The following is a 55,359-nucleotide window of genomic DNA, read 5'->3' as shown; positions in this document are numbered from 1 at the left end:
GCCGTCCGGGTCGACCACCGCGATCGTGCCGCGATGCAGCTGCACCACCCAGCGGGCGATGGCCAGGCCCAGCCCCGTGCCGCCGCTGCCCGGCCGCTCACCGCGGGTGAACCGTTCGAAGACCCGGTCGCGCTCGGCCCGCGGGATGCCCTCGCCCTCGTCGGCGACCGCGAGCAACAGGTGGTCGTCGCGGCGCTCGGCGCGCACCAGCACGGTGCCGCCCGACGGGCTGTGCCGGGCCGCGTTGTCCAGCAGGTTCGCGAAGACCTGATGCAGCCGCTCGCGGTCCCCGGGCACCACGACCGAGGGCGCGGAGACCTCGAACCGCACGTCCCGGCCGGCGCCGGCCGCGTTCACCCGGGCCTCCGCGACCACGTCGTCGAAGAACGAGGCGACATCGATGGGCGTACGCACGAGCGGCACCACGCCGGCGTCCACCCGGGACAGGTCGAGCAGCTCGGTGACCAGCCGCCCGAGGCGCTCGGTCTGGCTCAGCGCGGTCTGCATCATCTCGGGCTCGGCACTGGCGACGCCGTCGACGATGTTCTCCAGCAGGCCCTGCAGCGCGGTGATCGGGGTACGCAGTTCGTGCGAGACGTTCGCGATCAGCTCGCGCCGTTGCCGGTCGGCCGCCTGCAGGTCGGCCGCCATCTGATTGAACGCCACGGCGAGCTGGCCGACCTCGTCGCGCGAGGTGGCCCGCACCCGCAGGGTGTAGTCGCCCTGCGCCATCGCCTTGGCCGCGGCGGTCATCTCGCGCAGCGGCGAGGTCATGCCGTGGGCCAGGATCTGCAGCGTGCTCAGCGCGACCACGATCGCGGTGACCGAGGTCCAGAGCGGGAACCAGTGCAGCCAGAGGGTGAACCAGGCCATCCCGGCCGCGCCCGCCCCGATCAGGATCATCCCGATCTTGATTTTGATCGACCGCACCGGATCGAGCGGCCGGGGCAGCGGAATCCGGATCATCGCTCCACCTCCAGGGCATAACCCACGCCGTGCACCGTACGGATGAGGTCGGAGCCCAGCTTGCGCCGCAGGCCTTTGATGTGGCTGTCCACCGTCCGGGTGCCGGACGCGTCGGCCCAGCCCCACACGTCGGCGAGCAGCCGCTCCCGGGGCAGCACCGTCCGCGGGTGGGCCGCCAGATGAACCAGCAGGTCGAACTCGGTCGGCGTCAGGTGCGCCTCGACGCCGGCCCGCACCACCCGGCGCTCCGCCTGATTGATCTCCAGGTCGCCGAACCGCAATGTCGGCGGCCCGGCCGGCGCCGGCGCGCCCTTCGCGATCCGGCGCAGCAGCGCGTGCACCCGGGCCGCGAGCTCGCGCATGGAGAACGGCTTGACCATGTAGTCGTCCGCGCCCACCGCGAGCCCGACCAGCAGGTCGGTCTCGTCGTCGCGGGCGGTCAGCATCAGCACCGGCACCGGCCGCTCGGCCTGAATCCGGCGGCACACCTCGAGCCCGTCGAAGCCCGGCAGCATGACATCCAGAACGATCAGGTCGGGCTGCACCCGCCGCGCCGCCGCGACCGCCGTCGGCCCGTCCCCGGCCACCTCCACCACGAAGCCCTCGGCCCGGAGTCGAGCCGCGACCGCGTCGGCGATGGTTCGCTCGTCCTCGACGACGAGCACCCGCCGTTCTGCTGTCTCCACCGCCGCCACCTCCCGCTACGCCCCCGCCATCTAACCCCGAGGGGACAAGGCCGCCGGTGTGCCCCCGTGACCACCGGCCAACCTTCGAGCGGCAGCCTATTGATCATGCGTGCAGACCGGGCGGTGAGTTTGTGAACGACCTGTGGAGAAGCTGAATACACGAGGGGCCCACGCGGCATATGCCGCGTGGGCCCCAGGCGTCAGTGGGGTCAGGAGACCTTGAAGTTGCGGATCGGGCTGTAACCGGCCGAGTGGTCGGTGTCAGCCGGCTTGTAGATCCGGTAGTAGTAGGTGCCCTTCGAGGTCGGCTTGATCGCGATCGAGTAGCCGCTGGTCGACGACAGCGCCCTGCTCGTCACGTTCTGCCACTTGCCTCCGCCGAGGTACCGCTGCAGGTACACCGTCTGACCCGCGTGGCTCGGCGTCACGGAGCCGTAGATGTACACCGTCCCGCCCAGCGGGAACGACGTCTTCGACAGCGTCGACGACACCGTGGTGCTGACGCCGACCGTCCGCACCGCGCTGGCGTTGCCGACGTACGCGGTCGAGTTCCGGAAGGCCCAGTAGTAGTCGGTGCTGTACGTCGGCTTGTTGACGAACGAGACCGCCCCGTTGGTGCCGCTGGTCACGGTGGCCAGCAGCGTCCACGCGGTAGTGCCCTTGCGCCGGCTGTACAGCTGCACCGGCTGGCCGGTGACCCCGGCCCCGTTGCTCGGCCCGATCAGCCGGCCGTACAACGTCACCGAGCCGCCGTAGGTCAGCGCGGTGGAGCTGCTGTTGATGGCGAGCGTGGTGCCGAGCAGCTGGATGGTCGCCACCGGGCTGTACTTGCCGGAGCGGTCCCGGACCCACGCCGCGAAGGTGTAGGTCGCGCCCGAGGTCAGGCCGGTGACCGTCGCGCTGCTACCCGTGCCGGCGTACACCGCCGTGCCCGCCGTCGGACCGGAGGGAGCGGTGTTGCCGGCGGCCATCCGCACGATCACCTGGTCGAGGTCGGTGATCGACGGGAGGGTCCAGGACAGCGCCGCCGCCCTAGTCCCACCGGTCGCCTTGAGGTTGGTCACGGCCGCCGGCGCGAGGTTGACGGTCGTGAACGTGCTGGTGTACGGCGCGCCCTGGCCGGTGTTGGTGCTGTCGAGCAGCCCACTCACCACGATCCGGTAGGGGGTGTTGTCCTGCAGCGCGGCCGACGGAGTGAGCGTTGCGGTCTTGGTGTCCGAGTCGTACGCGACCGTGGCCGCCACCGCGGCACCGGTGCGCCCGCTCAGCAACCGGACGGTGTCGCTGGTGACCGAGGAGGCGTCCACGTCGCGCTGGAAGGTGACCGTGGGCTGGGTGGCAACCGGCTGCCCGGTGGCGAAGTCGGCCGGGCTGGCGTCCCGCACCCATTCCTGCTGACCGACCGGCAAGGAGCCGCCGGAGGCCGACCCGACCGAGAGCGTGTACGACCGGGTGTCCGCACCGCCGTTGACGTTGCGCACCTTGACGTAGTAGGTGCCCGCGGTGAGGTTCAGCGACAGCGACTCGGGAACGCCCCAGGATCCGGTGTCGGCCTGGCCGACGACGTGCAGGTCCTGGTCGTACACGGCCAGCGCCGGGTTGGCGTTCTGCGCCCAGTGCTGCGGGTCGTCCACCGCCGGCACCACCCGGACGGTCGCCGGGGCGCCGGCCGAGGTGAAGCGGTACCAGTCGGCGTCGCCCTCCACGGCGAACGTGCCGGTGACCGAGCCGGAGAACGACGTGGCCCGGGCGGGGACGTCGTTGGGCTCGCCGGTCCCGAGGGCCCGCTGCGGGAAGTCGGTGGTCCAGGCGCCGCCGGTCGCGGCGAACGCGTCCACGACGCCGTAGCCGTAGTACGGGTCGAGACCGCGCGGGCCCGCGTCCCGGGCGGTGAGCTTCAGCCGGCTGATCACCTGGCCCACCGTCAGGGCCGGATACTCGGAGCGCACCAGCGCGGCCACGCCGGAGACGATCGGCGCGGCGAAAGAGGTGCCGTCGCCGATGTAGTAGTCCTCGCCCGGACCGTTGGCGGGGTCCAGGCCCGGGCCGGTGGAGACGATGGCGTAGCCGGGGGCGGCCACGTCGACCCAGTCACCGTAGGTGCTGAAGTCGGTGAGGTTGCCGGCGTGGTCGGTGGCACCGACCGCGAGCACCTCCGGGTAGACGGCCGGGTACTGCGGCGCGTTGTCGCCGCTGTTGCCCGCCGCCACCACGACCAGCGCGCCCTTGTTGGTGGCGTACTTGATCGCGTCGTGCAGGACGGCGTCGTCGTCCGGGCCGCCGAGGGACAGGTTGATGACCTTCGCGCCGTGGTCGGCTGCCCAGGTGACGCCCCTGGCGATGTCCGAGTCCCAGCCGGAGCCTTCCTTGTCCAGCGCCTTGACCGGCATGACCCGCCCGGTCCAGGCGACGCCGGCGACCCCGATGCTGTTGTTGGTGTTGGCGGCCGCGATCCCGGCGACCATCGAGCCGTGGCCGTTGTCGTCGCTCTTGGCGCCGGCGGCGATGGCCGTGTTCGTGATGGCGTTGTAGCCGGCGACCGTGCGGCCCTTCAGGTCCTCGTGTGCGCCGTTGACGCCGGTGTCGACCACGGCGATCAGCTGCGCGGTGGAGCCCTTGGTGCGGTCCCACGCCTGCGGCACCCGAACCGTCTTGAGATAGTCCTGGTCACCGTACGTGTAGCCGGGGTCATTGGGCGTAGCGGTGATCTGCCGCTTGTAGTCCAGCGACGCCGCGCTGACCGCCGGGTCGGCGCGCAGCTGGCGAAGCGCGTCGGCCGCGGAGCCGTCGGTGTGGACCTTGACGAATCCGGTGCCCTCGACGGCGCCCAGGCTGCTGACACTGCGCTTGCTCAGCGCCTTGTTCTTCGTCGTGGCCGAGAGGCCGGACTTGAACCGCACCAGCACCGTGTGCGGGTCGAACTTCTGCTGGGCCGCGTGCTTGCGGGCCGCTCCGGCAAACTGCTTGAACGTGGGCCGCTGAGGTGGCTGCGGCTGGGTGTCGGCGAACGCGATCTGGCTGATGGGAACGAGCGCGACCAGCGCGAGCCCCGCTACCGCATAGCGGCGAAACGACATGTTCCTGCCCCGTGGTATTGACGATCAGGGTATTGGCTTGGGCAGTGTAGTGATGAAGTCAAGATCCCTGACACAGACTTTTGGCGGCGTTTTATGAACGATTCTCGGAACGAGCCTGTGGATAACTCTGTGGAGAACGTTGTGAGGCTGTGGAAAACCGTGTGGATGCGAGGGGGAATCAGCGGGTCCAGTCGTGCTTGGCGGCCCTGATCAGCTTGTCCTTCAGCTCTCGGGTGTGGCGCCTGCTGACCGGCAACTCCACCCCGTCCACCGCCACCACGTAGCCCGATCCCGTCAGCCGCAGCTCGGCGATCAGGCGGATCTGCACCAGATACGACCGGTGAATGCGAACAAACCCGGCATCCGCCCAGCGATCGGCCAGGGTCGCCAGCGAGACCCGCACGAGGTGTGACGCGTCCGCCGTGTGCAGCCGGGCGTAGTCACCCTGCGCCTCGACCCAGCGCACCGACGAGCGCGGCAGCATCCGGGTGGTGCCGGCCAGCTCGACCGGAATCGCCGGCTCGTCCGCCGGACCACCCGCCGGGACCGGCGCGGACGAGAGCCGCACCCCCGCCACCCGCCGCAGCGACTCGCCCAGCCGCTCGGCGCGCACCGGCTTCCGGACGTAATCCGTCACGCCCAGGTCGAAGGCGTCCACCGCGCCGTCGTCGTACGCGGTCACGAAGACGATCGCCGGCGGGCGGGCGAAGCGGCGCAGGATGCGGGCCAGTTCCATGCCGTCCAGGCCGGGCATCCGGATGTCCAGGAAGACCGCGTCCACCTCGGTGTCCCGCAGCACCCGCAGCGCCTCGGTGGCGTCCCCGGCCCGGTGCACGTGGGCCACTCGCCCGTCCGCGTTCAGCAGATAGGCCAGCTCGTCCAGGGCGGGCGGCTCGTCGTCGACCGCCAGGACGACGAGACTCACGCCCGTACCCCGGGATGGAATTTCGGCACCCGCATGCTCACCTTCGTTCCCGCGCCGGGCGCGGTCTCCACCACCAGGCCGAAATGATCGCCGAAGACCGAGCGCAGCCGCTCATCCACGTTGGTGAGGCCGACGTGCTGCCCGTCGTCGGTCTCCGGGCGGTCGGGGGCGAAGACCGCCGGGTCCATCCCGACGCCGTCGTCCTCGACCGTGATGTGGCACTCGGCGCCCGCATCGCGGGCCTCGATGCTCACCATACCGACGCCGGGCTTTCGGGACAGTCCGTGCCGGACGGCGTTCTCGACCAGCGGCTGAAGGCACAGGAACGGCAGGCCGACGGGCAGGACCTCGGGGGCGATCTGCAGGCGTACCTGGAGACGGTCGCCGAACCGGGCGCGCTCGATGGTCAGGTAGCGGTCGATCGAGCGCAGCTCCTCGGCGAGCGTGGTGAACTCGCCGTGCGCCCGGAAGGAGTAGCGGGTGAACTCGGCGAACTCGAGGATCAGCTCGCGGGCCCGCTCGGGGTCGGTCCGCACGAAGGACGCGATCGCGGTCAGCGCGTTGTAGATGAAGTGCGGGCTGATCTGTGCCCGCAGCGCCCGCACCTCGGCCCGGGCGAGCCGTTCCCGGGACGAGTCGAGCTCGGCGAGCGCTATCTGCGAGCCGGCCCAGCGGGCGGCCTCGGCGGTGGCCTGGACGAGCCCGGGGGCCGGCTGGTCGTCGGCGATCGCGACGAGCGCCGCGGTGGCCCGGCCGTCCGGACCGGCCAGGGGTGCCACCACCGCGCCGCGCACCATGCAGTCGACCCGGTCGCAGGGTAGGTCGGCGGCGGTGAGCACGATCGAGCGGTGGCCGGTGAGGGCCCGCTTGCTGGCCGCGGTGAACTGGTCGCCGTGGTGGGTGCCGTGCCCGTCGAAGGCGAGGCATTTGTTGCCGTCGTCGATGGTCATCCCGACCGCCCCGACCAGCGACCGCAGATGCCGGATCGCCTTGCCCGCGGTCGCCGAGGTCAGCCCGCCACGCAGCGGCTCGGCCGCGAGCGCCGCGGTGTGCAACACGTCGTAGGTGGCCCGCTGCATGACCGTGGCGATGCCCCGGCGGCCCCGCAGCCGGACGACGGCCATGACCGCGGCCGCGAGGGCGACGAGCACGGCGACGACCGCGAGGGCACTGCCGACCCGTCCAGCCATGCGCAGAGCTTAGTAAGCGCCCTTGCGCTTTAGGACCACCCAGATCGTCCGCCAGAGGATCCCGAGGTCGTACGTCAGGGACCAGTTGTCGACGTAGTACAGGTCGAGCCGGACCGCTTCGTCCCAGGACAGGTCGGAACGCCCGGAGACCTGCCACAGGCCTGTCATGCCCGGACGCACGAGCAGCCGCCGCCGGACGTCGCCCAGGTAGTCGCCGTCCTCGGCGGGCAGCGGGCGGGGTCCGACCAGCGACATCTCGCCGCGCAGCACGTTGATCAGCTGAGGCAGCTCGTCCATCGAGGTGGCGCGCAGTTTGCTGCCGAAGGAGAAGATCCGGGGATCCTCCTTCATCTTGAACATCATGCCGTCGGACTCGTTGAGCTCCTCGAGCGTGGCCTTGCGCTCCTCGGCGTCCACGTACATCGTGCGGAACTTCCACACCCGGAAGGTGCGGCCCTCGTGGCCGACCCGCGGCTGGCGGAAGAAGACCGGGCCCGGGTCGGAGATCCGGATGCCGATCGCGATGAACAGCAGGAAGGGGCTGAGCAGGAGCAGGCCGAGGCCGGCCGCCACACGGTCGAGCAGGTTCTTCACCAGCCAGCCGGGGCCGGACAGGGTCGGCTCCTCGACGTGCAGCAGCGGAAGTCCCTCGATCGGGCGAATGTGTACCCGCGGGCCGGCGATGTCGGTGAGCTGCGGGGCGACCACCAGGTCGACACCGGTGCCCTCGAGCTGCCAGGCCAACCGGCGCAGCTCGCCGGGCTCGGCGCTGGCCGAGCCGCACACCGCGATCGTGTCGGCGCCGACCTCGCGAACCAGGGACAGGACGTCGCGGGCCGCGTACACGGGAACCGGTGTCTCGAGGCCGCGGGCGGCGGCGAAGCCGTCGGTGAGGTGAATGGCGACGGGGATGAGGCCGGCCGCCGGGCTGCGGGTGACCGCGGTGTAGACCTCGAGCGCCTCGGGCAGGGTGCCGACCAGGATCATCCGATGGGCGCCGTGGCCGGTGCGGCGGCGCGCTATGTGCAGCACCTGCCGGGCGATCACCCGGTCGATCAGCAGGAAGATCAGGGCGCTCAGCGACACCATGGCGACCGTGCCACGCGACAGCGTGGTCTGGGTGGCGAACGCGAGCAGCGACACGCAGGCCACGACGGTAACCGAGCAGCGCACGATCCGCTTGAACTCCTCGCTGCCCAGGCCCAGGTAGCGCCGGTCGTAGGTGCCGTTGGCCCAGAGCAGGATCAGCCAGCCGAGCGGCAGCACCACGTACGCGAAGAAGGAGAACAGCCCGGCGTCGTGCAGGAAGCCCCAGTCCTTGTGGCGGAACCCGGTCTTCGCCTTCTCCAGCACCGCGGCCGTGAGCCAGCTCGCCGCGAGGACGGCGATCAGGTCCAAGCCGACCAAGATCATCGTGTACGGGCGGTGCCAGCGCGACAGGCGCTTGTGCGTCCGGTTCCAGGCTGATCGGGGAACGCCGTTGCTCGGCGACTGCTCCTGCTGCCACTCGAAGCTGTCGTACGGCACGGGCTTGCTCCGGCTGCTGTCGGTAACTGGACGATGCAGGCTTGTCGTCACGTCGCCTACGTCCTCCCGCATCCGGAAAAGATTACGCACCGCCACGACCTTTCGGGCTCAGCCAACTCGGCCGACCCCTCGCGCGCCGCGCGGGTTGCCTGGGACCGGGCCACTATACCGATGGAACCCGGGTTGGCGAGCGTACGTCGTGCGGGCTATACCACTGCGAGTCGCCTACGCACACAGGGTAATTACGGAGGCTATCGAATTAGCTTAGAGAGACGGCGGTCTGCCAGGGGTTTGCCACCCGTCTGACACGTAGCGCAATACTGCAGTGACTTGTCGGCGAAGGAAACCTCCCGCACCGTGTCTCCGCAGACCGGGCAGGGCAGACCGGTACGCGCGTGCACCCGCATGCCCGCCCTCTTCTCGCCCTTGAGCTCGGCCGCCTTCTGCCCCACCGACCGGGCCACCGCGTCGGTCTCCACCTCGCGCATCGCCGTGTACAGCGCGTTCATCTGCTCGTCGGTGATCTTCCCAGTGAGTGCGAAGGGCGACATCTTGGCCACGTGCAGAATCTCGTCGGAGTACGCGTTGCCGATCCCGGCGAGCACCTCCTGATCGGTGAGCACGCCCTTGATCTGGCCGTTGCGGGAGCGGATGCGCTCGGCGAACTCGGCCTCGGAGACGGCCAGCGCGTCCGGGCCGAGGCGGGACACGCCGGGCACCTCGGCCGGGTCGCGCACGAGGTATGCGGCCAGCGACTTCTGCGTGCCGGCCTCGGTCAGGTCGAAGCCGGAGCCGTCGTCGAGCCGCATCCGCAGCGCGATCGGGCCGCTGCCCGGCTTGAGCGGCGCCGGCGACTTGAACGAGTCGCGGTAGTGCAGCCAGCCGGCCCGGGCGAGGTGGACGACCAGGTGCAGGTCGTCGCCGAGGCCCAGGTCCAGGAATTTGCCGTGCCGCCCGGCGTCGCGGACCGTCATCCCGGCGACGGCGGAGGCGGGCGGGTCATAGGTCTTCAGCGCGCTGAACGAGGAGACCTCGAGGCGCTGCACGGTGTGGCCGACCGCGCGCTCACGCAGATAGGCCGCGAGCGCCTCGACCTCGGGGAGTTCGGGCACGCCCTCAACGGTAGCGTTTCCGGCGTGAAGGTGGTCGTCGCGCACAACCGCTACCGGGAGGCGATCCCCTCCGGTGAGAACGTCATCGTGGACACCGAGATCGCGCAGCTGCGCGCGGCCGGTGTCGAGGTGCTGCCGTTCCAGCGCAGCTCCGACTCGATCGGGCAGCTCCCGGCCGTGCAGAAGGTGCTGCTGCCGCTGTCGCCGATCTACGGCCGGGCCGCCCAGCAGGACCTGTCCCGGCTGCTGACCGCCGAGCGCCCGGACGTGCTGCACCTGCACAACCCGTACCCGCTGCTGTCGCCCTGGGTGATCCGGACGGCGCACGCACACGGCGTGCCGGTGATCCAGACCGTGCACAACTACCGCCAGGTCTGCTCCTCCGGCCTGTATTTCCGGGACGGGCACAACTGCCAGGACTGCCGGGGCAAGGCGCTCGGCTGGCCGGCCGTGCAGCACCGGTGTTACCGCGGGTCGGCGGCGCAGAGCGCGCTGATGGCCACCACGCTGGCGGTGCACCGGCCGACCTGGCGCTCGGTCGACCGGTTCATCGCGCTGACCGATCGGATCGCGGCGCACCTGCGCGACTACGGCATCCCGGACGACCGGATCGTGGTGAAGCCGAACGGCCTGCCCGACCCGGGCGAGCCCGCTCCGATCGGCGCGGGTTTCCTCTACGCCGCCCGCCTCTCCCCGGAGAAGGGGCTGGCCCTGCTGCTGGACGCCTGGCAACGGCACCCGGACGGCAGCCTCGGCCCGCTCCGGATCGCCGGCGACGGCGAACTGCGGCCGCTGGCGGAGAAGGCGGCGGCCGAGCGCTCGGACGTCACCTACCTCGGCGTGCTCGACCGGGCCGGGGTCGACGAGGCCCGCCGGCAGTCGGCGGTCGTGCTGGCCACCTCGACCTGGAACGACGTGCTACCCACGGTGATCCTCGAGGCGATGGCGAACGGCCGGGCCGTGCTCGCGACCGCGGTGGGTGGCATCCCGTACCTGGTCGGCGACGAGGCCGGCTGGCTCGTCGAGCCGGACCCCGCGGCGCTGGCCGCGGCGCTGCCGATCGCCCGGGACGAGGCCGGCCCGCGGGCCGCCGCCGCCCGGAAGCGTTATCTGCGCGATTTCCACCCGGACGTGCTCACCCAACGGCTACTACAGATTTACCGGGGAATCACAGCGAACTCTGATCATACCCCGAGGTAGATCTTGGCCGTGGTGGGGAAAGGTGAGCCCGTGACGGATTCGATCCGCATTTCCCGACGAAACCTGCTGCTCGGCGTGGGTGGCGCGGCCGTGATCGGGGTGGCCGGCGGAGGGCTCGGGTACGCGCTGGGCCACCACGACTCCGACCAGACCGACAAGCCGACCGGCGCGACCGAGGCCGCCCAGGCCGCCCCGCCGAAATATCGCTCCCGCCCCGACCTGCGCACCCTGCCGGACGTCACGATCACGACCGCCGCCAACGGGAGCATCCCCGGCTACATCTGCCTGACCCCGGCCGCCGGCGCCGGGCTGTGGGGCCCGCTCATGGTGGACGAGAAGGGCTCGCCGATCTGGTTCAAGAAGGTGCCCGACCCGGCCACCGTGGCGGTCGACTTCAAGGTTCAGCAGTACCGGAACAGGCCGGTCCTGACCTGGTGGGAGGGGACCATCGGGGGCACCGGCGGGCAGGGCGTCGGGCAGGGCGAGTTCGTGCTCGCCGACGAGTCGTACCGGGAGATCACCCGGGTCCGGGCGGCCGGGTCCGACCAGGCCGACCAGCACGACTTCGTGATCACCCCGCGGAACACGGCGCTGTTCTGGGTCTACGAGCCGCTGCCGTACGACCTGACCAGCCACGGCGGCCCCAAGGACGGCGTGCTGCACGACGGCGTCCTCCAGGAGATCGACATCGCCACCGGCCGGCTGCTGTTCCAGTGGCGGGCACACGAGCACGTCGGCCTCGACGAGTCGTACGCGCCGCTGCCCCAGGGCGACTCGGCCCACCTGCCGTACGACTTCTTCCACGCGAACTCGGCGGGGCTCGCGGCGGACGGGAACGTCATCGCCTCGTCCCGGCACACCTGGACCACGTACAAGATCAATAAGCGCACCGGCGCGGTCATCTGGCGCCTCGGCGGCAAGAAGTCCGACTTCACCATCGAGGAGAAGGCGAAGTTCGCCTGGCAGCACGACTTCCGGCAGCGCCGGGACGGCACGTACAGCCTCTTCGACAACGGCAGCAACGGCACTGTCAAGCTGCGGGACTACTCGCGCGGCCTGGTGCTGAGGCTGGACGAGGCGGCCCGCACGGCAAAGTTCGTGGCCGAGTACGTGCACCCCGACAAGCTGTCGGCGCCGACTCAGGGCTCCTTCCGCGAGCTGGCCGACGGCGGCTCGTTCATCGGCTGGGGCCAGATGCCCTACTTCACCGAGCACAACACGGACGGCACCGTCCGGCTCGCCGGTCACCTGCCGCCGGACAACCAGTCGTACCGGGCCTACAAGGTCGACTGGACCGGGCTCCCGCTCGACCAGCCGGCGCTCGGCCTGCACGTGGACAACGGCAACGTCATCGTCAGCGCCAGCTGGAACGGCACCACCAAGGTGAGCCGGTGGCGGGCGCGGTCGGGCACCCAGCCGGGCGCCCTGGCCGGCGTGATCGAGGGCGACCGCTCCGGCTTCGAGACCACCCTCACCGTGCAGGGCACCCCCGAATACGTGGTAGCCGAAGCCCTCGACGCCACCGGCAAGGTGCTGGGCGCCTCCTCAGCCATCCCCGTCCGCGTGTAGGACGGCCGCGAGCCGCACCTCATCCCAAAGAAAAAGGCTCAGCCGCGCAATGCCTGGCGGGCCGAGAAGACCACGCTCGCCGCCAGGAACGCGGCGTTGACCAGGGTGAACAAACCCACGAACCAGATCGTCCACTGTGGCGCGACGGTGAGCACCAGGCCGGCCAGGGCGACCACCGCGCCGTAGTCGCGCACCAGCTTGACCAGGCGGACCGGCAGCGACCGGCTGGTCACGATGCTGGCCGCCTGCTCGCCGCCCTGCATCACCGACGTCACCAGGTTGACCATCCAGGTGCCGGCGAACGCCGCCAGCAGCCAGGCGGGAGTGTCGGCGACCTGCGCTTTCGCGGTCGCCGCCAGCGCCGAGACCAGCGAGATCTGCACGGCGACGTCGCAGAGCACGTCCAACCGGCCGCCGGCCACGCTGGTCCGGTGGGTGACGCGGGCGAGCTGGCCGTCGGAGCAGTCGAACGCGTACGCCAACTGCCAGCCGACCAGTGCCAGCAGGCCGATCGGCCAGGCCCAGACGCGGCCGTCGGCCACCGGACCGGCCGTGGCGATCACCACGAACGAGACCAGGCAGCCCAGGCCCAGGTTGAAGACGGTCAGCACGGACGGGGCCAGGCCACGTTTGTGCGCACCCACCGCGATCCGGGCACCGATGCGCTGGCTGAACGCCTCGCTGAACAGACCGCCCCCGCGATTCACGGCGTAATAGTCGGCTGCCGTCGGCGTACCCGCAAGGTGTGCGGAACCACCCCGGACGCCGGCGGACGCCGACGGCTCGGACCCGGCACCCGGAGCGGGCGGCGGGTTCACCGGGCCATGGCCGGGGTCAGCGCTCTTCGACGGCTTCGACATATTCGGCCAGCTTTCGGGTTATCTCGTCGTGCGTCATGGCGAGGTGCTCCAGGATCGTGAAGCGGTCGGGTCGCGTACGCGGCGCGAACGACACCGCCTCGACGAACTGCTCGGCGTTCAGCCCGACGTCCTGCGGCAGGCGCGGCAGCTGGTGCCGGCCCAGGCAGTCGGCGATCTGGGCGAAGCGACGCTCGTCGCCGCGCAGGAACGTGCAGAACAGTGCGCCCAGTCCGGCCAGCTCGCCGTGGGAGCCGGTGCCCGGGAAGAGCGAGTCGATGGCATGCATGATCTCGTGGCAGCCCCCGCTGGCCGGCCGGCTGCTGCCGCAGACCGCCATGGCCAGGCCGCTGGAGATCAGCGACTCGGCGAGCACGATGACGAACGCGTCGTCGCTCATGTCCCCCGGCATCGTCAGCATCGCCTCGGCGCCCATCCGGGCCAGCGACGCGGCCAGGCCGTCGACCGGCTCGCCGCGCATCTCGCGGGCCAGTTCCCAGTCGGCGAGCGCGCTGATGTTGCTGACCACGTCGCCGATGCCGCCGCGGTTGACCCGGTCCGGACCGGTCTCCACGAAGTCCAGGTCAACGATCACGCCGAACGGGATGTGCACGCCGTACGAGCCCTTGATCCCGTCATTGATCAGGCTGGCCACCGGGGAGCCGATGCCGTCGTTGGCGAGGCTGGTGGCCACCGAGATCATCGGCATGCCCCAGCGGTTGGCCGCGTACTTCGCGGTGTCGATCGTGGCGCCGCCGCCGATGCCGACGACCGCGTCGTAGTTGCGGGCGCGCAGCTTCGCGGAGAGCTCGAGCGCGGCGTCGAGGGTGCCGCCGGCGGTGGTGTAGACGTCGGCCGAGCCGAGGTTCGGACGGATGAGGTTCACCACCCGTTCACCGAGACCGGGGCCGACCACGACGGCGACGTCACCGCCCGCGGAGATCCGGCCGTCGGCAAGGATGCGCGCGAGGTCGGCGACCGCGCCGCGACGGACCTCGAAGTGCAGCGGCGTCTGGATGGTGCGGGCTAGTAGCGGCATGCGATGTCCCGCGCCTTCGCGAGGTCCTCGTGGTTGTCCACCTCGACCCAGCTGACCTCGCCGATGGTGGCCGCGCGGACCTCACCGCCGCGGTTCGCGTACTCCTGGAAACCGTCCTCGTAGTACAGGTTCGGGTCGCGTTCCCAGGTCGCCTTGAGCGCGTCGGCCAGCCGGCCGGCCGCCGACGGCTCGATGATGTTGGCGCCGATGTACTCGCCGAAGGCGTCGGCCGGCTCCATCAGCTTCGTAATCTTGGCGAGCTGTCCATCTGCATTGAAGACAGTCTTCATCTCCTCGTCAGCCAGCCTCTTCAGATTATCGATGGCGAGCAGGATGCTCGGACCACGATGGGCGAGGAGGGTGTGCTCGACGCTCACGGGATGCACGGTGTCGCCATTGACCATCAACGAGCCCTGCTCGAAGTGGTCACGGGCGAGCCAGAGGGAATAGGCGTTGTTCCACTCCTCGGCCTTGTCGTTGTGCACCAGGCTGATCTTGACGCCGTATTTCTCCTGGAAGGCCGGAACGCGTTCCTCGACGGCCTCGGCGCAGTAGCCCACCACGATCGTCACGTCCGAGAGTCCGGCCGCGGCCAGGTTGCGCAACGAAATATCCATGATCGTGGTATCGCCGTCCACCGGGACGAGCGCCTTGGGCAGGGTGTCCGTGTAGGGACGTAACCTGCGGCCGGCGCCCGCGGCGAGTACGAGTCCGATCATGTAATGGCTCCTGTCCAGGGCTGCGCGCAATGGTGCCTCGCGAGGATAACCATCGGTATCCCAGGAACCGGACGGCCCGAGGCACCGGAAAATTCTATAGAGGCCCCTCGTAAGCTACTGGGCATGACCGCTGAGCAGCTGATCTCCTTCGCCCGTGGCGCTCCGTCGCTGGACATCATCGACGTCGAGGGCCTGAAGGCCGCCGCCGCGCGAGCCTTCGACGCCGACCCCGCTGGCATGACCGCTTATGGCACGTCCGTCGGTTATGTGCCGTTGCGCAAGTGGATCGCGGAGAAGCACGGCGTCTCCGCCGATCAGGTCATCGTGACGAACGGGTCGCTCCAGGCCGACGCCTTCCTGTTCAACCACCTCGTCCAGCCGGGTGACACGGTCGTCGTCGAGAAGCCGACCTACGACCGCACGCTGCTCGGCCTGCAAAACCTGGGCGCGAAGGTGCATCAGGTAACGCTGCGTCCGGACGGCATCGACACCGACGAGCTGCGCGCGTTGCTGGAGTCCGGCGTACGCCCCAAACTCGCGCACATCATCCCGAACTACCAGAACCCGGCCGGCATCACGCTGTCCGAGCAGAAGCGGCGCGACCTGCTCGCCCTCGCGGTCGAGTACGGCTTCACCATCTTCGAGGACGACCCGTACGTGGACATCCGGTTCCGCGGCGACGCCCTGCCCTCGATGCTGTCGATGGACAGTGACAACGCGGTGGTCCACGCGTCCAGCTTCACCAAGACGGTCTGCCCCGGCGTCCGCGTCGGCTACCTGGTCGGCCCGGCCGCGCTGATCGATGCGATCGCGAAGAAGGCCACCAACCTGTACATCTCGCCCGGCATGGTGTCCGAGGCGATCGTCCATCAGTTCTGCGTCTCCGGTGACATCGAGCGGTCCGTCCGCACGGTCAGCACCGCGCTCGCCGAGCGCGCCACGGTCCTCGCCGACTCGCTGCGCAAGCACATCCCCGGCGCGACCTTCACCGAGCCCGACGGCGGCTACTTCCTCTGGGTCGACCTGCCCGACGACGTGGACGTGGACAAACTCTTCCCGGCGGCGATGAAGAAGGGCGTGGCTATCGTCAAGGGGACGGACTTCCTGCTCGACGGCGGGAAGAGCTCGGTTCGCCTGGCGTTCTCGGCGGTCACGGTCGACCAGATCGACGAGGGTGTCCGGCGCCTGGCCGCGGCCATCGACGAGGTCCGGGCCTAGGTGTCCGACCGGCCGGACGAGATCACTTGATCGCGTCCGGCCGCTAGGGCCTGTCCTGCCGCTGAGCTAGCCTGCTGCGGGCCCGTCATGCGGTTTGGGGAGGTCATCATGAGCGAGCGTGAGCCCGGCACGAGCCGGCCGAAGCCGCTGCAACGCGCCTTTGCCGTTCCGGTACGGGCCATGAACCGCTTCCGCGGCACGATCGACGAGGCTCCCGACGGCGCCGGTCACCAGCGCACCGCGAGCTCGGTGGTCGACTGCGGGGTGTACGTGGCCGGCAAGCGCCTGGCCGGCCGGTTCAGCCCGGACGAGGCGCTGCGGGTGGCCTGCTCGCACGAGGACGGTTTCGTCTGGCTCGGCCTGCACGAGCCGGGCCTGGACGAGATGACCGAGATCGCCCAGACGTACGGGCTGCACGAGCTCGCCGTCGAGGACGCGGTCAAGGCCGAGCAGCGCCCCAAGCTGGAAAACTTCGGCACGGTGCACTTCCTGGTCATGCGCACCGCCCGGTACGTGCCGCACCACGAGATCACCGAGACGTCCCAGGTCGTCGAGACCGGCCAGATGATGGTGTTCGTCGGCGAGCAGTTCGTGATCACCGTCCGGCACGGCGACGCCTCCGAGCTCGGTTCGGTGCGTGCCGACCTGGAGACCACCCGGGCCGCGCTGCTCGAGCAGGGCCCATGGGCGGTGGCGTACGCGGTGACCGACCGGGTGGTCGACCACTACATGATGGTCGCCGACCAGGTCGAGGCCGATCTCGACATCATCGAGGAGGGCGTCTTCTCCCGCGGCGCCGCCAGCCCGATTCAGGCCATCTATCAGATGAAGCGGGAACTGGTGGAGTTCCGTCGGGCCGTGGTGCCGCTGCAGCGCCCGCTCGCCACGATTGTCGCCCTGGTGCCCAAGCGGATCGGCAAGTACTTCCGCGATGTTCAGGACCATTTGACGCGTACGGTCGAGCAGGTCTCCTCCTTCGACGACCTGCTCAACTCGATCCTCCAGGCGCGGCTGGCCCAGGTGACCGTCGATCAGAACAACGACATGCGCAAGATCGCCGCCTGGGCGGGTATCGCGACCGTCTGGACCGCCGCGGCCGGCGTCTACGGCATGAATTTCCTACATATGCCGGAACTGAAATGGCTGTACAGCTATCCGGCCTGGTGGGCGATCACGCTGCTGGTCTCCGTATTGCTCTACCGGGCGTTCCGCCGCAATGGCTGGCTGTGAGGCATCCGGCAGCCGGCGGGCCCCTGACCGTCGACTTCGCCACCTAGAGTGACAGGGTGCCGTCGCGTCAGGATCAGCTTCATTCGTACCAGTACTCGCTGCAGCGGGTGGTGGCCGCGCTGGTCACGCACGACCCCGACCCGTCGCGCTCGCCGCTGCGCCGGGCCGGCACGACGGCTCTGGTCAGCCTGCTGATCGCGAGCCTCGCGGTGGTCGGCGCCACGATCTACGGTGTCCTCACCGGACAAAGCAGTGCGAACCCGAAAGACACGAAGGTCGTGTTTCAGGAGAAGGGCACCGGCGCGCGGTTCGTCTTCCTCCAATCGGACAGAAGCCTGCATCCGGTGCTGAACTACACCTCAGGCCTGCTGCTGACCGACTCCGACACCCCCGAGTTGCAGAGCATCTCGTCGGCGAAGCTGGCCACCGTCGACCTCGGCGCCACCCTCGGCATCCCGGGCGCGCCCGACTCTCTACCGGCGAAGGATTCGCTGCTCACCGAGCGCTGGTCGGTCTGCACCGACAACCGCGGTGAGGAGAACCCGGCGCGCAGCATCCTGCTGATCGGCGACAAGCTCACCGACGGCACGGTCGCGGCCAAGTCCGGCGAGGCGCTGCTGATCCGCGACCAGAGCGGGCGGGTCTGGCTGGTCTCGGGCAACAAGCGGTTTCACATCCCCAGCGAGCGGCTGATCGCGACGCTGAGCGTGCTCGACTGGGCCTCGAAGGACCCGTGGCCGGTCTCCGACGCCTTCGAGAACGCCATCCCGGTCGGCAATGAGCTGACCGCACCGGCCCTGCCCGCCGACCGCGGCGCCGACTCCGTCCTCGCCGGTTTCCAGGTCGGCGACCTGGTCACCGACTCGCGCAACCAGTTCGGCATGATCCTGGCCGACGGCATGGCCGACATCACCCCGATGCAGGCCAAGCTGCTCCAGGCCGTGCCCGGGGTCGATGTGCCGCGGGCGATCGCCAACAAGTTCGGCCAGCTTCACCGGTCCGCCACGAAGATCACCGACGTGGGCAAGCCGAACGCTCTGCCGTACGACGTGCCGAAGCTGCACGAAGGCACTCCGGCCAGTGCGTGCATGACGCTGCCGGTCGACCCGAAGGCCGGCGACGGCCTGCGGATCGATCCGACCGTGCCGACCGGCGCCACCAAGGTCACGCCGGGGGCGGACACCCCGGGGAGCGTCGAGATCGCCGATTTCGTGCACATCGCCCGCGGCAAGGGCGTCCTCGCGTCGCTCTCCCCGTCGCCCGGCGCGCCGGCCGACAGCAGCACGGTCGTGCTGATCACCGACACCGGCCGCGGCTTTCCGCTGGCCAACCGGTCGTTGATCACCAAGCTCGGGTACGCGGGCGCCAAGATCCCACAGATCCCGTCCCAGCTGGTCTCGATGGTGCCGCGCGGCCCGTCGCTGGACCCGGCGGTGGCTCGCCGGGCCGGCGCCCAGTAGGCCGGGCCGGCGCCCAGTAAGCCCAAGTAAGCCGGGCCGGCGCCCAGAAAGCACACCGACGGGCGGATCGCCGTTACCGGCGTCCGCCCGGACGATGTTTCGCCTGTTACCGGGGGTGCTGAGCCGTATCCGGCAGGGTGCCGTTCGGCGTCGTGTACGACGAGGGCTCGGCCGGCTCGAACGCCGCGTCGTCCGCCCCGCCGACCTGCGCCGACCCGATCGGGGTGATCGGGTCGTACTCGTCCCACTGGGCGGCCCGGCGACGCTTGGTCAGGTAGCCGGCGCCGACGCCGATGGCCGTGCCGATCAGCGCGTAGCCCACGAGGCGCGAGCCGCGGTGCCGGTCCGACCGCTTGTCGACCTTCTTGCGCAGCTGCTTCGCGTACTTCTTGTTCTGTTTCGCAGCCTTCTTCGCCTGCCGGCTGCTCATCTTGCCCGCTTGCCGAACGTTGCCGGTCGTCGAGTTGACCAGCGGCGTCAGCGTCGCGAGGGCGCTGTCCCAGCCGCTGGACGCGGCATCCTTGGCCTTCACGGCCGCCGGCTGCATCTTGTCGACCGCCGTCTGCAGCTTCGGTCCGACCGTCGCGCTGGTCTCCTGAGCCGCGAGCGACGCCGCGCGCTTGAAGTGGTCGACGCTCTGGCCGAGCTCGTTCTTCATCCGTCGGCTGCGGCTCCTGCGGCGCATCGTTGCGAACACCAGTGCCCACCTCCTGTGGTTCTCTTCCACGTCATGGTGCCCTCAACAGGTACCCCGGCGTGGCCGGATCTGACACATGGGGGAGGATCCGAATTACAAAACGAACTGTCCCATCGCCCCTTCGAGGTACGCCAGGGGCGACCGCGACACAGACAGGAGTCACCCGTGGCCGAGAAGCTTTACGCCACCCTGCACACCAACCACGGCCCGATCCGGCTCCAGTTGTTCCCGGACCACGCCCCGGCGACCGTGCGCAACTTCGTGGAGCTCGCGGAGGGCAGCAAGGACTACGTCGACCCGCGTACCGGGCAACAGGGCAAGGGCACGCCGTACTACGACGGCACCATCTCGCACCGGGTCATCGCCGGCTTCATGGTCCAGATGGGCGACCCGACCGGCACCGGCCGCGGCGGCCCGGGCTTCAAGTTCGCCGATGAGTTCCACCCGGCGCTGCAGTTCGACCGCCCGTACCTGCTCGCGATGGCCAACGCCGGACCGGGCACGAACGGCTCGCAGTTCTTCATCACGGTCGCGCCGACCCCGCACCTCAACCGGCGGCACACCATCTTCGGCCAGGTGGCCGACGAGGCGTCGGCGAAGGTCGTCGACTCGATCGCGACCACCAAGACCGGCCCCGGCGACCGCCCGGTCGAGGACGTGGTCATCGAGCGTGTGGAAATCGAGCGAGTGCAGGACTGACGTACTGTTGAACCCATGAGTGGGGCTCCCTCGACGGCACCGGGTTGCTACCGGCATCCGTCGCGGGAGACCTACATTCGCTGCGCCCGCTGCGAGCGGCCGATCTGCCCCGACTGCATGCACGACGCGTCGGTGGGTCACCAATGCCCGGAGTGCGTAGCGGAGGGCCGACGCACGCAGCGGCCGGCGCGGACCGCCTTCGGCGGCAGCCGCGTCGGCCAGGCCGGCCTGGCGACCCGCATCCTGATCGCGATCAACGCGCTGGTCTTCGTCATCTCGGCCCTGTCCGGCGGCGCCCGGGCCCTCGGCGGCTCCGGCGGTTTCTTCGGCATGCTGGGCGCTTCCACGCCGGTCACCCTGTGGGGCGAAGTGCTCGGCTACGCCCCCTACTACCAGGGCGGCCCGGTGCACGGCATCGCGGCCGGCGAGTGGTACCGGCTGTTCACGGCGATGTTCCTGCACTACGGCGTGCTGCACATCCTGCTCAACATGTGGGTCCTCTGGCAGTTGGGCCGCTACCTCGAGGCCCGGCTCGGCCCGGCCCGGTTCGTGGCGCTCTACCTGCTGGCCGGCCTGGGCGGCAACGTCGCGGCCTATCTGTTCACCCCGCCCAACCAGGGTGCCGCCGGCGCCTCGACCGCGATCTTCGGCCTCTTCGCCGCGATCATCATCGTGAATCGGCGCCTCAAGCTCGACATCAGCGCCCTGATCCCGCTGCTGGTGATCAACCTGCTCTTCACCTTCACGGTGCCGCACATCTCCGTGGCGGGCCATCTGGGCGGCTTGGTGACGGGTGGCGTCGTGGGCCTCATCCTTGCGTACGCCCCACCCACGCGCCGCACGCCGTTCCAGGTGGCGGGCTGCACCGCGGTCCTGGTGCTGCTCGTGGTCGCGTCGCTGGTCCGCACCGCGGCCCTGCTGGGCTGAGGCGGCTCTGCTGGGCTGAGGCGGCCCTGCTGGGCTGAGGCGGCCGGGCACCACCCGCTGCGGCTCGGTCAGTCCGGCGGCAGCGGCCTGGCGGCGCCCGAGGCGAGCAGCCCGATCGTCAGGGCGCCCAGGACGCAAAGGATGGCGTGCAGGACGCCGAAATGCTGGGCCAGCACCCCGATCAGCGGTGGACCGGCCAGAAAGGCGCCATATCCGATCGAGCCGGCCACCGACACCCGGATCGCGGCGCGGAGCGGATCGTCGGCGGCGGCGCTCATGCCGACCGGGAATCCCAGCGAGGCGCCGACACCCCAGAGCAGGCCGCCCAGCAGGGCCATCGGCACGCCGACGCCGGCGACCACGGCGAGCAGGCCCAGCATGCCGCTGACCGCGGTGGCCCGCAGCACCGGCACGCGGCCCCACCGCTCGATCGCGGCGCCACCGAAGAGGCGCGACAGGGTCATCGCCGTGACGAACGTGCCGTAGGCGATCGCGCCCACCGTCTCGCCGGCGTGGTAGCCGTCGACCAGGCCGATCGCCAGCCAGTCGTTCGCCGTGCCCTCGGCGAAGCCGAAGCCCAGCATGATCAGGCCGATCAGGATGGTGCGCGGCTCGCGCCACGCCTGGCCGACGCTGACCGGTCGCGCGTGGCCGCCGGGCGGCGGGTGCGGAAGAAACCTGCGTACGGTCGGGAAGGTCACCGCCGCCGTGAGCGCCGCGGTGAGATAGAGCTGCGCCCAGATCGGCACGCCGGAGGCCGCCGCCAGCGCGCTCACCGCGGCGCCCAGCACCGTGCCCAGGCTGAAGCCGGCGTGGAAACGCGGCATGATCGTGCGGCCGAGGCGGCGTTCGACGCCGGCGCCCTCGACGTTCATCGCGACGTCCCAGCAGCTGTTGGCGGCGCCGATCAGGATCAGGCCGGCCACGGCGATCGGCGTGGCACCGGCGAGCGTGCCGGTGCCGAGCCCGGTCAGTCCGAGCGCCATGGTGCCGCCGGCCAGCAGGATGGTGCGCGCCGGGCCGATCCGCTGCACGACCGGCCCGGCCGCCGGGATCGCCAGGATCGCGGCGGCGGAGAGGCAGAGCAGCAGCAGTCCGAAACCGGCGGCGCTCAGGTGCAGGGCGTCGCGCACGGAGGGCGCGCGGGCGAGCCAGCCGCCGAGAGCGAGCCCGTTGGTGGCGAAGGTGACGGCGACCGCGACTTTCGCCCGCTCCACCCGCGGGAGGTCGGTGGTCGTCACGCCCTCGAACTTACACGTTAAAGCGGTACCGGGGCGAGCGTCGCTCAAGATCGGGTCCTGTGTGGAATATCCGGACTTGTCGGTCGGCCATCCGACCAGCGGCGGGACCGGCGTGACGAAATCGATACGCGGTTTCCGCACTCCCGGCAATAGCCGCTATCCAGGCTAAAGCCCTGCCGAATGCCAAAGCGGTGGGCGCGTTAAATCCGGCTTAAACCCATACGTGCGATTTGTGGCCGTGCACCGCGCCACTATGGATGATCAGCCGACCGAAGCAACTAGGCCGTACGGGCGATATTCCATGTCGGTTGGTCGATGTACGCGCGAGTAGGTTCCGCGTTGAGTGGCTGGGCTCAGGTCAAGCCACTCATGGGGGATCCAAGCATGCGTATGCGCGGCCACCACTGGTCCCGAGTCGCCGCCACGTCGGTTCTCTCCCTACTCACCGCAGCGGCGGTGATCCTGCACCAGCAGGCCGGCAGCGACAGCGCGAAGGGCGTCCAGCCGGCCACCGCCGACCCGCACGCGGGGCACATCATGCCCGAGGCCGTGCCGGTCGCGGTGACCACCGCCGCGCCCCTGCCCCGTACCGGCTGGACGATCACCGCCGACAGCGAGGCGAGCGCGGCGGAGCGGGTGCTGGACGGCAACGCGGGCACCTCGTGGAAGAGCGGGTCCGGGGCGATGCCGCACTCGATCACCATCGACACGCACAACCGCATCGCGCTCAGCGGCCTGACCTACATGCCCTCCGACGGCGCCGACGGCCGCATCGGCCGGTACCGGGTGGACATCAGCGACGACGGCACGAAGTGGAGCACGAACGTCGCCTCCGGCGCGAAGTGGAGCACGAACGTCGCCACCGGCACGTTCGCCGACGACGACACGGTCAAGACGGTCACGATCGGCACCACGGTGACCCGGTACGTGCGGCTCAGCGTGCTCAGCGAGGCCGGCGACCGGGTCAGCTGGATCTCGGCCGCGGAGATCAACCTGCTCGGCGGCACCGACCCGGCGCTGCCACGGACCGGCTGGACGGTCACGGCCGACAGCCAGGAGACCGCGCGAGCGGCCAACGCGGCGGTCAACGCGATCGACGGCAACACCGCGACGATCTGGCACTCGGCCTGGAGCTCGAGCCCGCCGAAGCCGCTGCCGCACACGTTCACCATCGACATGCACAAGTACTACTTGGTGTCCGGCCTCAGCTACCTGCCGCGCCAAGACTCGTCGAAAAACGGCAACATCGGCAGCTACAAGATCGAAACCAGCATGAACGGCACGCTCTGGGCGCCGCAGTCGGTCACCGGCCAGTTCGGCGACCTCAAGACCGCACAGACGGTCACGATCCCGTCGCAGATCGCCCGATACGTCCGGCTCACCGCGACCAGCGAGGCCGGCAAACGCGGCCCGTGGAGCAGCGCCGCCGAGTTCAACGTGCTGGGCCGGGACAACCCGGCGCTGCCCCGCACCGGCTGGACGGCCACCGCTGACTCGCAGGAGACGACGACCGAGAACGACCCGGCCAGCAAGGCGCTCGACAACAGCAACGCCACGTACTGGCACAGCCAGTACTCGCCCGCGCCGGCCAAGCCGCTACCGCACTGGATCACCGTGAACATGGGCAAGGTCCAGGCGGTCGGTGGCCTGCTCTATCAGCCCCGCCCGGCGACCAACGCCAACGGCCGACCCGGCTCGTTCAAGATCGAGACCTCGACCGACAACAAGACCTGGAGCACCCGGATCAGCGCCGGGAAGTTCGGCGACAGCGCGGCCCCGCAGACCGCGGTGTTCCCGCCGGTCGACGCGCAGTACCTGCGGTTCACCGCCACCACCGAGGCCGGCAACCGCGGCCCGTGGACCTCGATCTCCGAGCTGTTCATCTTCGGCGCGAGCGGTTCGGTCTCGCCCAACCGCGGCACATGGAGCGCGCCGGTCGGCTTCCCGCTGATCCCGGTCGCCGCCGCGCTGCTGCCCAACGGCAAGGTGCTGACCTGGTCGGCGTACGCGCCGGACACGTTCTCCGGCGGCAACGGCCTCCGCACCCTGACCGCCACCTTCGACCCGGCGACCGGCGTGGTGACCCAGCGGACGGTCACCGAGACCGGGCACGACATGTTCTGCCCCGGCATCTCGGTGCTTCCGGACGGCCGGGTGATCGTCACCGGCGGCAACAACAATCAGAAGACCAGCATCTACGACCCGGCCACGGACGCCTGGACCGACGGCGGCAACATGACCACCGGCCGCGGCTATCAGGCCAGCGTCACCCTCGGCAGCGGCAAGGTGTTCACCATCGGCGGCTCGTGGAGCGGCCCGGTCGGCGGCACCGGCAGCAACCCGCACAAGGCCGGCGAGGTCTGGTCGGCCGACGCCGGCTGGCACGCGCTGCCCGGCGCCAACGTGGTGCCGATGCTGACCAACGACAGCAACACGCTCGGCGACTACCGCAAGGACAACCACGCCTGGCTGTTCGCCTGGAAGGGCGACAAGATCCTCCAGGCCGGCCCGAGCAAGGCGATGAACTGGTACTCGATCGACGGCAACGGTTCGGTCTCGGCGGCCGGCACCCGCAGCGACGCCGACGAGATGAACGGCAGCGCCGTCATGTTCGACACCGGCAAGATCCTCACGCTGGGCGGCTCGCCGAGCTACAACAACTCCGACGCCACCGCCGACGCGCACCTGCTCACCATCAACGACGACGGCACGGTGAGCGTTCGGAAGGTCGGGTCGATGGCGAACACCCGGGCGTTCCAGAACAGCGTGGTGCTGCCGGACGGCAAGGTGCTGGTGATCGGCGGCGAGAACTACGCGGTGCCGTTCTCGGACAACACCGCGGTGCTCAACGCCGAGCTGTGGGACCCGACCTCCGGGCAGTTCAGCACCATGGGGACGATGGCCGTGCCGCGCACGTACCACAGCGTCGCGCTGCTGCTGCCGGACGGCCGGGTGTTCACCGGCGGCGGCGGCCTCTGCGGCACCGGTTGCGCCACGAACCACTTCGACGGGCAGATCTTCACCCCGCCGTACCTGCTCAACGCGGACGGCTCGGCCGCCGAGCGCCCGGAGATCACCGACGCGCCGGACAGCCTGAAGAACGGCGATGGCTTCAACGTGACGACGGGCAGCGCCGTCACGTCGTTCGCCATCGTCCGGATGGGCACGGCCACGCACTCGGTGGACACCGATCAGCGGCGCCTCTCGCTGCCGCTGACGATCAACGAGAACGGCACATACCGGCTGACCATCCCGGCCGATCCGGGCGTCGCGGTGCCGGGCTACTGGATGCTCTTCGCCCTGAACTCGAAGGGCGTGCCCAGCGTCGGCCACATCGTGCACATCACCAACTGATCGACCCGGCGCCGGCCGAAAGCCGGCGCCGGCTGTCGGGGGCTCAGGCCGGGGCCGAGTCGGAACGCAGGTCGGCGAGGGCGACCACCACGTCCTCCGGGAGCGCACCGAGGTCGTGCGCGCTGAACACATAGATCGCATCGCCGGTGTCCAGCTCCAGCAGCTCCGAGCGCAGGCCGCGGTGGGTGCGTCGATCCACGCGTACGCGCTCGACGGCCGACCAGGGCAGATGCCGGCGGCGGGCGAATCCCGCGACCACCGTGACGCCCGACGCGTCCGCCGCCAGGCGGACCGGCACCACCAGGTCGCGCAGCGCCCACCCGGCCAGCGCCAGGGCCACGACCAGGGCAATCGCCCAGCGGATCGGGTCGTTACCGGCAAAGGCCACGGTCAGCACCACGATCGCGACCGCGCCCATCAGCTTGGTGACCGGCAGGACCGGCTTGACGCGCCACTGCATGCACCCACTATGGCAGCGGCATGACGACGCAACGATCATCTTGAGGCTGTAATCCGACATTCATCGTGCGTTGCCCGATGCCTCACCGGCGGGGTCCGCGTTGAACGCCACATGGACGTGTTCTCCCGTACGTTCTTGCCCGCCGCCGCCGAAGCCGGCGTGGCCATCCCGACCGTGAGCCGGCACATGCCGGTCTTCCGCCGTTGCGTCGATCCGGACGACACCACCGTGCTGGTCAGCCGCTGCTACCGGCCCGACACGCCGCTGGCCGGCGAGTACATGCTGCTGCTCACCTACCGCCGCCTGGTCGTCACCCAGGAGACCAAGGTCTTCCATCGCCTGCGGCTCCACCTGAACGCCAATCTCCGGCACCTGAGCAACGTGACCTGGGCGCCGGATCACGTCCGCTCGGCCGTCGAGCTGGCGGCGACGGCGGTGGACGGGGTGCGTGAGCGCTTCCGGCTGCGGCTTGCCGAGCCCGAGGCGGTCTGGCGCTTCGACTCGCACCTGGAGCACGTGTTCCGGGCGCCCCGAGCCGCTGTCGCTTGAGCCCCGGTTCGCCGCGCCGCCCTGACGAGCAGGAGCCGGCCCGGCTCACCACAGGAACTCCATGATCGGCGTACGCAGGCCCGCCGCGTCGAGGCCGTGCGCCCGCGCGTGGTCCGCCCAGCTGCCGTAGCGGCGCACCTCGTCGCGGCCGACGCCCAGGTGCAGCGCCCGATGCGGGCGGCCGCCGAGCGCCTCGGCGACCTGCCGGGCCGAGGTGCCGGACAGGTACGGCTCGACCAGCACGACCTCGCCGTCGGCGAGCGCACGCAGCCCCTCCGCGTCGAACGGGCGCGGCGTGTTCGTGTACGCCACGGTCACGTCCAGGTCGCGGGTCGCCTCGAGCACCGGATCCAGCATCGGGCCGACCGCGACCACCAGCGGACCGCCCCGCTTGAGCACCCGCAGGCGCCCGCCGTCCGGGTACGCCCGCGAGTTCTCCTGCAGCGCGAGCCGGAGGTAGACCCGGTCGTCGTGCCGGGCCGCGTCCCGGAGCAGCTGCGCCACCTCGTCGTGGTGGCCCGGCACGTGCACGGTCCAGCCCTCGAGCGTGTCGAGCAGCTCGACGTCGCCCGGCGACTGGTGGGTGTAGCCCTCGGCGGCGCCGTCGTACGAGGCGCCGATGCTGACCAGCACGGCACCCGCATCCTGGTGCCCCAGGTCCAGCTTGATCTGCTCGTACGCGCGGTCGACCAGGAACGGGGCGTAGGAGTGCAGGTACGGCCGCAGCCCGGTCAGCGCGAGCCCGCCGGCGACCCCGGTCATCAGCTGCTCGCGGATGCCGACGTTGAGCACCCGGTCCGGGTGCCGGCGCCGGGCCGGCTCGAACGCGTCGGCCGAGATGTCGGCGAGCACGAGCGCGGTCCGCGGATCCTCGTCCAGCAGCGCCGTGGTGGTGGCGACGAACGTCTCCCGCATCATCTGCCTCAGCCTCGCTTCGGTTCCACAGTGGCCACGACCAGGTTCGGCCGGTCGTGGTGGCGCCGGCTCAGGGCGCGCTCGATCAGGTCGTGATCCCGGCCGTCGATCACCGCGGTGATCCAGCCGGGGAAGCGGGCGGAGATCCCGCCGGGCCAGCCGTGCGTGGCCGACTGGTTGTCGATCACGATGGCGGTGATCGGGAGCCGGGTGGCCGCGGCATACGCGATCGCCTCGTGGTTGGCGCCCTCGTCCAGTTCGGCGTCGCCGAGCAGCACGAAGACGCGCGGGTCGAGCAGGCCCTGGGCGCGCAGGCCGAGCGCCACGCCGACGCCGATGCCCAGGCCGTGGCCGAGCGAGCCGGTGCCGATCTCGACGCCGGGCACGAGCAGCCGGTCCGGATGGTTGCCGAGCGGGCTGTCCCAGCCGCCCATGTCGTCGAGCCAGTCGGCCGGGAAGAACCCCTTCGCGGCGAGCACCGCGTAGTAGGCGGCCGGGCCGTGGCCCTTGGAGAGCAGGAACCGGTCGCGGTCCGGCTCGTCGGGCTTCCGTGGATCGATCCGCAGAACGCGGTCGTAGAGCACCCAGAGCACGTCCAGCGTCGAGTACGAGCTGGGCGCGTGCTTCTCGTCCCCGCTGATCCGCCGGACCAGGGCCCGGATCCCCTCGGTCGCGGGTGCTGTGACTGTCATGCCGATAGGCTGCAACTTGAAGTGAACTTCAACTCAAGGGGATGTGATGGAGACCCTCGCGATCGGCGATCTCGCAGCGCGCAGCGGCGTGGCGACCTCGGCCCTGCGCTACTACGAGCGCGAGGGCCTGATCCGCTCCACCCGCACGGCCGGCAACCAACGGCGGTACCTGCGCTCGGAGCTGCGCCGGGTGGCCTTCATCAAGATTGCCCAGCAGGTCGGAGTGTCCCTCGAGGAGATTCGCGAGGCGCTGTCCGAGCTGCCGGAGGGCCGTACCCCGACCAAGGCGGACTGGGCGCGGCTCTCCGCCCGCTGGCGCGGCAGGCTGGAGGAGCGCATCCTGCTCATGCAGCGGCTGCGCGACCAGCTCACCGGCTGCATCGGCTGCGGCTGCCTCTCCCTGCAACGCTGCAACCTGATCAACCCGGCCGACCGCCTCGGCGCCCGCGGCACGGGCCCGCAGATGATCGTCAACCCGCCGGACTGACCGCACGCCGGTCCGCCGACCGACCAGAATGGCCTCGTGACACCTGACGCGCCCGGCGGCCGGATCCACTCGAGCGACCCCTTCGCCACCCCCGAACAGGACCGGTCCCCGGTCCGGCGGCTACGCGGCAGGCTGGCCGCCTCGGTCACGCTCTGGACCGCCCCAGGACCGTACGGACTGACTGTGTCGTCGATGCTCGTCGCCGACGGCGATCCCGGCCGGGTGCTCGGCCTGATCGACGAGGAGAGCGAGCTCTGGGCGGCGGTGGAATCGACCGGCCGCTTCGCGGTGGCGCCGCTCGGCCAGGGCGACCGGCAGCTGGCCGACCGATTTGCCGGGTTGATGCCGGCGCCGGGTGGACTCTTCGCGACCGGCTCGTGGTCGCCCACGGAGTACGGCCCGGTGCCGGCGCACGTCGGCGCCTGGGCCGGGTGCCGGCTGGCGAGCAGCCGCGACTGCGGCTGGGCGCTGCTGGTCGAAGGCGTGCTGGAAACGGTCACCCTGGATGGCGCGGAGGAACCCCTGATCCACTACCGCGGGCGATACCGCTGACCTACTCGGCGCACTCAGACCACCACTCGGCGCAGAGGGCGACCGGCGGCGGTCACCGGGGCGGAGGGCTTCGTACGTTGCCCGAAAGTCCGCTCGTCCCCACCGAAGGCGGTGAATCCCGGTGACGACAGAAGTACCTTCCGAGTCCTCCACCGAGAGATACCTCAACGTCCAGAAATCCGAGGATTTCCAGCGCCTGCGCCACAAGCTGCGCAGCTTCATCTTCCCGATGACCGCGGCGTTCTTCCTCTGGTACCTGCTGTACGTGCTGCTGTCCGCGTACGCCCGCGGCTTCATGAGCACCAAGATCGTCGGCAACATCAACGTCGCCCTGGTCTTCGGGCTTCTCCAGTTCGTGTCGACCTTCCTGATCGCCTGGTACTACGCCCGCTACTCCAACCGCGAGCTCGACCCGATCGCCGACAGCATCCGCAACAAGATGGAAGAGGGTGCTGAGTGATGGATTCGCACCTGCTGGCCGAGGCCTCCGCGTCCACCACCCGTGGACTGACCATCACGCTGTTCCTGATCTTCGTGGCGATCACCCTGGGCATCACCATCTGGGCGAGCCGCCAGACCAAGACCGCCACCGACTACTACGCCGGCGGCCGGCAGTTCTCCGGCTTCCAGAACGGCATGGCGATCAGCGGCGACTACATGTCGGCCGCGTCCTTCCTGGGCATCGCCGGCCTGATCGCGCTGTTCGGCTACGACGGCTTCCTGTACTCGATCGGCTTCCTGGTCGCCTGGCTGGTGGCGTTGCTGCTGGTCGCCGAGTTCCTGCGCAACTCGGGCCGGTACACGATGGCCGACGTGCTGGCGTTCCGGATGCGCCAGCGGCCGGTGCGCTCGGCGGCGTCCATCTCCACCGTGGTCGTGTCGATCTTCTACCTGATCGCCCAGATGGTCGGCGCCGGCGCGCTGGTGTCGCTGCTGCTCGGGATCAAGCCGGGCACCACGTTCCTGGGCATGGACGCGGACACCGCCAAGGTCGCCACGATCATCCTGGTCGGCGCCCTGATGATCATCTACGTGGTGGTCGGCGGCATGAAGGGCACCACGTACGTGCAGATCGTCAAGGCGTTCATGCTGATGATCGGCGCGCTGGTGATGACGTTCCTGGTGCTCGTGCACTACAAGTTCAACCTGTCCACGCTGCTGGGCGACGCCGCGGCGCAGTCCGGCAAGGGCTCGGCCTTCCTCGAGCCGGGCCTGCGGTACGGCGTGGAGAAGGCGACCGCCGTGGAGACCTTCTACAGCAAGATGGACCTGGTCTCGCTCGGCATCGCGCTGGTGCTCGGCACGGCCGGCCTGCCGCACATCCTGACCCGTTTCTACACGGTCCCGACCAGCAAGATCGCCCGCAAGAGCGTGCTCTGGGCGATCGGCATCATCGGCACCTTCTACCTGTTCACCCTGGCCCTCGGCTTCGGCGCGGCGGCCCTGGTGGGCGGTAAGGCGATCACCGCGCAGGACAAGGCGGGCAACACCGCGGCGCCGCAACTCGCCCAGGAGCTCGGCATCAAGTACTTCGGCGGGGACACCGGCGGCGCGGTCCTGCTGGCGATCATCGCGGCGGTGGCGTTCGCCACGATCCTCGCCGTGGTGGCCGGCCTGACGCTGGCGTCGTCGTCCAGCGTGGCGCACGACTTCTACGCCAACGTGATCAAGAAGGGCACCGCGAGCGAGCGGGACGAGGTGCGGGTCGCCCGGATCTCGGCCCTGGTCATCGGCGCCGTGGCGATCTTCCTCTCCATCCTGGCGCAGAGCCAGAACGTGGCCTTCCTGGTCGCGCTCGCGTTCGCGGTGGCGGCGTCGGCCAACCTGCCGGCGATCCTCTACAGCCTGTTCTGGAAGCGGTTCAACACCGCCGGGGCGATGTGGGCCATCTACGGCGGCCTCGCCTCCGCCGTCGTGCTGGTCTTCTTCTCGCCGGTCGTGTCCGGCTCGCCCACGGCCATGTTCCCCGACCAAGACTGGCACTGGTTCCCGCTCAACAACCCCGGCATCATCTCGATCCCGCTCGGCTTCTTCTGCGGCTGGCTCGGCACGGTGCTCTCGAAGGAGGACGACTCGGCGAAGTACGCCGAACTGGAGGTGCGCTCGCTCACCGGCTACGGAGCGCACTGACTCCCCCGTTTGTGCCTATGGAGTGTCGATCACCAGGCATGACGGCACCTGCTCCGTAACCTGGGTTCATGTCTACGACCGTCGGACGAGCCTCGGTGAAGCCGCCCTCCTTTGATCGACCGCCGGCGAGGCGGCCCCGGTTGAAACCACGCTGGGGCCGCATCGCCCTTCTCGGGGGCCTGGCCGTGCTGATCATCGCGGTCATCGCCGGCATCTCGCTGTACGGCTACGCCAGCGACCTCGACGACAAGCTCAAGCGCACCGACACCTTCTCCCAGCTCACCGGCGACCGGCCGGCCACGCAGGTGAAGGGCGCGCTGAACATCCTGCTGGTGGGCAGCGACTCCCGCGACCCGGACACCAAGGACAACCAGGCCAACGCCTGGCGGGCGGACACGCTGATCCTCATGCACGTCCCGGCCGACCACAAGACGGCCCAGCTGGTGTCGATCCCGCGGGACCTGTGGGTGGTCATCCCGAAGAGCAACACCGCGGCGTGCGGCGACGGCAGCCGCGCCAAGATCAACGCGTCGTTCGCGTTCGGCGGGCTGCCGCGCGCCGTGCACACCGTCGAGTGCCTCACCGACGTGAAGGTCGATCACGTCATGGCGATCGACTTCGGCGGCTTCAAGGAGGTCACCGACGCGCTCGGCGGCGTCGACCTGTACGTGGACCAGACCATCACGTCGATCCACAAGCCGCACCGGGTGTTCACCAAGGGCATGATGCACATGAACGGCGAACAGGCCCTGGACTGGGTGCGCCAGCGCAAGCAGTTCCCTCGCGGCGACTTCGCCCGTATGCAGCACCAGCAGGAGTTCCTCAAGGCCATCCTGGACAAGGCGGCCAGCACCGGCACGCTGACCAACCCGGGCAAGCTCAACGACTTCCTCAAGTCGGCGACCGCGGCGGTCACCGTCGACCAGGACTTCTCCCTCACCGACATGGCGGTCCAGTTCCGCGACCTGCGCGGGGGCAACCTCACCTTCATCACCAGCCCCAACAAGGGCAGCGACATGATCGCCGGCCAGTCCGTGGTGGTCTCCGACCGGGAGAAGGCGCTCGCCCTCTACCAGGCGGTGGCCCAGGACAAGATGAGCGCCTGGATGGCGGCGAACCACACCAAGCCGACCTCGTAAGCTGAGAGCCGTGTTCGGACCCCAAGTTCCCAGCGTGACTCCCGGCGAGGTCACGGATGGCGCCTACCTTTTGGACGTACGCGAGCCCGACGAGTGGGCGGCCGGCCACGCGCCGGGCGCCCACCATCTGCCGATGATGCAGATCCCGGCGCGGATGGCCGACGTGCCCACCGACGTGGACGTCGTCGTGGTGTGCCGCTCCGGCGGCCGCTCCGGCCAGGTCGTGTCCTACCTGATGGGCAACGGCTGGGACAACGTGCGCAACCTCGACGGCGGCATGCAGCTCTGGGCCGCCTCGGGCCGCGAGGTCGTCAGCGAGAACGGGCAACCGGCTCAGGTGCTGTGACGGAGTGAGCGACTATCGCCCGCTGGTCTTTGCGCATCGGGGCGGCGCGGACGCCCTGCCCGAGCACACGCTCGGTGCCTATCTGCGCGCGCTCGAGGAGGGCGCCGACGGCCTCGAGTGCGACGTGCGGCTCAGCCGGGACGGTCACCTCGTCTGCGTGCACGACCGCAACCTCAACCGGACCAGCAACGGCCGCGGCCTGGTCAGCAGCAAGACGCTGGCCGAGCTGGACGCGCTGAACTTCGGCTCGTGGCACCCCGGCTACCCGGCCGACGAGGAGCTGCCCGACCTCAGCCGGCTGCTCACCCTCGACCGGCTGCTGGAGGCGCTGCGCGACTGCGGCCGCCCGGTCCGCCTGCTGATCGAGACCAAGCACCCGTCCCGGTACGGCGCCGAGGTCGAGCGCAAGCTGGTCGAGACGCTGCGCCGGCACCGCCTGCCGGACGGCAACGTGCAGGTCACGGTGATGTCGTTCGCCGCGCTCGCGCTGCGCCGCATCCGCGCGCAGGCCCCGGCCGTCCCGACGGTCTACCTGCTGGAGATCCTGCCGCCCGGGGTGGGCCGGGGCCGTCTGCCGTTCGGCGCCCGCATCGCCGGGCCGGGGGTGGGCCTGGTGCGCGCCCGGCCGGGCCTGGTGCCGAGCATCAAGCAGGCCGGTCACCAGGTGTACGTGTGGACCGTCAACGAGCCGGACGATCTGGAGATGGTGCTCGACCATCAGGTCGACGGCGTGATCACTGACCGGCCCAAGTTCGTGCTGGACCGCCTGGCCGACATGTGACGTCTGACACGTCACGGTGAAAGATTTCAAGATCAGCGTGCAACCGTCTGCCCAAAAGCTCGGAACCGAGGCAGACTCGCAGTCATGCCGGAGCGACCCGATTACACCGCGCTGACCCTGGGTCAGCTCGCGGTCCTCGATCGGCTCAACGCCGGCGAGACGGGGCTGCCGGTGGCGCAGCAGATCGTCCGGCTCGCCCAGGAGGTGCTGGGCGCGGCCGCCGCGTGCTTCGTCGAATACTCCGCCGGCGGGGAGAAGCGGGTCGTCGCGGCGGCGGGCACCTGGGTGCCGGCCATCGGGCGCCGCGTCGACGATTCCTTTCCGTGCGGGTCGTATGCGTACAGCCGGGATGGCGACACGGTGGTCGGCGCGCTGCACGTCTCCGATAATTCCGACAAGTCCGTCCTAGAGGTTCTCGCCGGAATTCTCGGCCGGCTCTATGCCACCGAGCCACGCGACCCCGACGCGACCCGCCGCCAGGAAAATCGCGACCTCTGGCTGGCCGTGACCAGCCATGAGCTGCGCACTCCGGTCACTGTGATCAAGGGCTACGCGGACACCCTCACCAACCACTGGGAGACGCTCGGCGAGCAGGGCCGGCAGGAGGCCGTCCGGGTGATCGGCGCCCGGGCCGGCGAGCTGGCCCGGCTGGTCGACCGGCTGCTGACCGCGACCAGCGACGACGGCGAGATCGACGAGGCCGAGGCCGAGCCGTACGACCTGCCCGAGGCGCTGCGCGGCGCGGTCGAGGAGCTGCCGGAGGGCCTGCGCCGCCGGATCGTGCCGGGCGATCTGCCGGCCGGGCTGCCCAAGGCGTACGGCGAGCGCGAGTCGATCGCCACGATCCTCACCGAGCTGGCCACCAACGCGGAGAAGAACTCACCGGCCGACTCGCCGATCGACCTGAGCGCCACCGCCGACGGCGACACGCTGCGGTTCCAGGTCTCCGACCGGGGCGTCGGCATCCACCCCGAGCACGTCGAGCGGGCCTTCGAGCGGTACTGGCAGGCCGAGGTGGACGGCCGGCGCCGCCACCCCGGTGCCGGTCTCGGGCTCTACCTGGTGCGGCGGCTCGTCGAGCGGCAGCAGGGCTGGGTGTCGCTGCGCCCGCGCGAGGGCGGCGGCACCACCGCCGAGGTGTGCCTGCCGCGCGCCTGAGTGTTCCTTCCCGCCGGTACCGCCTAGGCTGTCTCGCCGTGAGCAAGCGCCGCAACCAACGCCAAACCGCACCGAAGCGCGAAAAGGTGCGCGACATCTTCGTCGCCCGACCGTTCGAGGGCCTGGCTGACGAACCGGAGTGGATCGCTCTGCGCGAGCTGGTCCCGGCCGCCTCGGCGCCGCTGACCCTCCGACCCGAGATCATCGAGGAGTACGGCGACCGCCCGGTCACGCTGTCGACCGTGCTGCCGATGGCGTGGCCGGCGATGACGCGTACGGACGGCCGGGTCTTCATCGGCCTCCAACGGCACGTCCAGTCCGGCGACGTCTCCCGCGACCTGGCGGTGGCAATCCTGAGCGCGCTGGGCACCGAGCCCGGCGACACCGTGTCGGTGCCGGCGCTGCCCGGCGAGGGCCCGCGCCTGCAGGACATCCTCGTCGACGGCCCGCTCGAGGTGACCATGCAGGAGGGCTTCGAGTACTGGCTGGACGCCGAGCAGGCCGACGACCCGAACGTGAAGGCGTCGCTCGAGCGGGCGAACGCGTCGATCTACCCGACCGTGCGGATGGCGGCGGCCCGGGCCGCGTACTGGTGCCGGGTCGCGCCGGACAAGGGCCACGTTCGCTGGGTGCTGGCCGAGCCGGAGGACCAGGCGCTGGACGCGTTGTCCCGGCTGAGCGCCGCGGGCGAGCTGCTGCTCGGTGAGCACACCAAGTTCGCCGGCATGTTCCGGGCACACGGCCTGCTGGTCCCGGTCTGGGACATCCCGGGTGAGCCGGAGTCGGCCGACTGGGAGGCGCCGCTCGCCGACTTCGCGAAGAGGTACGCCGACACTCTGGCCGAGACCGGTCCGCTGGACGCCGACGCCCGCCGCGCCAAGCAGGGCCTGATCGGCCGTCAGCTCACCCTGCGGTAGGCCGTCAGCTCACCCCGCGGTAGGCCGTCAGCTCACCCCGCGGTAGGCCGTCGGCTCACCCCGCGGTAGCCGGTGCGGCTCAGCCCGCGGTGGCCAGCGGGGAGCGCTCGATCGGGCAGCTCATGCACCGCGGGCCGCCCCGGCCGCTGCCCAGCTCGGAGCCGCTGATCCGGACCACCTCGATCCCGGCGCGCTCCAGCTGGGCGTTGGTCTCCACGTTCCGTTCGTACGCGACGCAGAGCCGCGGGGCGATCGCGAGGGTGTTGTTGCCGTCGTCCCACTGCTCGCGTTCGGCCGTCACCGGGTCGAGCCCGGTCTCGATGGTCCGGAGCCGTTCGATGCCCATGGCCGCGGCCGCGGCCGCGAGGAACGGTCGAGGCGGTCCGGCGTGCGGCTCGCCGTCGGCGTCCGCGACGACGGTGTACGCCCGGAGCGAGTCGGCGGCGTTCGGATACATGACCACCGCGTCCACGTCGACCATCGTGCACACGGTGTCCAGGTGCATGGTGGCCCGTTCCTGCGCGATCGGCACCACCAGGATCGTCCGGGCCAGCCCCTCCCCGAAGACCCGCCGGGCCAGCCGCTCGGCGCCGGCCGGGGTGGTGCGCTCGCCCACGCCGATGGCCAGCACCTCGGGCGCGAGCACCAGCACGTCCCCGCCCTCGACGTGCTCCAGCCCCGGGTGGTAGAGCAGCTCGACCCCGGCGAAGCGCGGGTGGTAGCGGTAGATCGCCCGGGTCAGCGTGGTCTCCCGGCTGCGGGCCGGCATGGCGAGGCTGGTCACCGCGACCCGGTCCCGGATCCAGACCGAGGAGTCCCGGGTGAACAGCAGGTTGGGCAGCGGGTCGATGACGAAGTCGTTGGGCTGCATCAGCTCGTACACCAGGCCGCGGGCCCCCGGTTTGAGCTCGTCGTGCGCCAGGCCGGCCATCAGTACGTCGGCGAGCCGGCGCGGGTCCTGGTCGGCGAGGTACCGGCCGACGCCGGCACGCAGGCTCTCGCCGAGCCGGCGGTCGTCGAGCACGGCCTCGGTGAGCTCGGCCCGGGCCGCCGGGATGGCCAGCGTCTCGGCCAGCAGGTCGCCGAGGTAGAGCACCTCGACCCCGTGGCCGCGCAGCGCCGCGGCGAACGCGTCGTGCTCCTCCTGCGCCCGGCTCACCCAGGGGATGCCATCGAAGAGCAGGGAGTCGTTGTTGCGCGGGGTCAGCCGGGCGAGCTCCAGCCCCGGGCGGTGGAGCAGAACGGTCTTGAGCGGGCTCACTTCACTGTCGACGTAGTGAACCATCTCGGCACTCCTCGCAGTCGACCGATGACGTTCTGACTAGATCATGAGACATCGGTGCGCGCGAGCGAAGGGGAGACTAACTTTGTCGGTGAAGCTGCCGAACCGGGGAGACAAAGGCCCACCCATGCACTATCCGCAAGAAGAAGTCGTGCGTGAATGTGGCATTCATCCCTACTCACTCGCCTCTCTTTCACCCCAGTGTCTTGCTTCCGTGTGGGGTCGAGCACGTACGGTAGTGACTAGAGAGCCCGAAGAGACCTTTTGCCGGAGGTCGAAGTGACTGTCTTCTCGCGCCCTGCTCTGCCCGTACCCGTCAAGGCGCCTCCCGCGATCACCCGTCGCCCGTCGTCCACCGAGATCGACACCACCCGCCCCTCTCCCGTCGACTGGGCCCGTCGCCGACGCGCCGAACGGGACGCCCGCCGCCTCGAGGCCGCCGGCGCCCGCGCGCTGACCCGCCTCGACCGGCTCGGCCCCAACTGGCACATCGTCGACTGGCCGCGCACCGACGCGCAGGGCTATTACGAGCCCGACCTCGCCGACGACCGGGCCGGCTTCCTCGCCATCGGCCCCGGCGGGGTGTACGCCGTGACCGTGGCCGACCACGGCCGCGCCCGCGTGCTGATCGCCGGCGACGTCGTGCAGATCAACGGCAAGCGCCCGCAGTACGTGGCCGAGGCCCGTCGCGAGGCGCGCCGCGCCAGCAAGGCACTCTCCGCCGCGGTCGGCCTGAGCGTGCCGGTCACCCCCGTGCTGACCTTCGTCGGCTCCGGCGTGATCAGCGTGCACGGCCTGCCGAAGGAGGTTCTGGTCGCCACCGAGAAGGAGCTCGACCGACTGCTGATCGCGGGCGGCGCCCGCATCTCGCCGGCCACCGCCGGCAAGCTCTCAGCGGTCGCCAACCACCCCGGGACCTGGGCAAACGCGCCTTACCGCCCGGACGGTGACTACCGCTGGCACGCTGACGGACAAACGCCCGCTGACAAGCGGACAGCACGCCGGTAACGTTCCTTCCGGCGTACTCGACGGGTCGCCGCCGCCCCCCGCAGCGGCGCCGTCGAGCCGGAGGAACGAGGAGGATCGGGTGGCACACGTCGAGCTTTCCCTCTCGACACCGTTCGTGCCCCAGGCGCGCACCCCTGCCGAGTCGGAGTTCATCCCGAGCCTCGACCGGTGGACATCCACGGTGGCAGCCGCCGCCGAGGCATGCCTGGTGATCGACACGTCCACCACGATCCTGGCCGTGTCGGTCTCGTGCTGCGAGCTGTTCGGTCTGGGCAACCCGGCGGAGTCGATCGGGCAACCGCTCGGGTCGGCGCTCCACATGATCGATTTCACGGCCGACGGGCGTGAGTTGGACGAGAGCGACGCCGAGAAGATCCCCCCGCTGCTGGCGATCCGCAGCGAGCGACTGTCCCGTGGCCTGCTGCGAGTGGTGCCGAGCCCCGGTGAGCCGCCGGTGACCGTCGACGCCATCACCACCCCGCTGCTGAGCGGCGACCGGCTGGTCGGCTCGTTGACCTTCTTCTCGCCGATCAGGTAGCGCCTGTTCTGCCGGTGTGGTGTTTGCCGCACCTTGGAGGGTTGGGCAAGGGTCGATCCGGAAACGTAGTCTGCCCTCATGCTCGATCTAGATCTGCTGCCGCAGGAGTACGCGGTGTGCCGCCTGCCGGTCGGTTCGCCGATTCCGGCTTCGCTGGCCGCGGGTCCGGATGAGAAGGGTGTCATCTCGCTGAGCTGGGCCCCCGACGAGCTGTCGATCATCTGCCCGGCCGACCGGGTGCCGGACGGCGCGGAGGCTGACACCGCTTGGCGATGTCTGCGGGTGGCCAGCCAGGTCGAGCTGGCGCTGAGCGGGGTGATCGCCTCGCTGATCGGGCCGCTCGCCGACGCACGGGTCAATATCGTGACGTTCTCGACATACTCGTCGGACTACCTGCTGGTGCCCTCGGTACGTCTCGCCGAAGCGATGGACACGCTGCACGCCGCCGGCCATCGCATCGCCTCCTGACCTCGGCGCGCCTACCATGTGCGGCGTGTCCCCCCACACACGCCTCATTCCCCTGGGCGCTCTTTCCCTCGGCGCCCTGGCGCTCGCCGCTGCCTGCGGCGAGCCGCCCCAGCCGCAGCCCACCTCGCCGCCGTACGTGAATGTGAGCACGGCACCGATCTCGCTCGGCCCGTCGCAGCTTCCCGGTCTGCCGATCGGGACGATCCAGCCGACGGGGGCGGCCACCCCCACCCTCGGCGGCGGCGCCTACCCCACGAACCCGACGTACACCGTGCCGACCGCCACCACGACGCCGGCCACCACGATCTCGCCGACGCCCACTCCGTCGCACGCCCCGCGCTGCACCGGCGCGCCGACCGGCCCGCAGATCCTCACGCTGATCAAGGGCAAGCCCGGTATCCCGAACACCACCCTCAAGGTCGACTCGGGGCCGTACTGCTCGGGCGACTGGTCGTTCACCACGGTGGAGAAGGCCGGCGCGAACGAGGATCAGCTGGAGCCGCTGATGGTGGTGGCGACCGGCAAGGACGCCACGCTGACGCTGGTCGCGGCCGGTTCCGAGGTGTGCGTGGACCAGGTGCAGACCACCGCGCCGCCCGGCATCCGAGTACTGGCCTGCGGCTTCTGAGGCCCGAGGGCCCGTCCTGCCGGTCGCCCGGGGCTGCGGCGTGACCGGCCGGACACGCCCTACACTCACCGCATGCCGGGAACGCCGCCGACTCGCTTCGTCTACCTCGGTCCGGAGGGCACCTTCACCGAGGCCGCCCTTCGCACCCTGCCGGCCGCCGAGCGCGGGGTCCGCACCCCGGCCCGCAGCGTGCCCGAGGCCCTCGAGGCGGTGCGTGCCGGCGAGGCCGACGCCGCCCTGGTCCCGCTGGAAAACTCGGTGGGCGGCGCCATCCCGGTCACCCTCGACGAGTTGGTCACCGGCACCCCGCTGGTGATCACCCGCGAGGTCGTGCTGCCCGTCGAGTTCGTGCTGGCCGCCCGAGAGCTGACCCCCCTCGCCCGCATCCGTACGGTGGCGGCCCACCCGCAGGCCTCCGCCCAGTGCCGCAACTGGCTGCTCGCCCACCTGCCCGACGCGGTCGTGGTGGACATGCTCTCCAACGCGGCCGCCGCGATCAGCGCCGCCGCCGGCGAGTGCGACGCCGCCCTGTGCGCACCGATCGGAGTGCCGCGGAACAGGTTGACCGTGCTGGCCGAGAAGGTGGCCGACCACGCCGACGCGGTGACCCGCTTCGCCCTGCTCGCCCGTCCCGGCCCGGTGGGCGAGCCGACCGGTGACGACGTGACCTCGCTGGCCGTGTCGATCCGGCACGACCAGGTGGGCGCGCTGCTCGCGGTGCTCACCGAGCTGTCGGTCCGCGGGATCAACCTGTCCCGCATCGAGTCACGCCCGACCGGCGAACAGCTCGGTACGTACTTCTTCTTCCTCGACTGCACCGGTCACGTGGCCGAGACCCGGATGGGCGAGGCGCTGCAGGGCCTGCGCCGGATCTGCGCCGAGGTGCGCTTCCTGGGCAGCTATCCGCGGCACCGGCTCACCCGCGAGGAGCCGCAGCCGTCGGTTCCCGGGCTCTCCGACGCCGACTTCGCCGACTCGTCGGCGTGGCTGGCCCGGCTGCGCGCCGGCGAGATCGGCTGACCGGCCCGGCTGCGCGCCGGCGAGATCGGCTGACCGGCCCGGCTGCGCGCCGGCGAGATCGGCTGACCGGCCCGGCTGCGCGCCGGCGAGATCGCCTGACCGGATCTTCACCCGGTCGGGGTCAGCCCCAGCCCAGCTCGTGCAGCCGGTGATCGTCGATACCGAAGTGGTGGGCGATCTCGTGCACCACCGTGATCGCGACCTCGTCGACGACATCGGTCTCGGTCTCGCACACCCGCAACGTCGGCAGGCGGTAGATGGTGATCCGGTCGGGCAGCACCCCGGCGTAGTCCCAGCCGCGATCGGTCAGCGCCGTTCCCTCGTACAGGCCGAGCAGGTCGTCGCTGCCGTCCGACGGCTTGTCCTCGACCAGGACGACCACGTTGTTCATCATCGACAGGAGCTCGGCCGGGACCTCGTCGAGCGCCTCACCGACGAGCTCCTCGAACCGTTCACGACTCATCTCGACGGGCACACCGACATTGTGCGCCGGTGCGACCGGAAATCCCCGACCGCACCGGCGGTGAAACTCAGGCGAGCGTGGCCTTCAGCGTGATCTCGGCGCCGGGCGAGAGCAGCCGGGAGATCGGGCAGTTCTCCTTGGCGCCCTCGGCGATCTTCTGGAACGTGCCCTCGTCGATGCCGGGGACGTTGCCCACGGTCTCGAGGTCGATCCGGGTCACGCCGAAGCCGGCGTCGCCCTTGTCGAGGTGGACCTTCGCGGTGGTCTCGACGGAGGCCGGGGTGAATCCGGCGTCCGCGAGGCCCTTCGAGAAGGCCATCGAGAAGCAGCCGGAGTGTGCGGCGGCGATGAGCTCCTCGGGGTTCGTCCCCTCGCCCTCCTCGAAGCGCGACTTGAACGAGTAGTTCCCCTGGTAGCCACCCTTGCCGGTCTTGATAGTCCCGGAACCTTCGGTGAGGTTCCCTTCCCAGCGGGCCGTAGCAGTGCGAATAGGCATATCCGAAACGCTAGTCCATGGAACGAGCCCTGGCCTGTCGACCAGGGCACGGGTCATCATGGGTCACATGCCCCCCGAGTATCGGCCGATCGATCTCGACATCCCGCCCGTATCGGTGCCCTCCTCGGCCCCCGGGGACGTTGTCGAGTTCGGCGGTGACCCGCCCGCCTCGAACCGGCGCCGGCAGGCGAGCGGAGCCTTGCGTTCGCTGGCCACCGACCGGCGGGTCGTGCCGCTGACCGCCCTGCTCGCGGCGGTCGCGGCGCTCGCCTCGCTGATCTCCGAGTGGCAGGTCACCACCGTGGACGCCGAGGTGCTCGGCGACGGGGTCGGCTCGCATCCGGTCACCACCGGCGTCGTCGACCTGGGTGCGCTCGGCGCCGCGTACCTGTTCGGTCTGTTCCCACTGGTCGTGTCGGTGGTGCTGACCATGTTCGGCCCGGTGGCCGGCCGCCGCTGGGCCCGGCTCGGTGGTCTGAGCGTCGGGGGCACGCTCCTCGCCGTGCTCTTCGCGACCACGGCGTCGCTCGGCAGTGAGAGTCGCGTGGTGCCCAACCTCGCCCGGCTTCAAGTCGACAAAGATCAGGTGCAGTTGGCGTACGGGCGGGGTCTGTGGTGTGCGACCGCCGGCGTGGTGCTGGCCATGCTCGCGCTCTACCTCGCCGACCGCCACCAGCCGAGGTCATCGTCCCCACCGAGAGGTGCGGGCGACCCGGCGCCGCCGGTCGACGAGTCGGCCTGGGGCTGGCGGCGACCGCCCGCGGCCCGCGACGAGCCGGCCCCCGACCAGCCGCTCGAGCTGACCGTCGCCCCGGCCAAGCCGTTCACCTCGCTGGGCGACGACCGCGACAAACCCAGCAGCGACCGCGACTAGCTCTTCGATCGTGACGATGGGGGATATCCGGGTGAGGACCGGGCGGCACCGCCGGTAGGCTCAGCAATCGTGATTGACCTGCGTTTGCTCCGCGAGGACCCCGAGCTGATCCGCGCCAGCCAGCGACTGCGTGGCGAGCCCACCGAGCTGGTCGACAACCTGCTGCACGCCGACGAGGAGCGCCGGGCCGCGACCCAGCGGTTCGAGGCGCTGCGGGCCGAGCAGCGATCGCTGAGCAAGCTGGTCCCCAAGGCGTCCCCGGACGAGCGCGCGACGCTGCTGGCCCGCACCAAGGAGTTGGCCGCCGAGGTCAAGGCGGCCGAGGCGGCGACCAGCGCGGCCGACGAGGCGTTGCGCCTGGCCCAGCTCGCGGTGCCCAACGTCGTGCAGGAGGGCGCCCCGCCCGGCGGCGAGGACGACTTCGTGGTGCTGCGTGAGGTCGGCGACCGCCCGGCGATCGACGACCCGAAGGATCACCTGGAGATCGGCGAGGGCCTGCGGGCGATCGACACCGAGCGTGGCGCCAAGGTCTCGGGCTCGCGCTTCTACTTCCTCACCGGGGTGGGCGCGCTGCTTCAGCTCGGCCTGCTGCAGATGGCGATCGCCCAGGCGGTGGAGCACGGCTTCACCCCGTCGATCACCCCGAGCCTGGTGAAGCCCGAGTCGATGGAGGGCACCGGCTTCCTCGGCTCGCACGCCAGCGAGGTCTACCGGCTCGAGGCCGATGACCTGTACCTCGTGGGGACCTCGGAAGTGGCGCTCGCGGCGTACCACTCGAATGAGATCTTGGATTTGTCGGCCGGTCCGACCCGCTACGCCGGCTGGTCGTCGTGCTACCGCCGGGAGGCCGGGTCGTACGGCAAGGACGTGCGCGGCATCCTGCGCGTGCACCAGTTCGACAAGGTCGAGATGTTCTCGTTCTGCCGGCCGGAGGACGCCGCCGACGAGCACCTGCGGCTGCTCGCCATGGAGGAGGAGATGTTCGCCAAGGTCGAGATCCCGTACCGGGTGATCGACGTGGCGGCCGGCGATCTCGGGTCGAGCGCGGCCCGCAAGTTCGACTGCGAGGCGTGGGTGCCGTCGCAGGGGCGGTACCGCGAGATCACCTCGACGTCGAACTGCACCACGTTCCAGGCTCGCCGGCTCAACATCCGCTACCGGGACGCCGACGGCAAGCCGCAGATCGCCGCGACGCTGAACGGCACGCTCGCCACCACCCGCTGGCTGATCCCGATTCTCGAGAACCACCAGCAGCCGGACGGCTCGGTGCGGGTGCCGAAGGCCCTTCAGCCGTACGTAGGCGGACGTGACGTCCTTGACCCAATTCGCTAACGGGTAATACATCCGGCCGCTACCAGAAGTCATAGCCGCAGCTAGCTGGCCGGGTGTACCGTTTTCCTTCCGCCCTCCGCGGGGGTACGCCCCACCCTCGGAGGTATCGATGGTCAAGCCTGGACTCCCCAAGCTGATCGCGACGGATCTCGACGGCACGCTCGTGCGCAACGACGACACCGTGTCCGCGTACACCCATGAGGTCCTCGATCGAGTCCGGGCCGCCGGCATCCGGATCGTGGGCGCCACCGGCCGCGGGCCGCGGCTGACGTCGCTCACCCGCCGGGACATCCGGGTCGCCGACTTCCTCGTGCTCGCCCAGGGTGGCTGGGTTCTCGACCAGGCCGAGTCGGCATACCTGCTGCGCTCGCGGCTCTCCGGCCCCGCGCTCGCCGAGGTGCTGGCACGGCTCGAGGCCGAGGTGGGCCGGCTGTCGGTGATGGTGGAGGCGCTCGAGCACGACGACTCGCCGCTCTGGGGCGACTTCGACCCGACCTGGCGCTACCCGGTGGTGGTCGAGCGGCGCCCGCGCGCCGCCTGCCTCACCGGCGACGTGATCAAGGCGTTCGTCCGTTCGTTCGACCACCACGTCGACGAGTTGCTGGAGATCGCCCACCGGATCGTCCCGCCGGAGGTGGCCTCGGTCACCCAGGCCGGCCTCGACTACGTGGAGATCTGCCCGGCAAACGTGAACAAAGGCACCGGCCTCGCGGTGGTCGCCGAATCGGTCGGTGTCGACCCCCAGGACGTGCTGGTCTTCGGCGACATGCCCAACGACCTGCCGATGTTCGCCTGGGCCGGGTGGAGCCGGGTGGCCGTGGCGAACGCGCACGCCTCGCTGATGGCGGTGGCCGACGAGGTGACGCTGTCCAACGACGAGGACGGCGTGGCCGTCTACCTCGACAGGTTACTGTCGAGGTGATGAACGACAGGTCACCACAGCTCCCCTTTCGGCTTGTCGCCTCCGACATCGACGGCACCCTGATCCACGAGGACGGGACGCTCGGCGCGAGCACGCTCGACGTGATCCACGCCCTGCCGGTGCCCCTCGTGCTGGTCACCGGCCGGCCGGTCCGCTGGCTACGGCAGCTCTACGACCAGATGCCGGAGCCGGTGCCCGCGGTCTGCGCCAACGGCGCGGTCGTCTACGACCCGCACACCGACGAGGTGCTGCGTGCCGACCCGCTCTCGGTCGACCTGCTGCTCGACGTGACCAAGCGGCTGCGCGATGCGGTGCCGGACATCGCGCTCGCGGTGGAGGTCGATGAGGGCCGCCGATTCTGGTACGAGGAGGCCTGGCCGCTCCGCTGGGAGACGGACACCGATCTCGTACGCGTGCTCGCCAGTCCCGAGGAGCTGACCTCGGTACCGGCCGTGAAGCTGCTGGCCCGCTCGGAACGGTACGAGCCGGACGAGTTCGCCGAGCTGGTGAGCCGCACGCTGGCCGGGTTCGCGGAGACCACACACTCGTCGAAGAGCGCGCTCGTGGAGATCTCGGCGGCCGGCGTGACGAAGGCGGCCGGGTTGGCGTGGCTCTGCGAGCGGCACGGCATCCAGGCCGACGAGGTCATCGCGTTCGGCGACATGCCCAACGACATCCCGATGCTGACCTGGGCCGGGCACTCGGTGGCGATGGGAAACGCCCACCCCGCCGTTCGCGCGGTGGCCGACGAGATCGGCCCGACGAACGACGAGGACGGGGTGGCAACGTACCTGCGCGGGGTGTTCCGGCTCTAGAGGTACTGCCCGGTGCGGCCCTCGGGGCCGCCCTGGCCCTGCTGGCCGGGCATGCCGGGGACGAGACCGCCGCTGCCCACGGGCAGCGCCGGCCGGCCGGTGCCGCCGCGCATCTGCTCGAGTTGCAGCCTGGCCGCCATCTGCTGGGCGACCAGCGCCGCCTGGATGCCGTGGAACAGTCCCTCGAGCCAGCCGACCAGCTGGGCCTGGGCGATCCGCAGCTCGGACTCGCTCGGCGGGGTGTCGCCCTCGAACGGCAGCGACAGGCGCTCCAGCTCCTCGCGCAGCTCGGGCGCGAGACCGTCCTCCAGCTCGGTGATCGAGCGCTGGTGAATCTCGCGCAGCCGGCCGCGGCTCGCCTCATCCAGCGGCGCGGCCCGCACCTCCTCGAGAAGCTGCTTGATCATGCTGCCGATGCGCATGACCTTGGCCGGCTGTTCGATGAGGTTGCCGGGCTCCTCGGGGCTCAGCGTGCCGTCGGGCTCGACCGTGCCCATCGGACGCCCGTCGGGCCCGACCACGATTACCGAGCCGTCCTGCTGCTTTTCCGCGGTGCGGTTGTCGTCGGTCATGCGATCCATCTTCTCGCACGTGTCACTATGGGCGAAGCTCGGCCACCGCGCACTTGACGCTGCCGCCGCCCCGCTTGAGCTCGGAGAGCTCGACGTGTACCGGCGCATACCCGGCAGCGCGGACTTTATCCGCCATCGCCGTGGCCTCCGTGTTGAGAATCACGTGCCGGCCGTCGCTGACCAGGTTCAGCCCGAACGCCTCGGCGTCGGCCCGGTCGGCGAGCACCGCCTCCGGGAAGAGCTGGGCCAGCACCCGCTGCGCCGACGGCGAGAAGGCGTCCGGGTAGTAGGTGATGTTGTGGTCGTCCAGCGCGGCCAGCGCGGTGTCCAGGTGGTAGAAGGCCGGGTCGACCAGGCGGAGCGAGATCACCGGGCGGCCGAGCACCTCCTGTGCCTCGGCGTGCGCGGCCGGCTCGGTGCGGAAGCCGTAGCCGGCCAGGATCAGGCCGCCGTGCGCGCCGGGCAGGTAGGCGAAGTCGCCCTCGCCCTCGTTGACGTGCTCGGGCGCGACCAGCTGCCAGCTGTTCTGGTCCAGGCCGGCGTAGAAGGCGCGGTGGGCGTCGGCCTCGGCGGAACGCTGCGGATAGCGGAAGCGGGCGCCGTAGACCTGGCCGTCGACCGAGAAGGCGCCGTTGGCCGCGTAGACCATGTCGGGCAGGCCGGCCACCGGGTCGAGCAGGTGCACGGTGTGCCCGAGATCCACCAGGGTGGTGCGGAGCAGGTCCCACTGCTTGACCGCGAGCGCGGCATCGACCGGGACGGTCGTGTCCATCCACGGGTTGATGGCGTACTCGACCGTGAAGTGCTCCGGCGGACACATCAGATATGTCCGGACTCGCGGCATCCGCTCCCTCTGGCTCATGAGGTAAAGCGTAAGTAGGCTGAGGTGCACGAAACAGCGAGGAATCTTGTGTCTTGGGGGCGAATCGTTGCAGATGGACGCGGTTGACCAGCGAATCATTGCGCTGCTGGTGGCGGACGCCCGTGCGTCGTTCGCCGAGATCGGTTCCAAGGTCGCCCTCTCCGCACCGGCCGTCAAGCGGCGCGTCGACCGGCTTCGATCCAGCGGCGTGATCAAGGGCTTCACCGCGGTGATCGAGCCGGCCGCCGTGGGCTGGACCACCGAGGCGTTCGTCGAGCTGTTCTGCACCGGGCGGACCACCCCCGCCCAGATCACGGTGGCCACCCGGCGACACCCGGAGGTGGTCGGGGCGTACACGGTCTCGGGCGAGGCGGACGCGCTCATCCACCTCCGCGCGGCCGACATCACCCACCTGGAACAGGCCCTCGAGCGGCTGCGCGCCGAGCCGTTCATCACCTCGACCCGCAGCATGATCGTTCTTTCCCGGCTGGTCGAGACCCCGACGGTTCTGCCCGCCCCGTCCGAGTAGCGGAACCGGCGCCGGGCGGGACGCGTCGAACCGCCATGCGTCGTCGTCTCTGGATCTGCGCCGTTCTGCTGCTGCCGCTGGCCGGCTGCACCGCGCCCGACCCCGACCGGGCCACTCCCCCCGAGCAGCCGCCGACACCGCCGTTCAAGCTGGTCGCCTTCGACTCCTGCGACCGGCTGCTCACCGAGCTGCGGGCCGCCGCCCTGCGCTCGATCACCGCGTACGGCTTCCCTGTCGCCCAGCCGGAGCCCCTCGCGGCCGAGGGCAACTCGATGCGCGCGGCCGACGCGGTCGCCGTCCCCGTTCCCGCGCCGGGACCCACGTTCTCCGGCACCAACGCGCACGAGCAGGGCGCCGACGAGCCGGATATCGTCAAGACCGACGGCCGCCGGATCGTCACGGTCGAGGGCGGCACGCTGCACGTGATCGACCCGGCCACCCGTCGCGAGACCGGCAAGCTGACCCTCGGGCTGGCCGGCGACGCCCGGCTGCTGCTGGCCGGCGACAAGGCGCTGGTGCTCGGCTACGGCGGGCTGCGCCTCGACGGGACCATCAGGGCTGCCGACGGCGTCCTCCAGCGCGAGGACGTCGCGGGAGCCGAGGCGCTCCTGGTCGACCTGACCGGCTCGCCGCGGCTCGTCAGCCGATACCACGCCGACGGCCGGATCGTCGACGCGCGGCAGACCGGCAGCGTGGCCCGGATCGTGCTGAGCAGCGGCCCGCGGATCGTCTTCCCGCCCATCCTGCGCGGGAACGACCAGAGCCGGCTGCGGCAGAACCAGGCGGTGGTGAACCGCACCGACGTGAACGCCTGGTTGCCGCAGTGGGAGGTCACCACCGGCGCAACCACGACCCGCGGGCACGTCGACTGCGGCTCGGTCAACCGGCCGGCCTCATACTCCGGCGCCCAGATGCTCACCGTGGTCACCTTCGACCTCGCCGGGCCCGCGCTGACCGACGGCAGCCCGGTCTCGGTGGTGGCCGACGGCGACATCGTGTACGGGACGCCGGCCAGCCTCTACATCGCCAACGACCAGCGCTGGAAGATGGTGGACCTGACCGCGAAGGCGGCGACGACCACCGACATCTACAAGTTCGCGCTGGCCGGGGCGGACAAGCCGCGGTTCCAGGCGAGCGGCTCGGTGCCCGGGACCCTGCTCAACCAGTACGCACTGTCCGAATGGGACGGCTACCTGCGGGTCGCGACGGCCGCCCGGACCACCGGGTCGTCGTCCTCGGCGGTGCGGGTCCTGGCCACCCGCGGTGCCACGCTCGCCGAGGTCGGGACGGTGGACGGACTCGGCAAGGGTGAGCAGATCTACGCCGTACGCTTCCTCGGCCCCCGCGGCTATGTGGTGACCTTCCGGCAGACCGATCCGCTCTACAGCGTCGACCTCAGCGACCCGGCGCACCCGACGGTCAGCGGGTCGCTCAAGATCACGGGCTATTCGGCGCACCTGCAGCCGGTCGGGGGCGACCTGCTGGTCGGGATCGGCCAGGAGGCCAGTGCTCAAGGCGTACGGGAAGGTCTGGGAATTTCGCTCTTCGATGTTGCCGACCCGGCGCACCCGCGACGGTTGGCGCAGCACGTGCTGGCGGATTCCACATCGGAGGCCGAGTTCGATCCGCATGCGGTGCTGTGGTGGCCGGCGACGCAGTTGCTCGTGGTGCCGGTCAACGGACGCACCAACGGCGCGGTCGCCGTGCACGTGCGCAACGGAACGATTCGGCCGGGCGGCAACCTGACGGGCGCGCCGATCCGCCGGTCCCTGGTGATCGGGGACCAGCTGTGGATGCTCGGCGACACCGGCCTGGGCGTGGCCGATCTGTCCACCCTGGACCGGATCGGCTTCGTGCCGCTGACCTAGAGATACATGCCGGTGCGGTGGTCCTCGGCGCTCTGCTTCGTCGGGCTGGGCTTGTCGCCCTCGCCGAAGAAGCGCTTGCCGCCGAACTCGCCGTGCAGCCGGTCGTCGAGCTCGTCGGCCAGGCCGGTCATCACCTGCACGGCGAGCATCAGATGGGTGGCCTGGAAGTTGCGGCCGAAGACCGGGATCGAGGCCCAGACCGTGTCCTTCGCGCAGTAGAGACGGCCGATCGGCATGCGGTTGGTCAGCTCGGACAGCTTCACGTAGAGCTGCTCGGTCGGCTCGACCTCGGTGAGGATCGGCGAGAAGACATCCACCAGCGGCGGATTGTCGCGAACCCGGACGAACACCATGGCCGAGCCGGCCCGGATGCCGATGTCGCCGTCGTTGTCCACCTGAAGCTGGTCGACCGGCGTCTTCGACATGGTCGCGACGACCGTGCGCACCCGCTCTTCCAACGGCACGACCTCGTCGGCCGCGGTGGCCAGCGCCGCGGACAGCTCGCCGTCGTCGTCCAGGTCGTCGAGGTCCAGCACCTCGCCGATGTTCGGCTCGTTGCGGGCGGTGGCCAGCGGCGCGGTCTCGATCGGCTCGTCCTCCTCGTCGTGCACGAGGTAGACCAGGAAGGCGGGGTGCGGTGCGCCGTACACGTCGCGCAGGGTGCGGGAGACGACCGCGGCGAGCTGGGCCGACCTGTCCTGGCTGGAGCGCAGACCGAACGAGTCGCCGGAGCCGGCCAGCACGCCCGGCGGCGACCAGCCGAGCGCGACCAGGTCGGCGACCGCGGCGCGATCCATCCGGTAGCCCTCGGGCAGGCCGGCGTTGCCGACCGCGAGCGCCTCGACCACCTTTTCCGGCAGCACCCGAATGCTCACCGAATAGACGGCCATGCCCGTGCCGGACGCGGTCGGGTCGAGCGTCAGATCGATGTGCGATCCCGGGGCCAGCGAAGACAGCAGCGAGGAGAGGGCCGCGGCGAAGTCCCGCCAGGCCTCGGTCACCTTCGCCCGCAGGTCAGCCGTGGTCGGCTCGTCGAGCAGGATGTTGTCGTTCGACTCGCCCGCGGCGCTGTCTGCCGTCATGATCGCGCACCTCCGTTTCCGCCACCCTACCGAGCGTCCTCAGAGGGTTGGAGCCCGCCAGGAGAGCGCGAGCTTGCTGAGGCGTTCGGCGACGACCGCGGGATCCGCTCCGCGACCCACGGCAACCCCCATGAGGTACGCCGTGACCGGGGCACCCGGGCGCAATACGCCGTGCGCGACGTCCTTGGCGAGGTCGAGCACCGCCTGCGTGGGCACGTCCGCCGGATCCAGGCCCAGTTCCCGGCCGGCCTTGGCGATCCAGTCGTCCAGCTCGCTGCTCATCGCGCCTGCTCCGCGGCCGTCCGCCGCACTGCTCATCGCGCCTGCTCCTCGGCTCATCGCGCCTGCTCCTCGGCCGTCCGGCTCGCTGCTCATCGCGCCGTCCGGCTCGCTGCTCATCGCGCCCACTCCTCGGCCGTCCGCAGGTCGTCGTCGGTGTCGCAGTCGAACCAGGGCGGCGGGCCGGGTCGGCGCCAGGACACCTCGGCCACCCGCAAATGCTCCATCAGCTCGCGAACCGACGCGCCGTGCAGGTCGCCCCGCTCCTCCTCCAGCCGGCCGACCGCGTCGCGCAGCGCGGCCGTCCGCCACACCCCGCACAGCATCTGCCGGCGACCCTCGGCGTCCCGGTAAACGGCGCCCTGCATCGGCGCCGACTCCGCGGTCAGCCGCAGCACGTCGATCGCCTCGCCGGTCAGCAACGGCAGGTCGGCGGCGAGCAGGGCGGTGAACGTGACCTCCGCCGGGACCAGCGCGAGACCGGCCGAGGTGGCCGCCACCGGGCCGCCGCCGGGCGGGTCCTCGCGGGTGGAGTGCACCGGCACCGGCAGGTCCGGCGGGACCGGGCCGACCACGATGCGCGGGTCGGCGTCATGCACCGCGGCCAGCACCCGGGTCAGCATGGACTGGCCTCCGACGGGCAGCCTCGGCTTGTCCGCGCCGCCCATCCGCCGTGCCGCGCCACCGGCCAGCACCACCGCCGCAAACCCTCCCACGTACGTACCGTATCCCGAGCGCGTGTCGAGCGTGACCGGGCGCTCACTTCACGGTCGTGGATCACTTTCTCGTCGGCATAGGCTCTCGCTATGGCGCGCTCCACCACCCGGCGACCGGTCGTACGGATCAACCTGGCGACCGGGGAGCCCCGGCGGCGCCCGGACGAGTTGGCGGCCGAGGAACCGCTGGAGATCCGGGTACGCAAGCGGCCGCTGGCGGTGACCATGCGCACCCCGGGGCACGACATCGACCTGGCGATGGGGTTCCTGCTCAGCGAGGGGATCATCGGATCGGCGACCGACGTGGTGACCGCCCAGTTGTGCGCGGGAACGGACGCGCCGAACACATACAACGTGGTCGACGTGTCGCTCGGTCCGGACGTGCCGCCGCCGCTGACCGACCCCGGCCGGAATTTCTACACGACGAGTTCGTGTGGGGTGTGCGGAAAGGCAAGCATCGACGCGGTGCGGACCCGCTCGCCGTACGAGGTGTCCGGCGATCCGCTGGTGATGCCGGCCCGCACACTGGCCGAACTGCCCGACCGGCTGCGAGCGGCGCAGCGCACGTTCGACCGGACCGGCGGCCTGCATGCGGCGGCCCTGTTCACCGCCGCGGGCGAATTGGTCGTGCTCCGCGAGGACGTGGGCCGGCACAACGCGGTGGACAAGGTGATCGGCTGGGCGGTGCGTGCGGCCCGGCTGCCGCTGGCCGGCCATCTGCTGCTGGTGTCGGGGCGGGCCAGCTTCGAGCTGACCCAGAAGGCGTGGATGGCCGGGATTCCCCTGCTGGCAGCCGTGTCGGCGCCCAGCACCCTCGCCGCCGAGCTGGCCGAGGAGGCCGGAATGACACTCGTCGGGTTCCTTCGTGGCGAGACCATGAACGTCTACACCTCACCACAGCGCATCACCGTCTGAACACAAAGGGTCCCGCGACACTTCGGCTCTGCCGCGGCACGCAATCTGCCGGTCTCCTGGCAGGTCGCCCCTCCCGGCCCCGCCCCATCCGCCGCAGCCAGCGCAGTCCCACCCACCCGGCACGCCCCGGTCGGCTAGCCAACAGAACCAGCGTCGCCCCACCCACCCCGGCACGCCCCGGTCGGCCAGCCAACAGAACCAGCGTCGCCCCACCCACCCCGGCACGCCCCCGGTCGGCCAGCCAACGGGAACCAGCGCCGCCCACCCCCGCGCTCCGTCCCCGCCAGCCACGCCGACGGCGGCCGGCGCCGCCGCCCCGCCCGCGCTACCCCCCGGGCCGCCCTCGGGCAAGCGGCGGCGTTTGCCGGCGCGTTCGAGGCCAGCGCCGACACCCCGGTGGCGCAACCGCATCGGTTCGAGGCCGCGGGGCAGGCACGCGGCCGGTGCAGGGGGCGCGGCGGCGGGACGAGCGGCGTGGCGACGGGCAGCGCGCCCACCAGCAGCGCGCCCACCAGCAGCGCGCCCACCAGCAGCGCGCCCACCAGCAGCGCGCCCACCAGCAGCGCGCCCACCAGCAGCGCGCCCACCAGCAGCGCGCCCACCAGCAGCGCGCCGACCAGCAGCGCGCCCACCAGCAGCGCGCCCACCAGCAGCGCGCCCACCAGCAGCGCGCCCACCAGCAGCGCGCCCACCAGCAGCGAGCGGCAGCGGCGCGGCCACCGGCAGGCGCGAGCGGCGACGCGGCGGCGTCCTACAGCGAGCGGCGGCGGGTGGGGCGGCGCTTTTGCCCGCCGCCGTTTGCCCCGCGCGGCGCTCTTGGCTCGCGGCGCGTCGCTCCGCGGCGTTCTTTTCGCCGTACCTCGCCTCCGCGGAGCTGCTCCGACCGGCCCGGCGGCGTGAACCTCACCACCGAATGCGACCGGATCCCCGCCGCCAACAGCCGGTCGAGCATTCCGGCGATCCGGTGCGCGGGCTCTTCCATCAGTGCCCGATCCACCGCCACCCGGGCCAGCGACCCGTCACCGCCCTGCCAGGCGGCATAGGCCAGCAGACAGGCCGGGGCGGGCGCGTGCTCCGGCTGGACCTTACGAACCACCTCGTTCCACAACCGAATCCGCCACTCCTCCGGCCCGGACCGGTCGATCGCGTAGTCGAGCACCACCGACTTGACGAGCAGCACGCCGAGCCAAGCGATTTCATCCGGACTCAGCGCGCGCCCGGCTCGGGCGGCCCGCTCGGCCTCGCGCACCGCCGCCCGCCCGGCGTGCCGCATCCACTGGCCGCCGCGGCCCGCCTGCAGGTCATCGGCGGCCAGGTCGGTGGCCCTCGCCCGAGCGCGACCGGTGGCCTCCCGCATCTCCGCCCGCTGTCGGCCCTCGACGGGCGACACCTTGGCAACCAGCGCCATCCGGTCGGGCAGCGCCACCATGCCCTGATAGACGGCCTGGGCCGCGAGCCCGGGCGCGAGCGGGGTGCCACCCGCGGGGCCGCCGAGGTAGGACCACCACCGGCCGTCGGCCACCCGGAGCACATCCGCCATCGTCACGTCGGCGGCCCGCAGGGCGCGCCCGACCTCCAGGACCATCGGCGTGACGAGCCCCGGCGGCCCATAACCGATGAGGATCACGCGATCGGCGCCCTGCCGCGCGATCACCTCGGCCGGCTCGGTGAAGTCGGTGACTCGCGACGGCAGGTCGTAGCGAACGGCGAAGTCGACGGCATGGCCGACCAGGCCGAGCACGACCAGGCTGTGGTGGGGGTGGAAGCCCAGAAGGTAGGGAGCAACGGCGACGGCCTCGGCCGAGGAGCAGGCGGTGATCGTGCAGTCCGGGTTCATGTCCGGCATGGTGCCTCGGCCGGCGTTCCGCGCGGGTGCCAATTCGCCGGGCTGTGGACAACGACGGTTGTCCACAGCTGGTGAAGAAGTTCGGGCGGCTACGAGCGGAACTGCATATCGTGCAGTTCGAGCCCGTCTTCCTGCCATTCGTGCGGGTTACGTTCGAGATCGAGGGTGAGCTCGATGGATGACACCACGTCGTACCCGGCCGCGTGCAGGCTGCGGATCGCATCCACGTTCCGCGAGGCCGGCGAGATCGTCAGCGCGGTCATGTTCCTCTTGCGTGCCTCGTTGGCGACGTGGCGCAGCAGCTTGCGCCCGACACCCTTGTGGCGGTGCGAGATCGTCACCACGATCGGCTCGACCACGCCGGCCCGGCCCCGGATGATCAGCCCGACCAGCCCGATGACCCCGTCGTCGGCATGGTCGGCCACCCAGAGCCCGCACAGGTCGAGCCGGGTCAGGTATTCCTCGAAACCCTCGCCACCGTCGTCGGTGGGCTCGCCGTACATGCGGTTGTGCTGGTTGGTCAGCTCCGACCACAGCCGCCGACCCGCGGAGTGGTCACTCGGACGGTACGAACGCGCTGTGACAGGGGTCATGCCGACATTTTGACTCCGTTTCCGGACGTCCGTAAGCCGAAGTGGAAGATAACCACGTGGACCAGGCGTACTTACGCACGCACCCCGAGCATCTCCCGACATTTCTCACCCACCAGCGGATCCGTGAGACTCCGGTGGGTGGTGGCAGCGTCTCCACCGCGAGCCGCCTGACCTTGGACGACGGCACCTCGATCTTCGCGAAGACCTGGCCAGGCGGCTCTCCACCTGCGGATTTCTACGAGGCAGAGGCAGCCGGCCTACGCTGGCTGGCCGAGGCGGGCGCCCCGGTTCCGGAGCTGATCGCCGGTCTCCCCCAGATGCTGGCCACCGAATGGCTGGACGAGGCGTCACCCACGCCCGAATCCGCCGAGCGTCTGGGCCGTGACCTGGCCGACCTGCACCAAACCGGCGCCGAAAGCTTTGGTGCCCCGT

The 55,359-nt window shown here is 70.7% G+C and carries 57 protein-coding genes (2 of these 57 running past the window's edge); 31 read left to right on the top strand and 26 right to left on the bottom strand.

Features of this window, described 5'->3' with window-relative positions; all coding sequences use genetic code 11:
• The 7 genes from ODJ79_RS00510 to ODJ79_RS00480 form a co-directional block, all read right to left on the bottom strand.
• Positions 1-966 carry the 5' portion of a sensor histidine kinase gene (locus ODJ79_RS00510; protein ID WP_263021251.1) on the bottom strand. Its footprint begins 54 nt before the window's first position, so the window shows 966 of its 1,020 coding nt (coding positions 1-966); it begins with the start codon at positions 964-966; its stop codon lies beyond the left edge, outside the window.
• Positions 963-1,652, bottom strand: coding sequence for a response regulator transcription factor (locus tag ODJ79_RS00505; protein WP_263021250.1), 690 nt, complete (start codon positions 1,650-1,652; stop codon positions 963-965). Before ODJ79_RS00505 ends, ODJ79_RS00510 begins: the two co-directional genes overlap by 4 nt.
• A gap of 209 nt (positions 1,653-1,861) precedes the next feature.
• On the bottom strand, positions 1,862-4,729 hold the full coding sequence (locus ODJ79_RS00500; RefSeq protein ID WP_263021249.1) for a S8 family serine peptidase: 2,868 nt from the start codon (positions 4,727-4,729) through the stop codon (positions 1,862-1,864).
• Positions 4,730-4,907: 178 nt separating this feature from the next.
• Positions 4,908-5,654, bottom strand: a complete 747-nt coding sequence (locus ODJ79_RS00495) for a LytR/AlgR family response regulator transcription factor (protein ID WP_411267243.1) — start codon at positions 5,652-5,654, stop codon at positions 4,908-4,910.
• Positions 5,651-6,844 (bottom strand): sensor histidine kinase, encoded by a 1,194-nt coding sequence (locus ODJ79_RS00490; RefSeq protein ID WP_263021248.1) that lies wholly within the window; start codon positions 6,842-6,844, stop codon positions 5,651-5,653. Before ODJ79_RS00490 ends, ODJ79_RS00495 begins: the two co-directional genes overlap by 4 nt.
• 9 nt (positions 6,845-6,853) lie before the next feature.
• Complete coding sequence (locus tag ODJ79_RS00485; RefSeq protein ID WP_263021247.1) at positions 6,854-8,443, bottom strand: sugar transferase; 1,590 nt, start codon at positions 8,441-8,443, stop codon at positions 6,854-6,856.
• A 179-nt stretch (positions 8,444-8,622) separates the two neighbouring features.
• On the bottom strand, positions 8,623-9,483 hold the full coding sequence (locus tag ODJ79_RS00480; protein WP_263021246.1) for an Fpg/Nei family DNA glycosylase: 861 nt from the start codon (positions 9,481-9,483) through the stop codon (positions 8,623-8,625).
• A 24-nt stretch (positions 9,484-9,507) separates the two neighbouring features.
• Here ODJ79_RS00480 and ODJ79_RS00475 point away from each other — a divergent pair, with 24 nt between their 5' ends.
• Both ODJ79_RS00475 and ODJ79_RS00470 read left to right on the top strand, forming a co-directional pair.
• A complete protein-coding gene (locus ODJ79_RS00475) occupies positions 9,508-10,683 on the top strand; it encodes a glycosyltransferase family 4 protein (protein ID WP_263021245.1) in 1,176 nt (391 codons plus the stop codon).
• A 30-nt stretch (positions 10,684-10,713) separates the two neighbouring features.
• The gene (locus ODJ79_RS00470; RefSeq protein ID WP_263021244.1) at positions 10,714-12,252 is read left to right on the top strand and encodes an arylsulfotransferase family protein; all 1,539 of its coding nucleotides are present in this window, start codon (positions 10,714-10,716) and stop codon (positions 12,250-12,252) included.
• Between the two features lie 38 nt (positions 12,253-12,290).
• Here ODJ79_RS00470 and ODJ79_RS00465 read toward each other — a convergent pair whose 3' ends face one another.
• From ODJ79_RS00465 to ODJ79_RS00455, 3 genes are all read right to left on the bottom strand, one after another.
• The gene (locus ODJ79_RS00465; protein ID WP_263021243.1) at positions 12,291-12,959 is read right to left on the bottom strand and encodes a CDP-alcohol phosphatidyltransferase family protein; all 669 of its coding nucleotides are present in this window, start codon (positions 12,957-12,959) and stop codon (positions 12,291-12,293) included.
• A gap of 127 nt (positions 12,960-13,086) precedes the next feature.
• Positions 13,087-14,148, bottom strand: coding sequence for an iron-containing alcohol dehydrogenase family protein (locus tag ODJ79_RS00460; protein ID WP_263021242.1), 1,062 nt, complete (start codon positions 14,146-14,148; stop codon positions 13,087-13,089).
• Positions 14,136-14,867 carry a phosphocholine cytidylyltransferase family protein gene (locus ODJ79_RS00455; RefSeq protein ID WP_263021241.1) on the bottom strand — a complete coding sequence of 244 codons (732 nt, stop codon included), beginning with the start codon at positions 14,865-14,867 and terminating at the stop codon, positions 14,136-14,138. The genes ODJ79_RS00460 and ODJ79_RS00455 overlap by 13 nt, the downstream gene beginning before the upstream one ends.
• Before the next feature lie 123 nt (positions 14,868-14,990).
• On the opposite strand from ODJ79_RS00455, the gene ODJ79_RS00450 reads away from it, so the two are divergent.
• From ODJ79_RS00450 to eccB, 3 genes are all read left to right on the top strand, one after another.
• The gene (locus tag ODJ79_RS00450) at positions 14,991-16,085 is read left to right on the top strand and encodes a PLP-dependent aminotransferase family protein (RefSeq protein ID WP_263021240.1); all 1,095 of its coding nucleotides are present in this window, start codon (positions 14,991-14,993) and stop codon (positions 16,083-16,085) included.
• 108 nt (positions 16,086-16,193) lie between these two features.
• The gene (locus ODJ79_RS00445) at positions 16,194-17,315 is read left to right on the top strand and encodes a magnesium and cobalt transport protein CorA (RefSeq protein ID WP_263021239.1); all 1,122 of its coding nucleotides are present in this window, start codon (positions 16,194-16,196) and stop codon (positions 17,313-17,315) included.
• 56 nt (positions 17,316-17,371) lie between these two features.
• Complete coding sequence (gene eccB, locus ODJ79_RS00440; protein ID WP_263021238.1) at positions 17,372-18,775, top strand: type VII secretion protein EccB; 1,404 nt, start codon at positions 17,372-17,374, stop codon at positions 18,773-18,775.
• 106 nt (positions 18,776-18,881) lie between these two features.
• On the opposite strand, the gene ODJ79_RS00435 is transcribed toward eccB, so the two are convergent.
• On the bottom strand, positions 18,882-19,433 hold the full coding sequence (locus tag ODJ79_RS00435; RefSeq protein WP_263021237.1) for a hypothetical protein: 552 nt from the start codon (positions 19,431-19,433) through the stop codon (positions 18,882-18,884).
• Between the two features lie 204 nt (positions 19,434-19,637).
• Between ODJ79_RS00435 and ODJ79_RS00430 the strand changes: the two genes are divergently transcribed.
• Together ODJ79_RS00430 and ODJ79_RS00425 are read left to right on the top strand one after the other, a co-directional pair.
• On the top strand, positions 19,638-20,171 hold the full coding sequence (locus ODJ79_RS00430; RefSeq protein ID WP_263021236.1) for a peptidylprolyl isomerase: 534 nt from the start codon (positions 19,638-19,640) through the stop codon (positions 20,169-20,171).
• Between the two features lie 15 nt (positions 20,172-20,186).
• Positions 20,187-21,098: a rhomboid family intramembrane serine protease gene (locus tag ODJ79_RS00425; RefSeq protein WP_263021235.1), complete on the top strand. Its 912-nt coding sequence runs from the start codon at positions 20,187-20,189 to the stop codon at positions 21,096-21,098.
• Between the two features lie 68 nt (positions 21,099-21,166).
• On the opposite strand, the gene ODJ79_RS00420 is transcribed toward ODJ79_RS00425, so the two are convergent.
• Positions 21,167-22,339 carry an MFS transporter gene (locus ODJ79_RS00420; RefSeq protein ID WP_263021234.1) on the bottom strand — a complete coding sequence of 391 codons (1,173 nt, stop codon included), beginning with the start codon at positions 22,337-22,339 and terminating at the stop codon, positions 21,167-21,169.
• A gap of 384 nt (positions 22,340-22,723) precedes the next feature.
• Between ODJ79_RS00420 and ODJ79_RS00415 the strand changes: the two genes are divergently transcribed.
• Positions 22,724-25,693 carry a discoidin domain-containing protein gene (locus tag ODJ79_RS00415; RefSeq protein WP_263021233.1) on the top strand — a complete coding sequence of 990 codons (2,970 nt, stop codon included), beginning with the start codon at positions 22,724-22,726 and terminating at the stop codon, positions 25,691-25,693.
• A gap of 43 nt (positions 25,694-25,736) precedes the next feature.
• Here ODJ79_RS00415 and ODJ79_RS00410 read toward each other — a convergent pair whose 3' ends face one another.
• Complete coding sequence (locus tag ODJ79_RS00410) at positions 25,737-26,153, bottom strand: PH domain-containing protein (RefSeq protein ID WP_263021232.1); 417 nt, start codon at positions 26,151-26,153, stop codon at positions 25,737-25,739.
• Between the two features lie 111 nt (positions 26,154-26,264).
• Here ODJ79_RS00410 and ODJ79_RS00405 point away from each other — a divergent pair, with 111 nt between their 5' ends.
• The gene (locus ODJ79_RS00405) at positions 26,265-26,702 is read left to right on the top strand and encodes a hypothetical protein (protein ID WP_263021231.1); all 438 of its coding nucleotides are present in this window, start codon (positions 26,265-26,267) and stop codon (positions 26,700-26,702) included.
• Positions 26,703-26,747: 45 nt separating this feature from the next.
• Here the strand turns inward: ODJ79_RS00405 and ODJ79_RS00400 are convergent, their stop codons facing one another.
• Positions 26,748-27,617: a transketolase family protein gene (locus tag ODJ79_RS00400; protein ID WP_263021459.1), complete on the bottom strand. Its 870-nt coding sequence runs from the start codon at positions 27,615-27,617 to the stop codon at positions 26,748-26,750.
• Between the two features lie 8 nt (positions 27,618-27,625).
• Positions 27,626-28,309 carry a thiamine pyrophosphate-dependent enzyme gene (locus tag ODJ79_RS00395; RefSeq protein ID WP_263021230.1) on the bottom strand — a complete coding sequence of 228 codons (684 nt, stop codon included), beginning with the start codon at positions 28,307-28,309 and terminating at the stop codon, positions 27,626-27,628.
• Positions 28,310-28,352: 43 nt separating this feature from the next.
• Here ODJ79_RS00395 and soxR point away from each other — a divergent pair, with 43 nt between their 5' ends.
• The 9 genes from soxR to ODJ79_RS00350 all read left to right on the top strand — a co-directional run bounded on the left by soxR (position 28,353) and on the right by ODJ79_RS00350 (position 35,819).
• Positions 28,353-28,796, top strand: coding sequence for a redox-sensitive transcriptional activator SoxR (gene soxR / locus ODJ79_RS00390; RefSeq protein WP_317620620.1), 444 nt, complete (start codon positions 28,353-28,355; stop codon positions 28,794-28,796).
• A 36-nt stretch (positions 28,797-28,832) separates the two neighbouring features.
• Positions 28,833-29,348, top strand: coding sequence for a flavin reductase family protein (locus tag ODJ79_RS00385; RefSeq protein ID WP_263021228.1), 516 nt, complete (start codon positions 28,833-28,835; stop codon positions 29,346-29,348).
• A gap of 121 nt (positions 29,349-29,469) precedes the next feature.
• Positions 29,470-29,808 carry a DUF485 domain-containing protein gene (locus ODJ79_RS00380; protein WP_263021227.1) on the top strand — a complete coding sequence of 113 codons (339 nt, stop codon included), beginning with the start codon at positions 29,470-29,472 and terminating at the stop codon, positions 29,806-29,808.
• The gene (locus tag ODJ79_RS00375) at positions 29,808-31,478 is read left to right on the top strand and encodes a cation acetate symporter (protein WP_263021226.1); all 1,671 of its coding nucleotides are present in this window, start codon (positions 29,808-29,810) and stop codon (positions 31,476-31,478) included. Before ODJ79_RS00380 ends, ODJ79_RS00375 begins: the two co-directional genes overlap by 1 nt.
• 68 nt (positions 31,479-31,546) lie before the next feature.
• The gene (locus tag ODJ79_RS00370) at positions 31,547-32,617 is read left to right on the top strand and encodes an LCP family protein (protein WP_263021225.1); all 1,071 of its coding nucleotides are present in this window, start codon (positions 31,547-31,549) and stop codon (positions 32,615-32,617) included.
• Between the two features lie 10 nt (positions 32,618-32,627).
• Positions 32,628-32,963 (top strand): rhodanese-like domain-containing protein, encoded by a 336-nt coding sequence (locus tag ODJ79_RS00365; RefSeq protein WP_263021224.1) that lies wholly within the window; start codon positions 32,628-32,630, stop codon positions 32,961-32,963.
• Positions 32,964-32,967: 4 nt separating this feature from the next.
• Positions 32,968-33,744 carry a glycerophosphodiester phosphodiesterase gene (locus ODJ79_RS00360; RefSeq protein WP_263021223.1) on the top strand — a complete coding sequence of 259 codons (777 nt, stop codon included), beginning with the start codon at positions 32,968-32,970 and terminating at the stop codon, positions 33,742-33,744.
• Positions 33,745-33,828: 84 nt separating this feature from the next.
• Complete coding sequence (locus ODJ79_RS00355) at positions 33,829-34,902, top strand: sensor histidine kinase (RefSeq protein ID WP_263021222.1); 1,074 nt, start codon at positions 33,829-33,831, stop codon at positions 34,900-34,902.
• 38 nt (positions 34,903-34,940) lie between these two features.
• Positions 34,941-35,819, top strand: coding sequence for a DUF5926 family protein (locus ODJ79_RS00350; protein ID WP_263021221.1), 879 nt, complete (start codon positions 34,941-34,943; stop codon positions 35,817-35,819).
• Positions 35,820-35,898: 79 nt separating this feature from the next.
• Here ODJ79_RS00350 and ODJ79_RS00345 read toward each other — a convergent pair whose 3' ends face one another.
• Complete coding sequence (locus ODJ79_RS00345; protein WP_263021220.1) at positions 35,899-37,104, bottom strand: arginine deiminase; 1,206 nt, start codon at positions 37,102-37,104, stop codon at positions 35,899-35,901.
• Between the two features lie 330 nt (positions 37,105-37,434).
• On the opposite strand from ODJ79_RS00345, the gene ODJ79_RS00340 reads away from it, so the two are divergent.
• From ODJ79_RS00340 to pheA, 5 genes are all read left to right on the top strand, one after another.
• Positions 37,435-38,109, top strand: a complete 675-nt coding sequence (locus tag ODJ79_RS00340) for a hypothetical protein (RefSeq protein ID WP_263021458.1) — start codon at positions 37,435-37,437, stop codon at positions 38,107-38,109.
• Between the two features lie 79 nt (positions 38,110-38,188).
• Positions 38,189-38,647 (top strand): hypothetical protein, encoded by a 459-nt coding sequence (locus ODJ79_RS00335; RefSeq protein ID WP_263021219.1) that lies wholly within the window; start codon positions 38,189-38,191, stop codon positions 38,645-38,647.
• A 78-nt stretch (positions 38,648-38,725) separates the two neighbouring features.
• A complete protein-coding gene (locus ODJ79_RS00330; RefSeq protein ID WP_263021218.1) occupies positions 38,726-39,115 on the top strand; it encodes an ACT domain-containing protein in 390 nt (129 codons plus the stop codon).
• 25 nt (positions 39,116-39,140) lie between these two features.
• Entirely contained in the window at positions 39,141-39,743 is a 603-nt protein-coding gene (locus ODJ79_RS00325) for a hypothetical protein (protein WP_263021217.1), read from the top strand.
• A 72-nt stretch (positions 39,744-39,815) separates the two neighbouring features.
• Entirely contained in the window at positions 39,816-40,763 is a 948-nt protein-coding gene (gene pheA, locus ODJ79_RS00320; protein WP_263021216.1) for a prephenate dehydratase, read from the top strand.
• A gap of 121 nt (positions 40,764-40,884) precedes the next feature.
• On the opposite strand, the gene ODJ79_RS00315 is transcribed toward pheA, so the two are convergent.
• On the bottom strand, positions 40,885-41,226 hold the full coding sequence (locus ODJ79_RS00315) for a metallopeptidase family protein (protein ID WP_263021457.1): 342 nt from the start codon (positions 41,224-41,226) through the stop codon (positions 40,885-40,887).
• Between the two features lie 67 nt (positions 41,227-41,293).
• Positions 41,294-41,722: an OsmC family protein gene (locus ODJ79_RS00310; RefSeq protein ID WP_263021215.1), complete on the bottom strand. Its 429-nt coding sequence runs from the start codon at positions 41,720-41,722 to the stop codon at positions 41,294-41,296.
• 67 nt (positions 41,723-41,789) lie between these two features.
• Here ODJ79_RS00310 and ODJ79_RS00305 point away from each other — a divergent pair, with 67 nt between their 5' ends.
• From ODJ79_RS00305 to ODJ79_RS00290, 4 genes are all read left to right on the top strand, one after another.
• On the top strand, positions 41,790-42,596 hold the full coding sequence (locus ODJ79_RS00305; protein ID WP_263021214.1) for a hypothetical protein: 807 nt from the start codon (positions 41,790-41,792) through the stop codon (positions 42,594-42,596).
• Between the two features lie 69 nt (positions 42,597-42,665).
• A complete protein-coding gene (gene serS / locus ODJ79_RS00300; RefSeq protein ID WP_263021213.1) occupies positions 42,666-43,928 on the top strand; it encodes a serine--tRNA ligase in 1,263 nt (420 codons plus the stop codon).
• Between the two features lie 109 nt (positions 43,929-44,037).
• Positions 44,038-44,850: an HAD family hydrolase gene (locus tag ODJ79_RS00295; protein WP_263021212.1), complete on the top strand. Its 813-nt coding sequence runs from the start codon at positions 44,038-44,040 to the stop codon at positions 44,848-44,850.
• Complete coding sequence (locus ODJ79_RS00290; protein ID WP_263021211.1) at positions 44,850-45,665, top strand: HAD family hydrolase; 816 nt, start codon at positions 44,850-44,852, stop codon at positions 45,663-45,665. Before ODJ79_RS00295 ends, ODJ79_RS00290 begins: the two co-directional genes overlap by 1 nt.
• Here the strand turns inward: ODJ79_RS00290 and ODJ79_RS00285 are convergent.
• Entirely contained in the window at positions 45,662-46,237 is a 576-nt protein-coding gene (locus tag ODJ79_RS00285; protein WP_263021210.1) for a bacterial proteasome activator family protein, read from the bottom strand. The genes ODJ79_RS00290 and ODJ79_RS00285 overlap by 4 nt on opposite strands.
• A 25-nt stretch (positions 46,238-46,262) precedes the next feature.
• Complete coding sequence (gene ddaH / locus ODJ79_RS00280) at positions 46,263-47,099, bottom strand: dimethylargininase (RefSeq protein ID WP_263021209.1); 837 nt, start codon at positions 47,097-47,099, stop codon at positions 46,263-46,265.
• A 67-nt stretch (positions 47,100-47,166) separates the two neighbouring features.
• Here ddaH and ODJ79_RS00275 point away from each other — a divergent pair, with 67 nt between their 5' ends.
• Positions 47,167-47,628, top strand: coding sequence for an Lrp/AsnC family transcriptional regulator (locus tag ODJ79_RS00275; protein WP_263021208.1), 462 nt, complete (start codon positions 47,167-47,169; stop codon positions 47,626-47,628).
• A gap of 35 nt (positions 47,629-47,663) precedes the next feature.
• A complete protein-coding gene (locus tag ODJ79_RS00270) occupies positions 47,664-49,496 on the top strand; it encodes a beta-propeller domain-containing protein (protein ID WP_263021207.1) in 1,833 nt (610 codons plus the stop codon).
• Here ODJ79_RS00270 and ODJ79_RS00265 read toward each other — a convergent pair.
• The 3 genes from ODJ79_RS00265 to ODJ79_RS00255 form a co-directional block, all read right to left on the bottom strand.
• A complete protein-coding gene (locus ODJ79_RS00265; protein ID WP_263021206.1) occupies positions 49,493-50,578 on the bottom strand; it encodes a YbjN domain-containing protein in 1,086 nt (361 codons plus the stop codon). The two genes, ODJ79_RS00270 and ODJ79_RS00265, sit on opposite strands and share 4 nt — an antisense overlap.
• Before the next feature lie 39 nt (positions 50,579-50,617).
• Positions 50,618-50,860 carry a DUF6457 domain-containing protein gene (locus tag ODJ79_RS00260; RefSeq protein ID WP_263021456.1) on the bottom strand — a complete coding sequence of 81 codons (243 nt, stop codon included), beginning with the start codon at positions 50,858-50,860 and terminating at the stop codon, positions 50,618-50,620.
• 113 nt (positions 50,861-50,973) lie between these two features.
• Positions 50,974-51,573, bottom strand: a complete 600-nt coding sequence (locus ODJ79_RS00255) for a molybdenum cofactor guanylyltransferase (protein ID WP_263021205.1) — start codon at positions 51,571-51,573, stop codon at positions 50,974-50,976.
• 90 nt (positions 51,574-51,663) lie between these two features.
• Between ODJ79_RS00255 and fdhD the strand changes: the two genes are divergently transcribed.
• Positions 51,664-52,488, top strand: coding sequence for a formate dehydrogenase accessory sulfurtransferase FdhD (fdhD, locus tag ODJ79_RS00250; RefSeq protein WP_263021204.1), 825 nt, complete (start codon positions 51,664-51,666; stop codon positions 52,486-52,488).
• A 134-nt stretch (positions 52,489-52,622) separates the two neighbouring features.
• Here the strand turns inward: fdhD and ODJ79_RS00245 are convergent, their stop codons facing one another.
• The 3 genes from ODJ79_RS00245 to ODJ79_RS00235 form a co-directional block, all read right to left on the bottom strand.
• Positions 52,623-53,180, bottom strand: coding sequence for a hypothetical protein (locus ODJ79_RS00245; RefSeq protein WP_263021203.1), 558 nt, complete (start codon positions 53,178-53,180; stop codon positions 52,623-52,625).
• Between the two features lie 59 nt (positions 53,181-53,239).
• Positions 53,240-54,325 carry a DUF4192 domain-containing protein gene (locus tag ODJ79_RS00240; RefSeq protein ID WP_263021202.1) on the bottom strand — a complete coding sequence of 362 codons (1,086 nt, stop codon included), beginning with the start codon at positions 54,323-54,325 and terminating at the stop codon, positions 53,240-53,242.
• Between the two features lie 98 nt (positions 54,326-54,423).
• Positions 54,424-54,927, bottom strand: a complete 504-nt coding sequence (locus ODJ79_RS00235) for a GNAT family N-acetyltransferase (protein ID WP_263021201.1) — start codon at positions 54,925-54,927, stop codon at positions 54,424-54,426.
• Positions 54,928-54,983: 56 nt separating this feature from the next.
• Between ODJ79_RS00235 and ODJ79_RS00230 the strand changes: the two genes are divergently transcribed.
• On the top strand, positions 54,984-55,359 hold the start of the coding sequence (locus ODJ79_RS00230) for a fructosamine kinase family protein (protein WP_263021200.1). Its footprint extends 506 nt past the window's final position; 376 of the gene's 882 nt are visible here — the first part of the coding sequence; its start codon is at positions 54,984-54,986; its stop codon lies beyond the right edge, outside the window.

This window comes from Actinoplanes sp. KI2, assembly GCF_025630775.1.
Classification (GTDB): domain Bacteria; phylum Actinomycetota; class Actinomycetes; order Mycobacteriales; family Micromonosporaceae; genus Actinoplanes.
The sequence above is the reverse complement of the archived record's forward strand: the minus strand, read 5'-3'. Positions and strand labels throughout refer to the sequence as shown.

What these genes read in the sequence shown, in the direction of transcription:
- ODJ79_RS00500 (WP_263021249.1), bottom strand. Translation starts at nt 4,729, where the DNA reads ATGTCGTTTCGCCGCTATGCGGTAGCGGGGCTCGCGCTGGTCGCGCTC.
- ODJ79_RS00490 (WP_263021248.1), bottom strand. Translation starts at nt 6,844, where the DNA reads ATGGCTGGACGGGTCGGCAGTGCCCTCGCGGTCGTCGCCGTGCTCGTC.
- ODJ79_RS00485 (WP_263021247.1), bottom strand. Translation starts at nt 8,443, where the DNA reads ATGCGGGAGGACGTAGGCGACGTGACGACAAGCCTGCATCGTCCAGTT.
- ODJ79_RS00460 (WP_263021242.1), bottom strand. Translation starts at nt 14,148, where the DNA reads ATGCCGCTACTAGCCCGCACCATCCAGACGCCGCTGCACTTCGAGGTC.
- ODJ79_RS00455 (WP_263021241.1), bottom strand. Translation starts at nt 14,867, where the DNA reads ATGATCGGACTCGTACTCGCCGCGGGCGCCGGCCGCAGGTTACGTCCC.
- ODJ79_RS00450 (WP_263021240.1), top strand. Translation starts at nt 14,991, where the DNA reads ATGACCGCTGAGCAGCTGATCTCCTTCGCCCGTGGCGCTCCGTCGCTG.
- ODJ79_RS00445 (WP_263021239.1), top strand. Translation starts at nt 16,194, where the DNA reads ATGAGCGAGCGTGAGCCCGGCACGAGCCGGCCGAAGCCGCTGCAACGC.
- ODJ79_RS00435 (WP_263021237.1), bottom strand. Translation starts at nt 19,433, where the DNA reads ATGAAGAACGAGCTCGGCCAGAGCGTCGACCACTTCAAGCGCGCGGCG.
- ODJ79_RS00425 (WP_263021235.1), top strand. Translation starts at nt 20,187, where the DNA reads ATGAGTGGGGCTCCCTCGACGGCACCGGGTTGCTACCGGCATCCGTCG.
- ODJ79_RS00415 (WP_263021233.1), top strand. Translation starts at nt 22,724, where the DNA reads ATGCGTATGCGCGGCCACCACTGGTCCCGAGTCGCCGCCACGTCGGTT.
- ODJ79_RS00410 (WP_263021232.1), bottom strand. Translation starts at nt 26,153, where the DNA reads ATGCAGTGGCGCGTCAAGCCGGTCCTGCCGGTCACCAAGCTGATGGGC.
- ODJ79_RS00405 (WP_263021231.1), top strand. Translation starts at nt 26,265, where the DNA reads ATGGACGTGTTCTCCCGTACGTTCTTGCCCGCCGCCGCCGAAGCCGGC.
- ODJ79_RS00400 (WP_263021459.1), bottom strand. Translation starts at nt 27,617, where the DNA reads ATGCGGGAGACGTTCGTCGCCACCACCACGGCGCTGCTGGACGAGGAT.
- ODJ79_RS00395 (WP_263021230.1), bottom strand. Translation starts at nt 28,309, where the DNA reads ATGACAGTCACAGCACCCGCGACCGAGGGGATCCGGGCCCTGGTCCGG.
- ODJ79_RS00375 (WP_263021226.1), top strand. Translation starts at nt 29,808, where the DNA reads ATGGATTCGCACCTGCTGGCCGAGGCCTCCGCGTCCACCACCCGTGGA.
- ODJ79_RS00370 (WP_263021225.1), top strand. Translation starts at nt 31,547, where the DNA reads ATGTCTACGACCGTCGGACGAGCCTCGGTGAAGCCGCCCTCCTTTGAT.
- ODJ79_RS00355 (WP_263021222.1), top strand. Translation starts at nt 33,829, where the DNA reads ATGCCGGAGCGACCCGATTACACCGCGCTGACCCTGGGTCAGCTCGCG.
- ODJ79_RS00345 (WP_263021220.1), bottom strand. Translation starts at nt 37,104, where the DNA reads ATGGTTCACTACGTCGACAGTGAAGTGAGCCCGCTCAAGACCGTTCTG.
- ODJ79_RS00330 (WP_263021218.1), top strand. Translation starts at nt 38,726, where the DNA reads ATGCTCGATCTAGATCTGCTGCCGCAGGAGTACGCGGTGTGCCGCCTG.
- pheA (WP_263021216.1), top strand. Translation starts at nt 39,816, where the DNA reads ATGCCGGGAACGCCGCCGACTCGCTTCGTCTACCTCGGTCCGGAGGGC.
- ODJ79_RS00315 (WP_263021457.1), bottom strand. Translation starts at nt 41,226, where the DNA reads ATGAGTCGTGAACGGTTCGAGGAGCTCGTCGGTGAGGCGCTCGACGAG.
- ODJ79_RS00310 (WP_263021215.1), bottom strand. Translation starts at nt 41,722, where the DNA reads ATGCCTATTCGCACTGCTACGGCCCGCTGGGAAGGGAACCTCACCGAA.
- ODJ79_RS00305 (WP_263021214.1), top strand. Translation starts at nt 41,790, where the DNA reads ATGCCCCCCGAGTATCGGCCGATCGATCTCGACATCCCGCCCGTATCG.
- ODJ79_RS00295 (WP_263021212.1), top strand. Translation starts at nt 44,038, where the DNA reads ATGGTCAAGCCTGGACTCCCCAAGCTGATCGCGACGGATCTCGACGGC.
- ODJ79_RS00290 (WP_263021211.1), top strand. Translation starts at nt 44,850, where the DNA reads ATGAACGACAGGTCACCACAGCTCCCCTTTCGGCTTGTCGCCTCCGAC.
- ODJ79_RS00285 (WP_263021210.1), bottom strand. Translation starts at nt 46,237, where the DNA reads ATGACCGACGACAACCGCACCGCGGAAAAGCAGCAGGACGGCTCGGTA.
- ddaH (WP_263021209.1), bottom strand. Translation starts at nt 47,099, where the DNA reads ATGAGCCAGAGGGAGCGGATGCCGCGAGTCCGGACATATCTGATGTGT.
- ODJ79_RS00270 (WP_263021207.1), top strand. Translation starts at nt 47,664, where the DNA reads ATGCGTCGTCGTCTCTGGATCTGCGCCGTTCTGCTGCTGCCGCTGGCC.
- ODJ79_RS00265 (WP_263021206.1), bottom strand. Translation starts at nt 50,578, where the DNA reads ATGACGGCAGACAGCGCCGCGGGCGAGTCGAACGACAACATCCTGCTC.
- ODJ79_RS00260 (WP_263021456.1), bottom strand. Translation starts at nt 50,860, where the DNA reads ATGAGCAGCGAGCTGGACGACTGGATCGCCAAGGCCGGCCGGGAACTG.
- fdhD (WP_263021204.1), top strand. Translation starts at nt 51,664, where the DNA reads ATGGCGCGCTCCACCACCCGGCGACCGGTCGTACGGATCAACCTGGCG.
- ODJ79_RS00240 (WP_263021202.1), bottom strand. Translation starts at nt 54,325, where the DNA reads ATGAACCCGGACTGCACGATCACCGCCTGCTCCTCGGCCGAGGCCGTC.
- ODJ79_RS00235 (WP_263021201.1), bottom strand. Translation starts at nt 54,927, where the DNA reads ATGACCCCTGTCACAGCGCGTTCGTACCGTCCGAGTGACCACTCCGCG.